The organism is Kitasatospora sp. NPDC028961, from assembly GCF_055564815.1.
On record NZ_JBVHVO010000003.1, the window covers coordinates 581,883 to 638,780 of the forward strand.

At 72.8% G+C, this 56,898-nt stretch carries 46 protein-coding genes and 2 tRNA genes (1 of these 48 cut by a window edge); 13 read left to right on the forward strand and 35 right to left on the reverse strand.

What is annotated here, in order from left to right; genetic code table 11:
• Window positions 1–105: 105 nt before the first annotated feature.
• The 8 genes from rodA to folC form a co-directional block, all read right to left on the reverse strand.
• Window positions 106–1,305, reverse strand: a complete 1,200-nt coding sequence (gene rodA, locus ACZ4UX_RS10055) for a rod shape-determining protein RodA (protein WP_352289164.1) — start codon at window positions 1,303–1,305, stop codon at window positions 106–108.
• A complete protein-coding gene (mrdA, locus tag ACZ4UX_RS10060; protein WP_329487628.1) occupies window positions 1,302–3,563 on the reverse strand; it encodes a penicillin-binding protein 2 in 2,262 nt (753 codons plus the stop codon). Before mrdA ends, rodA begins: the two co-directional genes overlap by 4 nt.
• A 54-nt stretch (window positions 3,564–3,617) precedes the next feature.
• Window positions 3,618–4,259, reverse strand: coding sequence for a rod shape-determining protein MreD (gene mreD, locus ACZ4UX_RS10065; RefSeq protein ID WP_329487629.1), 642 nt, complete (start codon window positions 4,257–4,259; stop codon window positions 3,618–3,620).
• 3 nt (window positions 4,260–4,262) lie between these two features.
• Window positions 4,263–5,216, reverse strand: a complete 954-nt coding sequence (gene mreC / locus ACZ4UX_RS10070; RefSeq protein ID WP_329487630.1) for a rod shape-determining protein MreC — start codon at window positions 5,214–5,216, stop codon at window positions 4,263–4,265.
• 93 nt (window positions 5,217–5,309) lie between these two features.
• Window positions 5,310–6,335 (reverse strand): rod shape-determining protein, encoded by a 1,026-nt coding sequence (locus ACZ4UX_RS10075; protein WP_305067939.1) that lies wholly within the window; start codon window positions 6,333–6,335, stop codon window positions 5,310–5,312.
• Between the two features lie 309 nt (window positions 6,336–6,644).
• Complete coding sequence (gene ndk, locus ACZ4UX_RS10080; protein ID WP_329487631.1) at window positions 6,645–7,058, reverse strand: nucleoside-diphosphate kinase; 414 nt, start codon at window positions 7,056–7,058, stop codon at window positions 6,645–6,647.
• Window positions 7,059–7,167: 109 nt separating this feature from the next.
• Window positions 7,168–7,512 carry a DUF4233 domain-containing protein gene (locus ACZ4UX_RS10085; protein WP_465706257.1) on the reverse strand — a complete coding sequence of 115 codons (345 nt, stop codon included), beginning with the start codon at window positions 7,510–7,512 and terminating at the stop codon, window positions 7,168–7,170.
• Window positions 7,513–7,514: 2 nt separating this feature from the next.
• The gene (gene folC / locus ACZ4UX_RS10090; RefSeq protein ID WP_359808012.1) at window positions 7,515–8,906 is read right to left on the reverse strand and encodes a bifunctional tetrahydrofolate synthase/dihydrofolate synthase; all 1,392 of its coding nucleotides are present in this window, start codon (window positions 8,904–8,906) and stop codon (window positions 7,515–7,517) included.
• A 174-nt stretch (window positions 8,907–9,080) separates the two neighbouring features.
• On the opposite strand from folC, the gene ACZ4UX_RS10095 reads away from it, so the two are divergent.
• The 3 genes from ACZ4UX_RS10095 (at window position 9,081) to ACZ4UX_RS10105 (ending at window position 13,470) form a co-directional block, all read left to right on the forward strand.
• Window positions 9,081–10,514: a glycosyltransferase family 2 protein gene (locus ACZ4UX_RS10095; protein WP_465706258.1), complete on the forward strand. Its 1,434-nt coding sequence runs from the start codon at window positions 9,081–9,083 to the stop codon at window positions 10,512–10,514.
• Window positions 10,515–10,620: 106 nt separating this feature from the next.
• Window positions 10,621–11,763: a non-hydrolyzing UDP-N-acetylglucosamine 2-epimerase gene (gene wecB / locus ACZ4UX_RS10100; protein ID WP_465706259.1), complete on the forward strand. Its 1,143-nt coding sequence runs from the start codon at window positions 10,621–10,623 to the stop codon at window positions 11,761–11,763.
• A gap of 165 nt (window positions 11,764–11,928) precedes the next feature.
• Window positions 11,929–13,470: a chitinase gene (locus ACZ4UX_RS10105; protein ID WP_465706260.1), complete on the forward strand. Its 1,542-nt coding sequence runs from the start codon at window positions 11,929–11,931 to the stop codon at window positions 13,468–13,470.
• 28 nt (window positions 13,471–13,498) lie between these two features.
• On the opposite strand, the gene ACZ4UX_RS10110 is transcribed toward ACZ4UX_RS10105, so the two are convergent.
• Both ACZ4UX_RS10110 and ACZ4UX_RS10115 read right to left on the reverse strand, forming a co-directional pair.
• Window positions 13,499–14,023, reverse strand: a complete 525-nt coding sequence (locus ACZ4UX_RS10110) for a hypothetical protein (protein ID WP_465706261.1) — start codon at window positions 14,021–14,023, stop codon at window positions 13,499–13,501.
• A gap of 318 nt (window positions 14,024–14,341) precedes the next feature.
• Window positions 14,342–16,954, reverse strand: coding sequence for a valine--tRNA ligase (locus tag ACZ4UX_RS10115; protein WP_465706310.1), 2,613 nt, complete (start codon window positions 16,952–16,954; stop codon window positions 14,342–14,344).
• A gap of 212 nt (window positions 16,955–17,166) precedes the next feature.
• On the opposite strand from ACZ4UX_RS10115, the gene ACZ4UX_RS10120 reads away from it, so the two are divergent.
• Both ACZ4UX_RS10120 and ACZ4UX_RS10125 read left to right on the forward strand, forming a co-directional pair.
• Complete coding sequence (locus ACZ4UX_RS10120; RefSeq protein WP_465706262.1) at window positions 17,167–18,021, forward strand: hypothetical protein; 855 nt, start codon at window positions 17,167–17,169, stop codon at window positions 18,019–18,021.
• A gap of 97 nt (window positions 18,022–18,118) precedes the next feature.
• Window positions 18,119–18,931 carry a hypothetical protein gene (locus tag ACZ4UX_RS10125; protein WP_329487639.1) on the forward strand — a complete coding sequence of 271 codons (813 nt, stop codon included), beginning with the start codon at window positions 18,119–18,121 and terminating at the stop codon, window positions 18,929–18,931.
• 79 nt (window positions 18,932–19,010) lie between these two features.
• Here ACZ4UX_RS10125 and clpX read toward each other — a convergent pair whose 3' ends face one another.
• The 6 genes from clpX to ACZ4UX_RS10155 form a co-directional block, all read right to left on the reverse strand.
• Complete coding sequence (gene clpX / locus ACZ4UX_RS10130) at window positions 19,011–20,300, reverse strand: ATP-dependent Clp protease ATP-binding subunit ClpX (protein WP_030397392.1); 1,290 nt, start codon at window positions 20,298–20,300, stop codon at window positions 19,011–19,013.
• 281 nt (window positions 20,301–20,581) lie between these two features.
• Window positions 20,582–21,244, reverse strand: coding sequence for an ATP-dependent Clp protease proteolytic subunit (locus ACZ4UX_RS10135; RefSeq protein ID WP_327676905.1), 663 nt, complete (start codon window positions 21,242–21,244; stop codon window positions 20,582–20,584).
• A 58-nt stretch (window positions 21,245–21,302) separates the two neighbouring features.
• Window positions 21,303–21,920 (reverse strand): ATP-dependent Clp protease proteolytic subunit, encoded by a 618-nt coding sequence (locus ACZ4UX_RS10140; protein ID WP_305067940.1) that lies wholly within the window; start codon window positions 21,918–21,920, stop codon window positions 21,303–21,305.
• 307 nt (window positions 21,921–22,227) lie between these two features.
• Entirely contained in the window at window positions 22,228–23,631 is a 1,404-nt protein-coding gene (gene tig / locus ACZ4UX_RS10145) for a trigger factor (protein WP_465706263.1), read from the reverse strand.
• 255 nt (window positions 23,632–23,886) lie between these two features.
• The gene (locus tag ACZ4UX_RS10150; protein WP_465706264.1) at window positions 23,887–25,356 is read right to left on the reverse strand and encodes a DHA2 family efflux MFS transporter permease subunit; all 1,470 of its coding nucleotides are present in this window, start codon (window positions 25,354–25,356) and stop codon (window positions 23,887–23,889) included.
• Window positions 25,357–25,519: 163 nt separating this feature from the next.
• Window positions 25,520–25,593: transfer RNA gene (locus tag ACZ4UX_RS10155), tRNA-Pro, on the reverse strand.
• A gap of 143 nt (window positions 25,594–25,736) precedes the next feature.
• On the opposite strand from ACZ4UX_RS10155, the gene ACZ4UX_RS10160 reads away from it, so the two are divergent.
• Window positions 25,737–25,807: transfer RNA gene (locus ACZ4UX_RS10160), tRNA-Gly, on the forward strand.
• A gap of 132 nt (window positions 25,808–25,939) precedes the next feature.
• On the opposite strand, the gene ACZ4UX_RS10165 is transcribed toward ACZ4UX_RS10160, so the two are convergent.
• Window positions 25,940–26,491, reverse strand: coding sequence for a DUF6197 family protein (locus ACZ4UX_RS10165; RefSeq protein ID WP_465706265.1), 552 nt, complete (start codon window positions 26,489–26,491; stop codon window positions 25,940–25,942).
• A 260-nt stretch (window positions 26,492–26,751) separates the two neighbouring features.
• Between ACZ4UX_RS10165 and ACZ4UX_RS10170 the strand changes: the two genes are divergently transcribed.
• The gene (locus ACZ4UX_RS10170) at window positions 26,752–27,492 is read left to right on the forward strand and encodes a DUF6348 family protein (protein ID WP_465706266.1); all 741 of its coding nucleotides are present in this window, start codon (window positions 26,752–26,754) and stop codon (window positions 27,490–27,492) included.
• Between the two features lie 62 nt (window positions 27,493–27,554).
• On the opposite strand, the gene ACZ4UX_RS10175 is transcribed toward ACZ4UX_RS10170, so the two are convergent.
• From ACZ4UX_RS10175 to ACZ4UX_RS10190, 4 genes are all read right to left on the reverse strand, one after another.
• Complete coding sequence (locus ACZ4UX_RS10175; RefSeq protein WP_329487645.1) at window positions 27,555–27,749, reverse strand: hypothetical protein; 195 nt, start codon at window positions 27,747–27,749, stop codon at window positions 27,555–27,557.
• Window positions 27,750–28,290: 541 nt separating this feature from the next.
• Window positions 28,291–29,520 carry a PP2C family protein-serine/threonine phosphatase gene (locus ACZ4UX_RS10180; RefSeq protein WP_352289197.1) on the reverse strand — a complete coding sequence of 410 codons (1,230 nt, stop codon included), beginning with the start codon at window positions 29,518–29,520 and terminating at the stop codon, window positions 28,291–28,293.
• Window positions 29,521–29,834: 314 nt separating this feature from the next.
• Window positions 29,835–30,320 carry a ribose-5-phosphate isomerase gene (locus ACZ4UX_RS10185; protein ID WP_329487647.1) on the reverse strand — a complete coding sequence of 162 codons (486 nt, stop codon included), beginning with the start codon at window positions 30,318–30,320 and terminating at the stop codon, window positions 29,835–29,837.
• A gap of 87 nt (window positions 30,321–30,407) precedes the next feature.
• A complete protein-coding gene (locus ACZ4UX_RS10190; protein WP_465706267.1) occupies window positions 30,408–31,022 on the reverse strand; it encodes a biotin transporter BioY in 615 nt (204 codons plus the stop codon).
• Window positions 31,023–31,314: 292 nt separating this feature from the next.
• Between ACZ4UX_RS10190 and ACZ4UX_RS10195 the strand changes: the two genes are divergently transcribed.
• Window positions 31,315–32,730 carry an amino acid permease gene (locus ACZ4UX_RS10195; RefSeq protein ID WP_352289200.1) on the forward strand — a complete coding sequence of 472 codons (1,416 nt, stop codon included), beginning with the start codon at window positions 31,315–31,317 and terminating at the stop codon, window positions 32,728–32,730.
• A gap of 105 nt (window positions 32,731–32,835) precedes the next feature.
• Here ACZ4UX_RS10195 and ACZ4UX_RS10200 read toward each other — a convergent pair whose 3' ends face one another.
• Window positions 32,836–33,468, reverse strand: coding sequence for a mycothiol-dependent nitroreductase Rv2466c family protein (locus tag ACZ4UX_RS10200; protein WP_380393711.1), 633 nt, complete (start codon window positions 33,466–33,468; stop codon window positions 32,836–32,838).
• Window positions 33,469–33,688: 220 nt separating this feature from the next.
• Here ACZ4UX_RS10200 and pepN point away from each other — a divergent pair, with 220 nt between their 5' ends.
• Window positions 33,689–36,262: an aminopeptidase N gene (pepN, locus tag ACZ4UX_RS10205; protein ID WP_465706268.1), complete on the forward strand. Its 2,574-nt coding sequence runs from the start codon at window positions 33,689–33,691 to the stop codon at window positions 36,260–36,262.
• Between the two features lie 139 nt (window positions 36,263–36,401).
• Here pepN and ACZ4UX_RS10210 read toward each other — a convergent pair whose 3' ends face one another.
• Together ACZ4UX_RS10210 and acnA are read right to left on the reverse strand one after the other, a co-directional pair.
• The gene (locus ACZ4UX_RS10210) at window positions 36,402–37,709 is read right to left on the reverse strand and encodes a glycoside hydrolase family 18 protein (RefSeq protein WP_465706269.1); all 1,308 of its coding nucleotides are present in this window, start codon (window positions 37,707–37,709) and stop codon (window positions 36,402–36,404) included.
• 185 nt (window positions 37,710–37,894) lie between these two features.
• The gene (gene acnA / locus ACZ4UX_RS10215) at window positions 37,895–40,555 is read right to left on the reverse strand and encodes an aconitate hydratase AcnA (RefSeq protein WP_465706270.1); all 2,661 of its coding nucleotides are present in this window, start codon (window positions 40,553–40,555) and stop codon (window positions 37,895–37,897) included.
• A gap of 478 nt (window positions 40,556–41,033) precedes the next feature.
• On the opposite strand from acnA, the gene ACZ4UX_RS10220 reads away from it, so the two are divergent.
• Window positions 41,034–41,687, forward strand: a complete 654-nt coding sequence (locus ACZ4UX_RS10220; RefSeq protein WP_465706271.1) for a superoxide dismutase family protein — start codon at window positions 41,034–41,036, stop codon at window positions 41,685–41,687.
• Between the two features lie 27 nt (window positions 41,688–41,714).
• Here the strand turns inward: ACZ4UX_RS10220 and argF are convergent, their stop codons facing one another.
• The 3 genes from argF to ACZ4UX_RS10235 form a co-directional block, all read right to left on the reverse strand.
• A complete protein-coding gene (gene argF / locus ACZ4UX_RS10225) occupies window positions 41,715–42,716 on the reverse strand; it encodes an ornithine carbamoyltransferase (protein WP_465706272.1) in 1,002 nt (333 codons plus the stop codon).
• Between the two features lie 309 nt (window positions 42,717–43,025).
• Window positions 43,026–45,701, reverse strand: a complete 2,676-nt coding sequence (locus tag ACZ4UX_RS10230) for a polynucleotide kinase-phosphatase (protein WP_465706273.1) — start codon at window positions 45,699–45,701, stop codon at window positions 43,026–43,028.
• Window positions 45,698–47,359: a 3' terminal RNA ribose 2'-O-methyltransferase Hen1 gene (locus ACZ4UX_RS10235; RefSeq protein ID WP_465706274.1), complete on the reverse strand. Its 1,662-nt coding sequence runs from the start codon at window positions 47,357–47,359 to the stop codon at window positions 45,698–45,700. The genes ACZ4UX_RS10230 and ACZ4UX_RS10235 overlap by 4 nt, the downstream gene beginning before the upstream one ends.
• A 258-nt stretch (window positions 47,360–47,617) precedes the next feature.
• On the opposite strand from ACZ4UX_RS10235, the gene dapD reads away from it, so the two are divergent.
• The gene (gene dapD / locus ACZ4UX_RS10240; protein WP_465706275.1) at window positions 47,618–48,607 is read left to right on the forward strand and encodes a 2,3,4,5-tetrahydropyridine-2,6-dicarboxylate N-succinyltransferase; all 990 of its coding nucleotides are present in this window, start codon (window positions 47,618–47,620) and stop codon (window positions 48,605–48,607) included.
• A gap of 556 nt (window positions 48,608–49,163) precedes the next feature.
• Window positions 49,164–49,412 (forward strand): hypothetical protein, encoded by a 249-nt coding sequence (locus ACZ4UX_RS10245; protein ID WP_329487658.1) that lies wholly within the window; start codon window positions 49,164–49,166, stop codon window positions 49,410–49,412.
• On the opposite strand, the gene ACZ4UX_RS10250 is transcribed toward ACZ4UX_RS10245, so the two are convergent.
• The 6 genes from ACZ4UX_RS10250 to ACZ4UX_RS10275 all read right to left on the reverse strand — a co-directional run bounded on the left by ACZ4UX_RS10250 (window position 49,358) and on the right by ACZ4UX_RS10275 (window position 55,083).
• A complete protein-coding gene (locus tag ACZ4UX_RS10250) occupies window positions 49,358–50,029 on the reverse strand; it encodes a DUF6099 family protein (RefSeq protein WP_465706276.1) in 672 nt (223 codons plus the stop codon). The genes ACZ4UX_RS10245 and ACZ4UX_RS10250 overlap by 55 nt on opposite strands.
• 346 nt (window positions 50,030–50,375) lie before the next feature.
• The gene (locus ACZ4UX_RS10255; protein ID WP_465706277.1) at window positions 50,376–50,756 is read right to left on the reverse strand and encodes a nucleotide pyrophosphohydrolase; all 381 of its coding nucleotides are present in this window, start codon (window positions 50,754–50,756) and stop codon (window positions 50,376–50,378) included.
• Window positions 50,753–52,084: an AAA family ATPase gene (locus ACZ4UX_RS10260; protein WP_465706278.1), complete on the reverse strand. Its 1,332-nt coding sequence runs from the start codon at window positions 52,082–52,084 to the stop codon at window positions 50,753–50,755. Before ACZ4UX_RS10260 ends, ACZ4UX_RS10255 begins: the two co-directional genes overlap by 4 nt.
• Before the next feature lie 278 nt (window positions 52,085–52,362).
• Window positions 52,363–53,193 (reverse strand): putative RNA methyltransferase, encoded by an 831-nt coding sequence (locus ACZ4UX_RS10265; RefSeq protein WP_465706279.1) that lies wholly within the window; start codon window positions 53,191–53,193, stop codon window positions 52,363–52,365.
• A gap of 52 nt (window positions 53,194–53,245) precedes the next feature.
• Window positions 53,246–54,106 carry an ATP-grasp domain-containing protein gene (locus ACZ4UX_RS10270; protein ID WP_465706280.1) on the reverse strand — a complete coding sequence of 287 codons (861 nt, stop codon included), beginning with the start codon at window positions 54,104–54,106 and terminating at the stop codon, window positions 53,246–53,248.
• Window positions 54,103–55,083 carry an ATP-grasp domain-containing protein gene (locus ACZ4UX_RS10275; RefSeq protein ID WP_465706281.1) on the reverse strand — a complete coding sequence of 327 codons (981 nt, stop codon included), beginning with the start codon at window positions 55,081–55,083 and terminating at the stop codon, window positions 54,103–54,105. Before ACZ4UX_RS10275 ends, ACZ4UX_RS10270 begins: the two co-directional genes overlap by 4 nt.
• 283 nt (window positions 55,084–55,366) lie before the next feature.
• On the opposite strand from ACZ4UX_RS10275, the gene ACZ4UX_RS10280 reads away from it, so the two are divergent.
• Entirely contained in the window at window positions 55,367–56,254 is an 888-nt protein-coding gene (locus ACZ4UX_RS10280) for a GNAT family N-acetyltransferase (protein WP_465706282.1), read from the forward strand.
• Between the two features lie 102 nt (window positions 56,255–56,356).
• Here the strand turns inward: ACZ4UX_RS10280 and ACZ4UX_RS10285 are convergent, their stop codons facing one another.
• On the reverse strand, window positions 56,357–56,746 hold the full coding sequence (locus tag ACZ4UX_RS10285) for a fic family toxin-antitoxin system, toxin component (protein ID WP_465706283.1): 390 nt from the start codon (window positions 56,744–56,746) through the stop codon (window positions 56,357–56,359).
• 29 nt (window positions 56,747–56,775) lie between these two features.
• A protein-coding gene (locus ACZ4UX_RS10290; protein WP_329487667.1) for a toxin-antitoxin system HicB family antitoxin crosses the window boundary here: on the reverse strand, window positions 56,776–56,898 show its 3' portion. 114 nt of this gene lie beyond the right edge of the window; only the last 123 of its 237 coding nucleotides appear in the window; its start codon lies beyond the right edge, outside the window; the stop codon is at window positions 56,776–56,778.

Below are 56,898 nucleotides of genomic sequence, written 5' to 3' on the forward strand. Positions count from 1 at the left end.
GCGCGGCGAGCACCACGCCGCGCCCGGGAGCCAGCAGCGCCGACGCCGGGGCGGGGGGGTGCGGCCCCCCCCCCCCCCCCCCCCCCCGCCGGTGCGTCCGTGCGCTCAGGCCGCTATCGGCCGCTGGCTCTGCACCGCCTGCAGCAGTCCGATCGCCACCCAGGTCGAGAACATCGACGACCCTCCGTAGGAGACGAACGGCAGCGGGATGCCGGCCACCGGCATGATGCCCAGGCACATCCCTATGTTCTCGAAGCCCTGGAAGGCGAACCAGGCGACCACGCCGGCGGCCACGATGGTGCCGTACAGGTCGGTGGCGTGCCGGGCGATCCGGCAGGCCCGCCAGAGCACCACGCCGAGCAGCACGATGATGGCCATCGCCCCGAGGAAGCCCAGCTCCTCGCCGGCCACCGTGAAGACGAAGTCGGTCTGCTGCTCCGGCACGAACTGCCCGGTGGTCTGCGTCCCGTGGAACAGGCCCTTGCCGGTGAGTCCGCCCGAGCCGATCGCGATCCGGGCCTGGGCGGTGTTGTAGCCCACTCCGGACGGGTCCAGCGCCGGGTTGGCGAAGGCCGCGAAGCGGTCGATCTGGTACTTGCTCAGCACGCCGAGCTTCCAGATCGCCACGCAGCCGCCGACGCCGGCCAGGATCAGCCCGAACACCCAGCGGTTGGCCGCGCCGGAGGCGAGCAGGATGCCCAGCACGATGACGGCCATGACCATCACCGACCCGGCGTCCGGCATCAGCATCACGATCGCCATCGGAACGGTGGCCCAGACCAGTCCGCGGAAGACCGCCCGGTGCGAGGGGAACTCCCGCTCCCCCGCGTCCACCTGGTCGGACAGCACCACGGCCATCGCCAGCACGATCGCCAGCTTGGCGAACTCGGCCGGCTGGACGGAGAAGCCGCCGCCGAGCTGGATCCAGGAGTGCTGGCCGTTGATGGTCGAGCCGAGCGGGCTCAGCGTGGCCACCAGCAGCAGGATCACCGCGACGTACAGGAACGGCACCACCGTGCGGAACCGCCGGCTCCCTATCCCTATCACCACCGCGCACAGCACCAGTCCGATCACCACGTTGGTGAGGTGCCGGAACAGGAAGTACTGCGGATCGCCGTGGGTGAGCGAGTCCCGCCCCCGGGTGGCGGACCAGACCAGCAGCGAGCTGCCCAGCGACAGCACCATCGCGGCCAGCAGCAGTATCCAGTCGATCCGCCAGAGCGGGGAGTCCTTGGCGAGGGCCTTCGAGACCCCGCTGCGCTGCGGGGCGAGCCGCAGCTGGCGGTACGAGCCGTAGGAGGTCATGTCCGGCTCCTTCCGGTGCTCCGGTTGGGCTCGACGGCGGCGGCGTCCACCGCGGCGAGCGCGATCGGCGGGCCGGCCGGCGGTGCCGGGTCCAGGAAGACCCGCGGCGAGCCGCCGGTCACGCCCGGGTCCCCGGCGGCGGCGGTGAAGCCGGCCGGCTTGATGATGGCGGTGCCGTCCGCGTTGAACTTCGGCAGCTCGGCCTGTGGCTTGGGCAGCAGTGCCTTGCCGTTGTCGATGTTGCCCTTGTCGTCGACGCCGTAGAGCGACTGGTAGATCCGTCGGATCGCGTCGCCGGAGCCGCCGGAGCCGGTGCCGCCCTGGCTTATCGTCATCACGACCGCGTAGTCGCCGCTGTAGGTGGTCAGCCACGAGGTGGTCTGCTTGCCCTCGACCTCGGCGGTGCCGGTCTTGGCGTGCAGCTCGATCTTGCCCTGCGGCCAGCCGGCGCCGGTGAACTTCCAGGCGGCGGTACCGCTGGTGACGACGCCCGCGGTGGCCTGGTCGATGTAGCTCAGCAGCTTCTGGTCGCCGGGGAACTTGGCGTCCTCGTGCGGGGCGATCTCGCGGACGAGCTCCCCGCCCGGGCTTATCACCGCCTTGGCGACGGTCGGCCGGTAGAAGGTGCCGCCGTTGGCGAGCGCCGAGTAGATCCGGGCCATCTGGATCGGGGTGACGAGGGTGTCGCCCTGGCCGATCGCGAAGTTGACCGAGTCACCGGCGCGCATCTGGTAGCCGTCGACGCAGTTCTCCCGGGCGATCTGGTCGGAGAAGGTGTTGCCGCCCTTCTCCGCCTGCCGGCACCAGGCGTCCTTGTTGTTGTCGTAGAAGGACTGCTTCCACTGCCGGTCCGGCACCCGGCCGGTGACCTCGCTGGGCAGGTCGATGCCGGTCTTGGCGCCGAGGCCGAACTGGTGGGCGGTCTTGAAGAACCAGTCGGCGGTCTCCTTCTTCGGCTTGATGCCGCCGTCCTTCATCCACTGGTCGTAGGCCAGCCCGTAGAAGACGGTGTCGCAGGAGACTTCGAGCGCCTTCTCCAGCGTGATCGAGCCGAAGCTCTCGCTCTCGAAGTTCTTGAACTCACGGCCGCCGATGGTCATGCTCTTCGGGCACGGGTACGTCCCGTCCAGCGAGTAGCCGGCCTGCACGGCGGCGGTGGTGGAGATGACCTTGAAGGTCGAGCCGGGCGCGGACTGACCCTGTATGGCCCGGTTCAGCAGCGGGAAGTTGGAGTCCTTGCTGGTCAGTGCCTGGTAGTCCTTGCCGGAGATACCGCCCTGCCAGAGGTTGGGGTCGTACGTCGGCGCGCTGGCCATCGCCACGATCCGCCCGGTGTGCACGTCCATGACGACCGCGGCGCCGGAGTCGGCCTCGTAGTTGCGGTTGGTCACCTTGTCGAAGGTCTTCCTGGCGTCGTTCATCGCCTGCGCCAGGTTGTCCTCGACGACCTTCTGCACCCGGGCGTCGATGCTGGTCACCAGGTTGTTGCCGGTCTGCGGCTCGACGATGCCGGCGTTGCCGATCACCCGGCCGAGGTTGTCCACCTCCAGCTTGGTGATCCCGGCCGTCCCGCGCAGGTCGCGGTCGTACACCGACTCCAGGCCGGCGCGGCCGATCTGGTCGGCCGGCAGGTAGCGGTCCAGGCCGGTCTTGTCGGCGGTCTTGCTGACCTCCTCGTCCGTCACCGGCGAGAGGTAGCCGAGCACCTGGGCCATGTTGGCGCCCTCGACGCCGGTGTAGTGGCGCACGGCGGTGGGCTGCGCGGTCACCCCGGGGAAGTCCTCGCGGCGCTCCATCATCTGCAGCGCCTGCTGGGTGGTCGCCTCCTTGGTGACCGGGATCGGCTGGTACGGCGAGCCGTTCCAGCACGGCTGCGGCGTCTTGGCGTCGCAGAGCCGGACCTTCTCCTGGACGTCCTTGGCCGGCATGCCGAGCACCTCGGCGAGCCGGCCCAGCACCGCCTTGCCGCCGTCCTTCTGCTGGAGCAGCGAGGTGCGGCTGACCGAGACCACCAGCCGGGTCTCGTTGCCGGCCAGGATGCGGCCCGAGGCGTCGAGGATCTCGCCGCGCACGGCGGGTTCGACGACCTCGCGGATGTGGTTGCCGGTCGCCTTGGCGGTGTAGACGCTGGCGTTGCGGATCTGCAGGTACCAGAGCCGGCCACCGAGGGTGGCGAGCAGCGACAGCACCAGGATCTGCAGTACCACCAGACGGATCGTCACCCGCCGGGTACGGCCGGTCTCGGGGATGTTGCTCACGTCTCGTGCGCTCCAGAGTGCGGGGTTCCGGGGTTCATGGGCGGGGGCCGGGGGCTACGGCCGCTTGGCGAAGCCGAGCGAGCGCCGCTTCTTGTAGCCCGGCCCGGACGAGGTCTCACGGGTGGTCCGGTAGCGGGCGAGCGTGCCCAGCCCGGGGCCGCCCTCGTCGTCACCGGCCGCGGCGGCCACCGGGTCGCGCCCGAAGCGGCGGCCGATCAGCATCACCGCCGGGACGACGAACGGCGCCAGCAGCAGGTCGTACAGCAGGGCGGTGAGCACCAGGCTGCCGAGGCCGACGTGGCGGGCGGCGGTGTCGCCGACCAGGGCGCCGACCATCGCGTACAGCAGGGTGGAGGCGACCGCCGCGGCGGCCACCACCAGCAGCGCGCTGGAGACCGAGCGCTGCCGGCCGTGGTCGGGGCGCAGCAGTCCGGCGGCGTAGCCCATCAGGCAGAGCACCAGCGCATAGCGGCCGATCGCGTGGTCGGACGGCGGCGCGAGGTCGGCCAGCAGGCCGGCGGCGAAGCCCACCAGGCAGCCGCCGGTCGGCCCGTAGACCATCGCCAGGCCGACCACCACGAGGAGCAGTATGTCCGGTGTGGCGCCCGGGAGTTGGAGCCTGCCGAAGACGCTGACCTGAAGGATCAGGCCGAGCAGGACGAGGACGGCGGTGACGGGGACGCGGGCGAGGCGCATGGTTCAGTTCCCCCCAGTGGTCTTGGCGGGCGGGGCGGCGGCGGCCGGGACGGCGGGCGCGGCCGGGGCCGGTGCCGCCGCCTGGCCCTGGGCGGCCGGCGCCGGCGGCAGGACGGCGTCGCGCGGGTCGGTGCGCGGTGGCACGACCACCACGCCGACCAGGTCGAGCCGGGTGAACTGGACGAAGGGCTCGACCAGGATCGTCTTGGTCAGCTGGCCCGGGGTCGCCTCGACCTGGACCACCTTGCCGACCGGGACTCCGGGCACGAACGGGCGGCCGCTCTGCGAGCCGAAGGTGACCAGCCGGTCGCCCTCCTTCACCTGGGCCTTGCCGTTGAGCAGGGAGACCTTCATCGCGCTGGTGCCGCCGCCGGAGGCGAAGCCGATCTCCCCGCTGCCCTCCAGCCGGGCCCCGGCGCTGAAGCCCGGGTCGGAGGCGAGCAGGACGGTGGAGGTGGTCGGGGCGACGGTGGTGATCCGGCCGACCAGGCCCTGGCCGTTGATCACCGTCATGTCCCGGGTGAGGCCGTCGTCACCGCCGGCGTCGATGGTGATGGTCCAGGAGAAGCCCTGCGCCGGCCCGATCGCGATCACCTGGGCGGCCTTGACGGTGTACCCGCCGGAGCCGGCGGTGCGCAGCAGGTCGTCGAGTTGCTTGGTGCGTCCGCCGGCCATGTCGGAGGAGGCCAGCTTCTGGCGCAGCTCGGTGTTCTCGCGGGCCAGCTGGTCGGTGCGGCCGCTGTGGCCGGTGGCGTCGCGGAACGCGCGGACGGTGTCGGCCACCGGGTCGACCACCGTGGCGGCGCCGCGCTCGACCGGGCCGAGGACGCCTGCGGCGGCGCGCCGGGCGCCGCCGAGCGGCGAACTCTCGCCGCCCTTGATGTCCACGGTGATCAGCGCGAAGGCGACGGCCACCAGCAGGATGAGCAGTAGCCGGCTCTCTCGTGTGTCCCTCACGGTGCTGGTACTGCCCCTTCGTACCTGGCCGCCCACCCGGGCTGTGGGCCCGGGCGGGGGCCGTTCAGTTGACTACAAGGTCTGACGTTTCTGCTAACGGCGCGGCTGGGCGTCGAGTACCTGCTGGAGGGCCTCGAACTCCTCGACGCACTTGCCGGAGCCGAGCGCGACGGAGTCCAGCGGGTTCTCGGCGATGTGGATCGGCATGCCGGTCTCGCGGCGCAGCCGCTCGTCCAGGCCGCGCAGCAGGGCGCCGCCGCCGGTGAGCACGATGCCGCGGTCCATGACGTCGCCGGCGAGCTCGGGCGGGCACTGGTCGAGGGTGGTCTTGACCGCGTCGATGATCGAGTTGACCGGCTCGTCGATGGCCTCGCGGACCTCGGCCGCCGAGATGACGACGGTCTTGGGCAGGCCGCTGACCAGGTCGCGGCCGCGGATCTCGGCGTGCTCGTCCTTCTCGCCCTCCAGCGCGAAGGCGGAGCCGATGCTCATCTTGATCTGCTCGGCGCTGCGCTCGCCCAGGAGGAGCGAGTACTCCTTCTTGATGTGCTGGACGATCGCGTTGTCCAGCTCGTCGCCGGCCACCCGGATCGACTGCGCGGTGACGATGCCGCCGAGCGAGATCACGGCCACCTCGGTGGTGCCGCCGCCGATGTCGACCACCATGTTGCCGGTGGCCTCGTGGACCGGCAGGCCGGCGCCGATCGCGGCGGCCATCGGCTCCTCGATGATGTGCACCTGGCGCGCGCCGGCCTGCGAGGAGGCCTCGATCACGGCGCGGCGCTCGACCCCGGTGATGCCCGAGGGAACGCAGACCACGACGCGGGGGCGGGCCAGGTAGCGGCGGCGGTGGATCTTGAGGATGAAGTAGCGGAGCATCCGCTCGGTGATCTCGAAGTCGGCGATCACGCCGTCCTTGAGCGGGCGGATGGCGACGATGTTGCCGGGCGTGCGGCCGATCATCTTCTTGGCCTCGGCGCCGACCGCCAGGATGCCGCCGGTGTTGGTGTTGACCGCGACCACGGACGGCTCGTTGAGCACGATCCCCTTGCCCCTGACGTACACCAGCGTGTTGGCGGTTCCGAGGTCGATCGCCAGATCGCGGCCGATGAACGACAGGTTGGTTGCCATGGGGTGTAGGTGCCTTCCCGGGCTCGGAGTCATTGCGGGGGGTGGACGAGGGAGCGCGCCCACGGCTTGGGCGAAGACGAGCTGACCAGCCGTACCGGGCCCATGAGTCGCGTCCATCGTAGTCACGCCCGCCAGTACGGACGTCGACGTGGGGCATACCGTCCATTGTCCGGAGCGTGATCGCTTCTCCGAGCATTGGGACGCCGTGTCGGCGTCCCCAGTTCCCTATTTCACGATAAGAATGCCCCGGCCGGGCCAATGGTCCCGACCGGGGCACCCGAAGGTCCTGGGTGGTCCTCAGGCGTGCGTCGGGAAGAAGATCTTGATCTCGCGCTCGGCGGACTCCGTGGAGTCGGAGGCGTGGATCAGGTTCTCCCGGGTGATCGTCGCGTAGTCGCCGCGGATGGTGCCGGCACCGGCCTCCAGCGGGTTGGTCGCACCGGCCAGCATCCGGATGCCGGGGACGACCTCCTCGCCCTCGACGATCAGCGCGATCGACGGACCGGAGGTCATGAACTCCAGCAGCGGCTCGTAGAACGGGCGGCCGACGTGCTCCGCGTAGTGCTGCTCCAGCGTCGCCCGGTCGAAGGTCCGCAGCTCGACGGCGGCGAGCCGCCAGCCGGCCTTGCGCTCGATGCGGCTGATGATCTCGCCGGCCAGGCCGCGCTTGACGGCGTCGGGCTTGAGCAGGACGAGAGTGCGCTGGGACACGGTGCGTCTCCTGGGAATTCGGTTCGGCGCGCACCCGGTTCGCGGTGCGGAGTGCGACTACCGCAGAGGTTACCTTGCGTGAGCAGCGGGCCTCGGGCGAGCCCGGGCCCTATGCCGCCGGGATCGCGCCGGCCGCGCGGGCGGCCTTGAACTCGTCGATCTTCCGGCCGTAGTGCACCGAGCACCACCAGAGCCCGGCGAAGACCACGCCCAGGCCGAACATGGTCGGCAGGATGAAGCCGCTGGCGATCAGGCCGAGCTGGAGCACCCAGCCGATCGCGACCGCGCCGGGGCGGGTGATCATGCCGCAGAGCAGCACGCACAGCGCCATCGCGATCCCCGTCACGGTCCAGACGGTGGCGGTCGGCACGTCGGACAGCTGCATGGCCACCAGCCCGGCGAAGAGCGCCAGCAGCGCCTCGCCGATCAGCGTCGAGGAACAGAGCGTCCTCATCGTCACTTCCTCCCGAGCAGCAGGCGGGCCTCGCCCACCGTGATGACCGAACCGGTGACCAGCACCCCGGCGCCGCCGAGGTCCCCGTCCTCCTCGGCGAGGGTGACGGCGGCGGCGATGGCGTCGTCGAGCCGGGGCTCGACCTGGACGCGGTCCTCGCCGAAGACCTCGACGGCGAGCGCGGCCAGCGCGTCCGCGTCCATCGCGCGGTGGGTGGAGTTCTGGGTGATGACGACCTCGGCCAGGATGGGCTCGAAGGCCTCCAGCAGGCCGGCCACGTCCTTGTCGCCGCTGGTGCCGATCACGCCGACGAGCCGGGTGAAGCCGAAGGACTCGCCGATCGCGGCCACCGTGGCGTGCGCGCCGTCCGGGTTGTGCGCGGCGTCCAGGACGATGGTCGGGCTGCGGCGGACGACCTCCAGGCGGCCCGGCGAGGCGACGCCGGAGAACGCCTGCCGCACCTTGTCCGCGTCCAGCTGCCCGCCGCGCGCGCCGCCGACGCCGAAGAAGGCCTCGACCGCCGCGAGCGCGAGCGCCGCGTTCTGCGCCTGGTGGGCGCCGTGCAGCGGGAGGAAGACGTCCGTGTACTCCTCGCCGCCGAGCCCGCGCAGCGTCACCAGCTGGCCGCCGATGGCGACCTCACGGCGGATCACCCCGAACTCCATGCCCTCGCGGGCCACCGTCGCGTCCACCTCGACGGCGCGCCGCAGGATGTTCTGGGCGGCGTCCAGCTGCTGCTGGGCGACGACCGCGATGGAGCCCGGCTTGATGATCCCGGACTTCTCGACCGCGATCTCGCCGGTGGTCTCGCCCAGCTTGTCGGTGTGGTCCAGCGAGATCGGGGCGATCACCGCGACGGCGGCGTCGATCACGTTGGTGGCGTCCCAGGAGCCGCCCATGCCGACCTCGATCACGCCGACGTCCACCGGGGCGTCGGCGAAGGCCGCGTAGGCCATGCCGGTCAGCACCTCGAAGAAGGACATCGCGACCGGCTCGCGCTCGTCGACCATCCGGACGTAGGGCTCGATGTCCCGGTAGACCTCGACGAACCGCTCGGGGGTGATCGGGGCGCCGTCCAGGCTGATCCGCTCGGTGACGGACTCCACGTGCGGGCTGGTGTAGCGGCCGGTGCGCAGCTCGAAGGTGTTGAGCAGCTGCTCGACCATCCGCGCGGTGGAGGTCTTGCCGTTGGTGCCGGTGATGTGGATCGAGGGGAAGGACCGCTGGGGCTGGCCCAGGATGTCCATCAGCGCCTCGATCCGGTCGAGCGAGGGCTCCAGCTTGTTCTCCGGCCAGCGCTTGGAGAGTTCCACCTCGACGTCGCGCAGGGCGTCGCCGGAGCCGTCGTCGGCGGGGCGGAGGGTGTACGGGTTCGGGTCGGCCTTGTCGCTCACGAGCACAGTCTACGGAGCGGCGTCGCGCGCTCCCGACGGGGTGAGAACCACCACTTTGCCCTGACTTTCCGATTCACCCGATTTACTATTGATTCAGCGAGTTCAGACGGCAATGAAGCATCGATTCGCACCCCAGGGAGACGCATCACCTTTGATCACCAGGAGGACAGTCCCATGCCCGACGCCCTGCGCGAGTCGTTCCTGGTCCATCGGAGCGGTGTCGTCCAGCTCGCCGAGCTGCTGTCGCTGGTGCTCCTCGCCTACATGGTCCTGGTGTTCGGCCGCTTCCTCCTCTACTGGGCCGGCTCCCGGCACGCCTTCCGGCACGACCGGCCCGCCGAGCCCGGCGATCCGGCCGCCTTCCAGTGGCACCTGCTGATCCCCTGCCGGGACGAGGAGGCCGTCGTCACCCAGACCCTCGCCGGGCTGCGCGCCGCCGCCCCCGAGGCGCACCTGTGGGTGATCGACGACGACAGCGAGGACCGCACCCGCGAGCTGGTCCTGGCCGCCGCGGAGCGGGACGACCGGATCCACCTCGTCCAGCGCCGCCGTCCGCACGCGCGGATCGGCAAGGGCGCCGCGCTCAACGCCGCCTACCGGAGCGTCGACGCCTGGCTGCCCGAGGACGCCGACCGCGCCCGGGTGATCATCGGCGTCGTCGACGCCGACGGCGAGCTGGAGCCGGGCACCCTGGGCCTGGTCTGCTCCGACCACGCGCTGGCCCGCCCCGACACCGGCGCCGTGCAGATCGGCGTCCGGATGCGCAACGCGGACGACGAACGGCCGCTGCCCGGCCGCGGCCGGACCGCCAACGCGCTGGCCCGCGCGCTGGTCCGGATGCAGGACGTCGAGTTCCAGGCCAACAACGCCGGCATGCAGCTGCTGCGCCGGCGCACCGGCAGCGTCGGTCTCGGCGGAAACGGCCAGTTCGTCCGGCTCACCGCGCTGGACTCGCTCACCGCCGACGAAGGCCGCGAGGGCCGCCCCTGGCCGGAGCGGGCCCTCCTGGAGGACTACGAGTCCGGCCTCGAACTGCGGCTGGCCGGGTGGCGGTTGACACACGTGACGGAGGCCCGGGTGTCCCAGGAGGGGCTGGTCTCGCTCCGCCGCTTCCTCACCCAGCGCACCCGGTGGGCCCAGGGCAACATGCAGTGCCTGCGCTACACCGGGCGGGTGCTGCGCTCGCCGCACTACCGCTGGGCCGGCAAGGCCGAGGTGCTGTACACCTTCCTGCAGCCGGTGGTCTGCGTGCTGCTGGTGGTGCTCACCCCGCTGTCACTCGGGATCACGGCCGCCGGACTGGCGCTGTTCCCCGAGGACACCGTCGACTTCCAGGCCCGGTTCGGGCCGCTGATGGCCGCCGCCTTCGTGATCGCGACGCTGCCGATGGTGCTCTGGGGCTTCGCCTACCGCCGGCGCGTGCACCCCGACCGGAGCCGGCTCACCGGCCTGCTCTGGGGCGTCCTGGTCTGGCTCTACGCCTACCACCTGTTCGTGGTCGCCACCCGGGCCGCCGTCCGCCTGCTGCTCGGCCGCAACGGCTGGGCCAAGACCAGGCGCAACGCCGAGAAGGTCGCGGTGGGCGCCCCCACCGCCCTCGAGACCTGAGCCGCGCCCGCTCCGCCTTCCACCCGCTTCCGCCTCGACATCCTCGACACCTTCGATGCCCGCGGGCGATCCCGCCGTCCCGCCCAGACCCGTCCGGAGTTCCACCGTGTCCCCGTGCCTTCCCCCGCTGCCGCCCGCCAGTGTCGCCGTCGTCCTCGGCACCCGCCCCGAGCTGGTCAAGCTCGCCCCGCTGATCCACGAGCTCGGCGCCGCGACCCGGCTGGTGCACACCGGCCAGCACTGGGACGAGGCGCTGTCCGGCCGCTTCCTGCGCGACCTCGGCCTGCCCCGGCCGGAGCTGCTGACCGGGGTCGGCGGCCGCCCGCGGGCCGGCCAGATCGCCCAGTCGCTCGGCCAGCTGGACGCCGCCTTCGCCGAGGACCGGCCCGCCGCCGTCGTCGTCCAGGGCGACACCAACGCCACCCTGGCCGGCGCGCTGGCCGCCAACGCCCGGGAGATCCCGCTGGTGCACGTCGAGGCCGGGCTGCGCAGCTTCGACCGGGCGATGCCCGAGGAGCACAACCGGGTGATGGTCGACCACGTCTCCGACCTGCTCTGCGCCGCCACCGCGGAGAACGCGGCCAACCTGCGCGCCGAGTCGCTGGACGAGGAACGGATCACCGTCACCGGCAACACCGTCGTGGAGGTGGTCCACCGCCGGCTGCCCGACCGGGCCGCCCGGGCCGCACTGCTGGCCGCGCACGGGCTGGAGCCGGACAGCTACGTCCTGGCCACCGTGCACCGGCCGGAGAACACCGACAGCGCCGAGGCCCTGGGCGCCGTCCTCGCCGAACTGGACCGGATCGCCCGGGCCGGCACCCCCGTCCTGTTCCCGATGCACCCGCGGACCGCGGCCGCCGTCGAGCGGTTCGCGCTGGACGGCCTGCTGGAGCGGATCGCCGTGACCGCGCCGGTCGGGTACGCGGAGTTCCTGGGCCTGGCCAGGCACGCGGCACTGCTGGTCTCCGACTCCGGCGGGGTCCAGGAGGAGTGCACCGTGCTCGGCCGCCCGCTGCTGGTGGTGCGCCGCTCCACCGAACGCCCGGAGGCCGTCGACGCGGGGTTCGCCGCCCTGGTCGCCCCCGGCGAGGAGCTCGGCGGGCTGGCCCGGACCTGGCTGGCCGACACCCCCGACAGGCTCGCCCGGCTGGCGGCCACCCCGAGCCCGTACGGGGACGGCCTGGCCTCCGCCCGGATCGCCCGGCTCACGGCAGGGCTCGCCGCGCGGCCGGAGCCCGCCGCCGCCTGACGCCCGGACAGGCACTCTTGACAGCCGGATTGGTCTACTCCACCTTGTGAGGGCAAGTCTCCTCCCCCGACAGGGACTTGAGTTGTCGGTAGCTCCCGCACCAGCGACAGCCGGACGGCTCTCCCCCACGTGAGCCGACGGTCTCCCCCCACAGGAGATGGAGTCATGCCACCTGCCCGACACCGGCGCGCCCGCGTCGTCCACACCCTGCTCGCCGGCGCCTCGGCGATCGCCCTGGGCCTCGGCGGCCTGGTCGTCGCCACCAGCGCCTCCGGCGCGGCGACCGCCGACGTCGACGTGATCGACAACGGCGGCTTCGAGGCCGCCGACCACCTCGGCCACTGGACCTGTCCGTCCGGCGCCACCGCGGACACCGCCACCGTCCACTCCGGCTCGTACGCGCTGCGCGCCACCCCGGGCTCGGGCGACACCGGCGAGTGCACCCAGACCGTCACCGTGAAGCCCTCGTCCACGTACACCCTGAGCGCCTGGGTGCAGGGCTCCTACGTCTACCTCGGCGCCCGCGGCACCGGCGGCACGGACCCCGGCACCTGGACCAACTCGGCGGGCTGGTCCAAGCTCTCCACCACCTTCACCACCGGGGCCGCCACCACCAGCGTCACGGTCTACCTGCACGGCTGGTACGGCCAGCCCTCCTACCTGGCCGACGACGTCTCACTGATCGGGCCGGGCGACCCGAAGCCCACCCCGACCGGGACCGCGACCCCCACCGCGACGCCGACCACGACCCCGACCCAGACGCCCACCGGGACTCCGACGGTCACCCCGACCGTCACGCCGACCCGGCCGGGGCTGCCCAAGCACCTGCTCACCGGCTACTGGCAGAACTTCGACAACACCGCCACGGTGCAGCGGATCAGCGACGTCCCGGCCGCGTACGACATCATCGCGGTCTCCTTCGCGGACGCCACCGGCACACCCGGGGGCCTGAGCTTCACCCTGGACCCGGCCCTGTCGGCCAAGCTCGGCGGCTACACCGACGCGCAGTTCAAGGCCGACATCGCCGCCAAGAAGGCGGCCGGCAAGAAGGTGGTGCTCTCGATCGGCGGCCAGAACGGCACCGTCTCGGTGAACAGCTCCGCCTCGGCCACCACCTTCGCCAACACCGCCTGGGCCCTGATGCAGAGCTACGGCTTCGACGGGATCGACATCGACCTGGAGAACGGCGTCAGCGCCACCTACATGGGCCAGGCCCTGCACGCGCTGGCGGCGAAGGCCGGCAGCGGGTTCGTCCTCACCATGGCGCCGCAGACCATCGACATGCAGTCGACCGGGATGGAGTACTTCAAGCTGGCGCTGAACGTGAAGGACATCCTCACCATCGTCAACATGCAGTACTACAACTCCGGCGCGATGCTCGGCTGCGACGGGCAGGTGTACTCCCAGGGCAGCGTCAACTTCCTGACCGCGCTCGCCTGCATCCAGCTCAAGGGCGGACTGCGGCCCGACCAGGTCGGGCTCGGGGTGCCCGCGTCCACCAGCGCGGCGGGCGGCGGGTACGTCAGCCCGTCCGTGGTGAACAACGCCCTGGACTGCCTGGCCGCCGGCACCAACTGCGGGAGCTTCAAGCCCGACACCAAGTGGCCCGGCATCGGCGGGGCGATGACCTGGTCGACCAACTGGGACGCCAAGGCCGGCGGCGGCATCGCCGGCACCGTCGGCTCGCACCTGCGCGCGATGCCGTAGGCGCGGCCCCGTGGGTCCGGGCCGGGTCTCAGACCCCGGCCCGGGCCTCCGGGATCTCGGGGCACGGGCCGCAGTGCCGGCGCCGCAGTTCGGCGGTGATCTCGGCCAGCTCGCCCTCGGGCAGCAGCGGCAGCATCATGGCGACGCCCTGGAGCAGGCCGCCGAGCAGGAAGGTGGTGTCGGCGGTGGCGGCCACCAGGCCGCGCACCTCGGTCACCTCGCCCGCCGCCACCGCCTCGATCAGGCGGGCCGCGTCGGCGGTGTCCTCGTCCACCGCCACCGCACCGCAGTCGGCCGGGGCGCGGCGGGCCATCGCGTGCAGCACCCGGTCGCCCACCTCGGGCGCGTACGCCTTACGGACCGCCTCGGCGGCGATCCAGGCCAGCAGGGTGGTCACCTCGCGCTCCGCGTGCTCCTCGAAGAGCCGGTCCAGCGCGTGGTCGAAGGCGAGCTGGTTCCCGTGCCGGAACGCGAGCAACAGCGTCGCCGCCCTGCCCTTGGCCTCCTGGACCGCTTCCACCGGCAGTTCGTCGGCCAACTTCTCGGTCACCATCACGCCATGCCCTCCCGTCGGTCGTCGGCTGGCGAAACTCCGTCACACCGTACACAGCCGACCTGCAAACTTCCGCGAACCCGCGCGGGCAAGACCGGAATGAATTCGGGCGGAAAAGGACTTCACCCGGTCCATGATGAATATTCGCCGGAACAGAGCAATGGCACTGGGCTATTAGAGGGCCGATTTCAGCGTTCGGCCGGAGCGGCCGGCCGGACCGCTCCCGCCGGCCCGGCCGGCGCCCGGCCGAAAGTCCGCGCGAACGCCGAGGGGCCGCACCCCGCGTCGGCGGAGTGCGGCCCCTGGTGAGCCGGCCGGTCAGGCCTGCGGCAGCGCCGCGAGCTGAGCGGTGATCCGGACGATGTCGGCCTCGGCGGCCTCCTGACGGGTCCGGATCTTGGCGACCACGTCGTCCGGCGCCTTGGCGAGGAACGCCTCGTTGCCGAGCTTGCCGGCCGTCTGGGCCTTCTCCTTCTCGGCGGCCGCGAGGTCCTTGGCGAGGCGCTTGCGCTCCGCCGCGACGTCGATGGTGCCGGAGAGGTCCAGCAGCACGGTCGCGCCCGCGACCGGGAGCGAGGCGGTGGCCGAGAAGCCCTCCTCGGGAGCGGTCAGCCGCAGCAGCGAGCGGATCGCGTCCTCGTGGACGGCCAGCACGGTACCGGCCACCTCCAGCCGGGCCGGGACCCGCTGACCCGGCTTCAGGCCCTGGTCGGTGCGGAAGCGCCGGACCTCGGTGACCACCTGCTGGAGCGTGGCGATCTCGGCCTCGGCCGCCGCGTCGCGGTAGCCGCTGTCCGCCGGCCAGTCGGCGATGACCACCGACTCGGCGCCGGTGAGCGTCGTCCACAGGGTCTCGGTGACGAACGGGACGATCGGGTGGAGCAGCCGCAGCGTGACGTCCAGGACCTCGCCGAGCACCCGGCGCACGGCGTCGGCCTGCGGGCCGCCCTTGGCGAGGGTGGTCTTGGAGAGCTCGACGTACCAGTCGAAGACCTCGTCCCAGGCGAAGTGGTAGAGCGCCTCGGACAGCTTGGAGAACTGGTAGTCCTCGTAGAGCGCGTCCACCTCGGCGACCGTGCTGTTCAGCCGGGACAGGATCCAGCGGTCGGCCGCGGTCAGCTCCTCCGGCGCGGGCAGCGGGCCCTCGACGGTGGCGCCGTTCATCAGCGCGAAGCGGGTGGCGTTCCAGATCTTGTTGGCGAAGTTGCGGGCCGCCTGGACCCAGTCCTCGCCGATCGGGACGTCGACGCCCGGGTTGGCGCCGCGGGCCAGCGTGAAGCGCAGCGCGTCGGAGCCGTACTTGTCCATCCAGTCCAGCGGGTTCACCACGTTGCCGAAGGACTTCGACATCTTCTTGCCGTTCTGGTCACGGACCATGCCGTGCAGCGCGATGGTGTGGAACGGCGGGGTGCCGTCCATCGCGTAGAGGCCGAACATCATCATCCGGGCGACCCAGAAGAAGAGGATGTCGTAGCCGGTCACCAGGACGGCGTTCGGGTAGAACTTCGCCAGGCTGTCGGTCTGCTCGGGCCAGCCGAGGGTGGAGAAGGGCCACAGGCCGGAGGAGAACCAAGTGTCCAGGACGTCGGTGTCCTGGTGCCAGCCCTCACCGGTCGGCGGCTGCTCGTCCGGGCCGACGCAGACGATCTCGCCGGCCGGGCCGTACCAGACCGGGATCCGGTGGCCCCACCAGAGCTGGCGCGAGATGCACCAGTCGTGGAGGTTGTCGACCCAGTCGAAGTAGCGCTTCTCCATCTCCTGCGGGTGGATCTTGACCTTGCCGTCGCGGACCGCGTCGCCCGCGGCCTGGGCGAGCGGGCCGACCTTGACCCACCACTGCATGGACAGCCGCGGCTCGATGGTGGTCTTGCAGCGCGAGCAGTGGCCGACCGAGTGGACGTACGGCCGCTTCTCCGCCACGATCCGGCCCTCGGCGCGCAGCGCGCCGACGATGGCCGAGCGGGCCTCCAGCCGGTCCAGGCCCTGGAACGGGCCGTGCACGGTGATGACCGCGTGCTCGTCCATGACGGCGATCGACGGCAGGCCGTGGCGCTGGCCGATCTCGAAGTCGTTCGGGTCGTGGGCCGGCGTCACCTTGACGGCGCCGGTGCCGAACTCCGGGTCGACGTGGGCGTCGGCGACGACCGGGATGCGGCGGCCGGTCAGCGGCAGCTCGATCTCGGTGCCGACCAGGTGGCGGTAGCGCTCGTCCTCCGGGTGGACCGCGACGGCGGTGTCGCCGAGCATCGTCTCGGCCCGGGTGGTGGCGACGACGATCGAGGCGTCGCCCTCGCCGTAGCGGATGGAGACGAGCTCGCCGTCGTCGTCCTGGTACTCCACCTCGATGTCCGAGATCGCGGTGAGGCAGCGCGGGCACCAGTTGATGATGCGCTCGGCGCGGTAGATCAGCTCGTCGTCGAAGAGCTTCTTGAAGATGGTCTGGACGGCCTGGGAGAGCCCCTCGTCCATGGTGAAGCGCTCGCGGGACCAGTCCACGCCGTCGCCGAGGCGGCGCATCTGACCGGAGATCTGGCCGCCGGACTCCGCCTTCCACTGCCAGACCCGGTCGACGAAGGCCTCCCGGCCGAGGTCGTGGCGGGACTTGCCCTCCTTGGCCAGCTCGCGCTCGACGACGTTCTGGGTGGCGATGCCGGCGTGGTCCATGCCGGGCTGCCAGAGGGCCTCGTAGCCCTGCATCCGCTTGCGGCGGACGAGGGCGTCGATCAGCGTGTGCTCGAAGGCGTGGCCCAGGTGGAGGCTGCCCGTGACGTTCGGCGGCGGGATGACGATGGTGTACGGGGGCTTGTCGCTCTTGGCGTCGGCCGTGAAGTAACCGCGCTCTACCCAGCGCTCGTACAGCTCGCCCTCTACGTCCGCCGGAGCGTAGGTCGTCGGGAGGGTGGCTGCGTCGTCCCCGGCGTGAGTGCTCACAGGGCGCTGGTTCGTGGTGTCGGTCACGACGCACAGTTTACGTACCTGGGGACGTGGGTTACGAACCGCTTTCGGTCCGGGCCCCTCGCGCCCGGCCCGGGCGGGCCGTCGGCCCTGTGCGATAACGTGCCCGCACAATCGTCCGGTCCTTGGTAGGGACACGGAGGACTTCATCACGACAGGCCGCGGGTGCGGCGGGGGAGCACAGGCAGATGTACGGCCAGGGTCAGCAGTATCCGCAGGGTCAGCCGCAGCCGTACGGGGCACCGCAGCCCTACGGCGCACCGCAGCCGCAGCCGCCCTACGGCCAGCCGCCGCAGCAGTACGGCTATCCGCAGCAGGGGGCCCCGGCCCCGCAGTACGGCGCGCCCCAGCCCCCGTACGGCGCCCCGCAGCCGCCCTACGGCGCGGCGGCGCCGCAGGCCCCGTACGGCGCGCCCGGCTACCCGGTCGCGCCGCCGCCGAAGAAGAGCAGGGCCGGGCTGGTGGTCGGTCTGGTGATCGGGGCCCTGGTGCTGGGCGGCGGCGGCTTCGGCCTCTACAAGGTCCTCGGCGGGGACACCGGCGGGAAGTACAAGATCACCGCCGCCCAGTCGCTGCCGGACGGCTACACCCAGAAGTCCGCCAAGGAGCAGGCCGCCGACCCGAGCAAGGCCGAGACCTCCAAGCTCGGCACCGACCTGCACGTGCTGGTCGCCAGCTACGCCAAGGGCGCGGACCCGCTGGACACCATCAGCGTGATCGGCGTCTACGGGAACCTCGACGACCCGGACAAGATCATGAAGGACTCCGAGAAGCCCGGTGAGGGCGGCAGCTGGACCACCCCGCTGGCGGAGTTCCCGGCCCAGGACAGCCACAACTCCTCGGCCAAGCTCTCCTGCGGCGTCTACGGCGTGCTCGGCGGCAAGTCGCAGTCCACCGTCTGCATCTGGGCCGACAAGTCGACCACGGCCCGGGTCTCCTTCCTGAAGGCCAGCCTCACCGGCGCCGCCCAGACCGCGCTCACCCCGGCCCAGGCCGCCGAGAAGACCCGGGCGATCCGCTCCGCCATGGTCGTCACCAAGTAGCCCCGGCGCCGCTCACCCTCACACCTGCCACCCGGCTCCGGGTGGGAGTGCGTCACGTCCGCCGTCCCGTCCCCTCCCGTCCCCAGAAAGGGCCATCGTGACCGATCAGACCCCGTACGGAGCCCCGCCGCCGCCCGCCGGACAGCCCCAGGGCGGCGCTCCCGTGCCGCCCCAGCCCGGCTACGGCGCGACGCCCCCGCCGCCCCCGGCCGACCAGGCCTGGGGCGCCGTCCCGCCGCAGGGCACGCCGCCCGGCTTCCCGCCGGCGGAGGGCCAGCCCGGCTACCCGGGCTACGGCGCGTACGCCCCGGTTCCGCCGCGCAAGTCCCGCAAGACGCTCTGGATCCTGCTCGGCGTGTTCGTCGGCGTGCTGGCGCTGATCGGCGGCGGTCTCGCCTACTTCGTCTTCGACGTGACGTCCAACGCGGGCACCCAGAAGATCGTCCTGCCGGCCACCTTCAAGGACCTCACGAAGGACACCGACAACGAGATCGCCGACGCGATGGAGAAGGAGATCACCTCCGAGTTCGGCAAGGGCGACGGCGCCTGGAACCCGACCGGCGTCAGCGCCGTCTACCAGGACTCCTCGGAGGAGCCCCAGCTCATCGTCGTCGGCGGCTACGGCAAGGTGCTGCTCCCGAAGCAGGAGCTGGACGCCATGTTCAAGGGCTTCTCGTCCGGCGGCCCCGCCGTCACCGACCGGCACGCGGTCGACGCCGGCTCCAAGGGCGGCACCATGGAGTGCGCCAAGGCCACCCAGTCCGGCACCGACCTGGGCATCTGCGCCTGGGCCGACAACAGCACCCTGGTGCTGCTGATGCAGGCGCCCGAGGACGGCAAGGCGCCGGACCTGGAGAAGCTCGCGGCCGACGCCCGCGACCTGCGCGCGGTCGCCGAGGTGGCGAAGTAACCTCCTCCGCCCGCGGCGCGGAACGCGAGGGCCCCCGGAGACCGACCGACGGTCTCCGGGGGCCCTTTCACGCGGAAGGTCAGGCGCTCTTGTCGCGCCGCTCCCGCTTGATCATGTCACGCGGGACGAGCGTGGGGATGGCGTGCTTGGAGACGACGTCCCCGGTGACCACCACGCGGGCGACGTCCTGACGCGAGGGCACCTCGTACATCACGGACATCAGCACCTCCTCCATGATGGCCCGCAAGCCGCGCGCGCCGGTGCCGCGCAGGATCGCCTGGTCGGCGATGGCCTCCAGCGCGTCGCGGGAGAACTCCAGCTCGACGCCGTCCAGTTCGAAGAGCTTGCGGTACTGCTTGACCAGCGCGTTCTTCGGCTCGGTGAGGATCTGCAGCAGCGCCTCGCGGTCGAGGTTGTGCACGCTGGTGATCACCGGGAGGCGACCGATGAACTCCGGGATCATGCCGAACTTGACCAGGTCCTCCGGCATCACCTGACGGAAGTGGTCGCTGGCGTCCTGCTCCCGCTTGGAGCGGATGTTCGCGCCGAAGCCGATGCCCTTGGCACCCGCGCGGCCCTCGATGATCCGCTCCAGGCCGGCGAACGCGCCACCCACGATGAACAGCACGTTGGTGGTGTCGATCTGGATGAACTCCTGGTGCGGGTGCTTGCGCCCGCCCTGCGGCGGCACCGAGGCGGTGGTGCCCTCCAGGATCTTCAGCAGGGCCTGCTGCACGCCCTCGCCGGAGACGTCCCGGGTGATCGACGGGTTCTCGCTCTTGCGGGCGACCTTGTCGATCTCGTCGATGTAGATGATCCCGGTCTCGGCCTTCTTGACGTCGTAGTCGGCCGCCTGGATCAGCTTCAGCAGGATGTTCTCGACGTCCTCGCCGACGTACCCGGCCTCGGTCAGCGCGGTGGCGTCGGCGATCGCGAACGGCACGTTCAGCATCCGGGCCAGCGTCTGCGCGAGCAGCGTCTTGCCGGAGCCGGTCGGGCCGAGCAGCAGGATGTTGGACTTCGCCAGCTCGATGGCGTCCTCACGGCCGTTGCCGCCGCTGCGGCCGGCCTCGCCCGCCTGCACGCGCTTGTAGTGGTTGTACACCGCCACCGACAGCGCCTTCTTGGCGAGGTCCTGGCCGACCACGTACTGGTCCAGGAACTCGTAGATCTCGCGCGGCTTCGGGAGCTCCTCGAAACGCACCTCGGAGGTCTCGGCGAGCTCCTCCTCGATGATCTCGTTGCACAGGTCGATGCACTCGTCGCAGATGTACACGCCTGGGCCGGCGATCAGCTTCTTCACCTGCTTCTGCGACTTGCCGCAGAACGAGCACTTGAGCAGGTCGCCACCGTCTCCGATGCGTGCCACGAGGTGCTTCCCCTTCGCCAGGGGCCCCGCGGGGGTTCCGGGGCCTGGTGCTGTGGACCGTACACGCCGACGGCGCCCGGTCTCGCTATCCGACGGTACTCTGCCGGGCCCCTGATTCCGTCCTCTTCGCCAGGTCTGCCCTACGCCCTGGGCGAATTGATACCGAACAGATGCCGGCGGCCGCGCCGCCGATGCGCCGGGGGCGGGGCGCGCGACTCCTTGCGCGCCCCGCCCGGGAGCTTCGCCCCGCCCCCACGGGGCAGGGCGGGAGAGTGCCGGCCTCAGGAGGTCAGCGAGGCCTTGCGGGTGGAGATGACGAGGTCGACCAGACCGTACTCGACGGCCTCCTCGGCCGTGAGGATCTTGTCGCGCTCGATGTCGTCGCGGACCTGCTCCACCGACTTGTTGGAGTGCTTGGAGAGCATCTCCTCCAGCTGCTCGCGCATCCGGAAGATCTCGCGGGCCTGGATCTCCAGGTCCGAGACCTGGCCGCGGCCGGTCTCGGTGTACGGCTGGTGGATCAGGATGCGGGCGTTCGGCAGCGCCATCCGCTTGCCGGGGGTGCCGGCCGCGAGCAGCACGGCGGCGGCGGAGGCGGCCTGGCCCATGCAGACGGTGGTGATGTCCGGCTTCACGTACTGCATGGTGTCGTAGATGGCCGTCAGCGCCGTGAACGAGCCACCGGGCGAGTTGATGTACATCTGGATCTCGCGGTCCGGGTCCATCGACTCCAGGCAGAGCAGCTGAGCCATGATGTCGTTCGCGGAGACGTCGTCGACCTGCGAGCCGAGGAAGATGATGCGCTCCTCGAACAGCTTGGCGTACGGGTCGTACTCACGGATGCCCTGCGAGGTGCGCTCGACGAAGCGCGGGACGATGTAGCGGCCCTCGGCGCGCATGTCCTCGACGCGTGCCTTGGCGCTGGACAGGCTGGGGATGTTCATGGGGGTTCTAGTCCTCCGGAGCGTTGTGGCTGTGGTCTCGTGGGAGCCGGGCCGAGGCTCAGGCGCCCGTGCCGCCGCCGCCGGGGACGTCCGCGGCGCTGTGCATGATCGCGTCGATCAGGCCGTACTCCAGGGCCTCCTCGGGCGTGAACCAGCGGTCGCGGTCGGAGTCCGCGGTGATCTGCTCGAAGGACTGGCCGCTGTGGAAGGCGATCAGCTCGGACATCCGCTTCTTGGTGCGGAGCAGCTGCTCCGCCTGGATGCGGATGTCCGTGGCCGAGCCGCCGAGACCGGCGGACGGCTGGTGCATCAGGATGTTGGCGTTCGGCAGCGAGAAGCGCTTGCCCTTGGCGCCGGCGGTCAGCAGGAACTGGCCCATCGAGGCGGCCATGCCCATCGCGATGGTGACGACGTCGTTCTTGATGTACTGCATGGTGTCGTAGATCGCCATGCCGGCCGAGATCGAGCCGCCCGGGGAGTTGATGTAGAGGAAGATGTCCTTGTCCGGGTCCGCGGCCAGCAGGAGCAGCTGGGCGGTGATCTTGTTGGCGATGTCGTCGTCGACCTGCTGGCCGAGGAAGATGATCCGCTCGTTGAGCAGCCGGTTGTAGACCTGGTCGCCCAGGCCGCCGAGCACGTCACCAGAGGCGGCGTGCGGCGCCATCGGGCCAGGCATCTGCATCTGCGGGAACGTCACTTAGCCACCTGCTCAGTCGATTTGGAGGGCCGTGCCACGGCCCTCACGGTGTCGCACAGCTTCCGGGTATCACGGTGTGATTGTTGCTGTCCAAGGACCCTAACGCGCAGGCCGGGCCGCAGAATCCCTCACGCCGAACTGTTCGCTGTGAGCGCAGGGTTCACGGCGCGGCCGGGGCGGCCGGCCGCCGCGACCGGCGGGGAACGCGGTCGGCCGGGGAACGCGACGGGCCCGGACGCCGCGTACGGCGTCCGGGCCCGCTACTGCGTCAGTTGGACCGGGGCGGTCAGGCCTCGGTCTTCTCCTCGGCGTCGGCCTCGGCGGCCGGCGCCTCGGCGGCGACGGTCTCGGCCGACTCGTCGGTCTCGTCGTCGTCGAAGTTGATCTCGTTGCCCTCGGTGTCGACGACCTTGGCGGCCTCGACCACGGTGGCGAGCGCCTTGCCGCGGGCGACCTCGCCGACCAGCAGCGGCACCTGGCCACCCTGGACGACCTGCTGCGCGAACTGGTCCGGGGTCAGGCCCGAGCCGGCGGCGCGGCGGATGAGGTGCTCGGTGAGCTCCTGCTGGTCGACGCCCAGCTCCTCGTCGGCGACGATCTGGTCCAGGACGAACTGGGTCTTGATGCCCTTCTTCGCCTGCTCCTCGGTCTCCGCGAGGAACTCCTCCTCGGTCTTGCCCTGGGTCTCCAGGTAGGTCGCGAGGTTGAGGCCCATCGGCTCCAGCTGGTGGTGCTCCAGGTTGTGCTTGCGGGTCTCGATCTCGTCCTTGAGGAGCTTCTCCGGGAACTCGATCTCGACCAGCGCCAGCAGCGCGTCGAGCACCTTCTCCTGGGCCTGGGTGGCCTGGTCGTACTCCTTCATGCGCTCCAGGCGCTTGCGGGAGTCGCCGCGCAGCTCCTCCAGCGAGTCGAACTCGCTGGCCAGCTGGGCGAACTCGTCGTCCAGCTCGGGGAGCTCCTTCTCCTGGACGGCGGTGACGGTGACGGTGACCTCGGAGGTCTTGCCCGCCTGGGTGCCGCCCTTGAGCTCGGTGGAGAAGGTGGTGGTGCCACCGGCCTCCAGGCCGACGACGGCGTCGTCGATGCCGTCGATCAGACGGCCGGAGCCGATCTCGTAGCTGACGGCCTTGGCGATGCCGTCCTCCGGCACCTCGCCGTCGACCTTGGCCTCCAGGTCGACGACCACGATGTCGCCGGCGGCCGCGGCGCGCTCGACGTCCTTGACCGAGGAGAAGCGCTCGCGCAGCTGCTCCAGCGACTTGTCGACGTCCTCGTCGGTGACCACGATCGGGTCGACGGTGACCTCGATGGTCGAGAAGTCCGGAAGGGTGATCTCGGGACGAATGTCGACCTCGGCGGTGAACTTCAGGTCACCGCCGTCGGCGATCGTCTCGACACCCTCGATGTTGGTGATGTCGGGCTGGCCGAGGACCTCGATCTTGCCCTCGTCGACGGCCTGCGTGTAGAAGCGCGGGAGGGCGTCGTTGACGGCCTCCTCCAGCACGGCGCCACGACCGAAACGCTGGTCGATGACACGGTTCGGGATCTTGCCCTTGCGGAAGCCCGGGACCGAGACCTGCTGGTTGATCTTCTTGTACGCCGCGTCGAGGCTGGGCTTGAGCTCCTCGAAGGGCACCTCGACGGTGAGTCGAACCCGGGTCGGGTTCAGAGTCTCGACGGCGCTCTTCACGGTTTGGTCTCCTATGGGCTTGCGGTCAGGTTGCCTCCGCCCTCCCCATCGACGCCGGCCTGGGCCGGTGCGGGCGGGTCGGGCGAGACGGGCGATGGGCGGTTGGAGCTGCATCTCCCGTGGGGGGTGGACGGTGAGCGTGACTCCTCGCCCTCGTGCGGTTGACCTGGGTTGACGCCACAGGGACTACCGCCAGCGCCCCATCCTACCGGTACCACGAAAGGCGGACGCCAGGACGTCGCCGCCGGGGGTCGCTCAGCCCTTCCCGACGGGCTCCGCGACGGATTCCGCCGCCCCCTCGCCGGTACCCCCGGCCGGTACCGCGCGCATGGTGGCGGCGGCGTCGGAATCCCGTACCAGCAAGGCGATCGCGGCCGCCGCCAGCGCCAGGCCGGCAGCGGTGAGGAAGGCCGCCCGGTAGGCGGCGAGGTTCGCCACGGGCGTACCCGAGGCGTTCACGGTGACGGCCCCCACGGCCGTCAGCACGGTGCCGAGCACCGCGACCCCGAGCGCGGAGCCGAGCTGGCGCTGCGCGTTGTAGAGGGTGGAGGCGGCCCCGGTGTCACGGGCGCTGATCGTGGCGAAGGCGGCGGTCTGCGAGGGCATGAAGACGTGCGACATCGCGTACCCGGTGACGAACATCAGGGCGCGGACCGCCCAGAGGTTGCTGTCCGGCCCGATCGTGGCCATCAGGGCCAGGCAGCAGGCCACCACGGCGGAGCCGGTGGCCAGGATCCGGCGCGGGCCGATCCTCGGGTAGAGGCGGCTCGCGATCTGGGAGGCGAGCATCACCCCGAGCGCCTCGGGGAAGACCATCAGACCGCTGTGCAGGGCGTCCATGCCGAGCGCGTCCTGCATCAGCAGCGGGAAGAGGTAGAGCATGCCGAGGAAGGCGGCGCCGGAGAAGAGCGAGAGCAGGTTGGTGGTGCGGAAGATGCGGTCCCGGAAGAGCCGCAGGTCGAGCATCGGCTCGGGCAGGCGCAGCTCGACCACGACCAGGGCCGCCAGCGCGCAGCCGCCGACGAGCGCGGAGGCCACGATCCGCGCGCTCCCCCAGCCCTGCGACGCGCCCTCGGAGAGCGCGTACATCGCGGCGCCGAAGCCGACGGCGGAGAGCAGGAAGCCGGCCGCGTCGAAGCGCCCGGCCCGCTCGGCGCGGTAGTCCGGCAGCGCGAGCAGCCCGAAGACCAGGGCGGCGAGGCCGACCGGCACGTTGACGATGAAGACCCAGTGCCAGGACCAGCCGTCCACCAGCCAGCCGCCGAGCACCGGCCCGGCGGCCGGCGCGACGGCGGTGGGCAGCATCAGGATGCGGGTCGCCCGCATCCGCTCCTCCTGCGGGAAGGCGCGGAAGAGCATGGTCATCCCGACCGGGGTGAGCAGGCCGCCGGCCGCGCCCTGGAGGATCCGGTAGAGGGTGAGCGAGGTCATCGAGCCGGCCGCGCCGCAGAGCAGCGAGGCGACGGTGAACAGGGCGAGCGAGGCGAGGAAGACCCGCTTGGTGCCGAAGCGGTCCCCCAGCCAGCCGGAGAGCGGGACGAAGACGGCCAGGCTGACCAGGTACCCGACGTTGATCACGCCGACCCCGGCCGGATCGGTGCCGAACTCCCGGCCGATCGCCGGCAGGGCGACGTTGACGATCGTGGTGTCCATGATCGACATGAAGAGCGAGGCGACGAAGACGACTCCGACCGCGATCTTGGGGTTCATCCTCATCGGGCTCATCCGGGCTCCAGCATTTGGTGAAAGGTCAACCATTCACCATGCCGGACCGGGCCGAAAAGGACAACAGGCCCGATCTTCCGCGCCCCCGGGCCGGCGACCGGACCCCTCGGAACCCCCGGAGACGCCAACAGGGCCCCGCCGAGGACGAGACCCTGCCGCACTGTCGGGGTGACCGGATTCGAACCGACGGCCTTCCGCTCCCAAAGCGGACGCGCTACCAAACTGCGCCACACCCCGTGGTGCCGAGAGGAAGCGTACACGCCGGGCCCCGCCCGGTCGGCGACATATCCGGGGCCCCGGAACGAATGTGGTGTGCGCTCGGGCGACCGGACCAGGTACGCTGTTCCCGACCTTCCGTCCGGCGACGGCCGGAGGATCGCGCGGGTGTAGCTCAATGGTAGAGCCCTAGTCTTCCAAACTAGTCACGCGAGTTCGATTCTCGTCACCCGCTCCGACCGCCCGGCCCCGGCACGACGTCACCGTCATGCCGGGGCCGTCGCGTTTCCCGGCCTCCCGTCAGCACCCGGCGCCGCCCGTCGGCACCCGGCACCGCCCGTCGACACCGGGGCCGCCCGGCGGTCCGTCAGAGGCCGAGCCGTCCGGCGCGGGCCGCCGCCCGGTCGAGCAGCTGGTGGACGTCGGCCTGCCGGGTGGTGGGCCGGTCGTTGTACTCGTCCGGGGAGGCCGCGGGCCGGCCGGTGGCGTGCAGCACCTCCATCAGCTGCGTCCGGGCGGTGCGGACGGTGTCCGGGGTCCCGTAGCCGTGGGCGAGGACGGCGGCCTGGGCGCCGAGCAGGCAGACCCGGCCGGCGCCGTCCCACATCGCGCCCTGCAGCCAGCCGGCCGCGCCGATGTAGCGGGAGGCCAGCCGCAGGTGCTCGGCGGCGCTCACCGGCACCGGACGGGGCGGCCGGCGCAGCGCGCGGTCCAGCAGCGTGGCCCGGGGCGAGGGGTGGCCGGCGTGCCACGGCTGCACGGTCGAGCCGAGCGGGCAGACGTACGGCGGCCGGAGGTAGGGCGCCGGAGCGCGCGCCGGAGCGGGCAGCGTGGCGAGGTACGCCTCGATCTCGGCGACCAGGCCGGTGCCGTCCGGGGTGAGCAGCGGCGGAGCGGGCGTCAGGTCGGTGCGGGGCATGCGGTTCTCCAGGCGGTGGCCTACGGTTGCCGCTACCCAAAATGGTGCATAAGGGACATTTCTGCGACCGGAGAGCCGGGCTCACGCCGACGGGCGGCGGTCCGCTTCGGTTTCCCGGCAGGGCTCCGGGCCGATAGCCTCGGCGGCGTTCGAAAGTAGTTCGAGAGCAGTTCGAGAACGCTGCGAACCCGAGGGTGGAGGAGTGTCCGGTGCGTCCCCAGGACCGACTGGCCGTCATACAGCGCTCTGTGGTCCGGGAAATGGCACGCTTCGGGCAGGAATTCACCGTCGACGGCGAGGTGGTGCGCGGTCCGGGCACCACCGCGGTGGCCGTCCGGGAGCACCCCGGCATCGACGGCGCCGGCCACGTCGACCTGGGCTTCGTGCTGCGGCTGGGCCGGGCGGACGCGCCGGTGGTCTGGGACTGCTCGGCCGGCCTCGGCAAGACCGAGGAGGAGAAGCTCGACAACGCGGTGCGGATGTGGGCGACCACCACCGCGGCGGCGCTGGTCGAACTGCGGGAACGCCGCGGCGAGTACGCCGACCACGCCGATCACGCGGAACTGCCCGGCTGGCACGCCGTGCAGGGGCCGGCGGCGGTGTTCGGCTTCGGCAACGAACGGCTGGCCGGCTGGCTGGCGGAGCACCGGGTGCTGCCCGCCCTGGCGCCCGCGCTGCTGCCGGACCTGGCCGGGCGGCAGTTGAACGGGGTGAAGCTCTTCCTCGGCGGCAAGGCGGGGGACGACGTCGCCGAGGTCCGGGTCAACGGCGAGGTGTCGGAGGCCGCGTCGGCGGCGCTGCGCGCGCTGGACTGGCCGCGCGGCGAACGGCTGTGCTGGGCACGGCTGTTCGTGCTGCTGACGGCCCCGGACACGGCGGTGGTGACGACCGCGCCGACGGGCGTGGCGGCGCCCGTCACGGTTCGGCCGCGGGCCCTGGCGGCGGCCCGGGCCCGCGGGCTGTTCGCCCGCTGGCGGCAGGCCAGACGGGCCGACCGGTGACCCGGACGGCCGGCCTCCTCCCCCACTGAACCCGCTCTCGGGGCCCCGGCCGGGGCCGGGGGTCAGCTGGCGATGTTGGAGATGCTCTTGGCGATCTGGCTCAGGAAGTCCTGGATCGGCTTGGCGGCCGTGCTCTGGTTGAGCATGAAGCCGAACAGGGCGGCCAGGATCGCGTGCCCGACCTTCAGTTGCTTGTTGCGGATGAAGATGAAGCAGATGACGCCGAACAGGACCAGTGCGGAGACGGAGAGTGCCACCCGGACTCACTTCCTCGTTTCATAGCGGGGCGCCATCGGCTGACCCCTGCGAAGCCGGACCCCGGCCTGTCCGACGGTCCCGAGGCGGAACGGCAGTTCGTCCGACGTGTCGCGGCCGGAAGGAGAGTCCGGTACGGCCGGACGGTGTCCGTCGTGCCGCATGTGGCGCCCCCATCCCCCGAATCCTGACCAGTCCCGCCCGGACTCAGTGTGGTCGACCGTGCCGATTGCGTAAAGGTCTGACTGTCAGCCGAACGCCGATATCCTGCGATGCGAGACGAGTTTCCGCCGACCGAGACGATAGCGGAGCCGTTCTGACGAATCGTCGGTGGGGCGCCGCTGAGCGGCCGGGGAACGGTCGGCGGGCCGGACCGGAACGGGCTGGTCCGCTCCGGTGACGGCGGGTCGGAAATGGCCGAAGATCAGCTCCCAGGCTTGACAGCAGCTGCCCGCGGCATGTGCCCGGGAACCGCCCGCCCGCCCGTCGGGGGGAACCGGCCCGGTCAGGGCCTCCCGGGCCGGACCGGCGGGGACGCGCGCGTCAGTCGCGCCAGAGCAGCAGGACGGCGCGGTCGTCGTTGATGTCCCGGGCGACCGTCTCGATCAGCCGGGCGGCGGCGCCCGCGCCGGCGCCCGGACCGCCGCCGGGGACCAGCCGGTCGGCCTCGCCCATCAGCCGGTCCATCCCGTCCGAGAGGTCCCGGCCGGGCGCCTCGACCATGCCGTCGGTGCAGAGCATCAGGACGTCGCCGCGGTTGAGCCGGCCCCGCACGCCCTCGAACTTGGCACCGTCGTAGATGCCGAGCAGCGGACCCTCGGTGGTCTCCTTGATCTCCCAGCGCCCGGCGCCCGCGAGCCGCTGCATCCCGGGCAGGTGGCCCGCCGAGAGGAGCTCGTACTCCCCCGTGTCCAGGTCGAGGACCAGGTGGACGGCGGTGGCGAAGCCCTCCTCCCAGGACTGGCGGAGCAGGTAGCCGTTGGCGGCGGGCAGGAAGTCGTGCGCGGGCAGCGAGCCGACCAGGCCGCCGAAGGCGCCGGAGAGCAGCAGGGCCCGCGAACCGGCGTCCATGCCCTTGCCCGAGACGTCCGCCAGGACCACCTCCAGCACCCGCTGGGCGGGGCCGGTCCGGGCGGCGACCACGAAGTCCCCGGAGAAGGACTGCCCGCCGGCCGGGCGCAGCGCCATGTCGGCGTGCCAGCCGTCCGGCAGCTCCGGGACGCGGCTCTGCACCCGCAACCGCTCGCGCAGGTCGAAGAGCATCGTGGAGCCGCCCCACCAGGGCACGCCGACCCGGCTGCGGAACTGGGCCAGCAGCAGGCCGCCGACCCCGGCCGCGCCGACCACCAGGGCGGCGCCGGGGGTGACGCCGTAGGTGTAGGCGTCCGGATCGGCGCTGGCGACCCGCTGGCCGGTGTGGATCACGGACTCGGCGGAGAGGCCGAGCGCGGCCAGCGCGTAGAGCACCACCAGGCTGCCGGGGCGCAGCAGCAGGGCGGCGGCCAGGATCGGCAGGACCAGGGAGGTGGGCGGGACCCAGGCGGGGATCCAGATGTTGAGCAGGATCAGCAGCGGGACGAGCAGGGCCAGCACGCAGAGCACCGGCCAGTCGGCGGCGCCGCCGCGGAAGTAGTCGACACCGGCGGTGCGCAGCCTTCGGCGGACCCGGCGGAGCTTCTTGCGCAACCGGGCCGTCACGGGGTCGGGCGCCGTGGCGGCGCCGGGCCTCGTCGCAGTCGTCTGGGGCGTTTCGCCCGGCGGTCTGCCAGCCATGGGGACCGACCATATCCACCGGTACGGGTCGGCGTCGACGGCCCGGGCGCGGGCGGCGCCGCCGTGGCGCGGGCGCGTCAGTGGGTTTCGGCCGATCGCGGCGGGCGTCGGCCGCTGCGTCAGGAGGCGTACGCCGGTTGGGCGTACGAACCGTGCGGGCCGCACCCGCGCGCCGGGCGCGGCGCCCGCGGCGCGCCGGACGGGCGGGGCGGGCGCTGTGGCCGATCACACAGGACGGCGCGCGGGCCCGCGGACGCGCCGGCCGGCCGCGCTGGGGAGCGCGGCCGGCCGGCGGAGGTGGTCGACGGGAGGGATCAGCCCTGCGGGTGGTGGGCCGGGATCGGCGGGAGCTCGCCGGTGACCTCGTACTCGCTCAGCATCGTGATCCGGCGGGTGTGCCGGGCGTCGCCGCTGTACGGGGTGTTGAGGAAGACCTCGACGAAGCGGGTCGCCTCCTCCTGGGTGTGCATCCGGCCGCCGACGGAGATCACGTTGGCGTTGTTGTGCTCGCGGCCGAGCGAGGCGGTCTGCTCGCTCCAGGCCAGCGCCGCGCGGACGCCCTTGACCTTGTTGGCGGCGATCGCCTCGCCGTTGCCCGAACCGCCGATCACGACGCCCAGCGCCTCCGGGTCCGCCGCGGTGCGCTCGGCGGCGCGCAGGCAGAACGGGGGGTAGTCGTCGGCCGCGTCGTAGATGTGCGGCCCGCAGTCGACCGGCTCGTGGCCGGCCTCCTTGAGCCACTCCACGAGGTGGTTCTTCAGTTCGTATCCGGCATGGTCCGAGCCCAGGTACACGCGCATGCCATGAGTGTGGCACGTGCGTGCACCCGGGCCGCGCAGGGGGCGGCCGAGCGGGCCCGCGGGGCGCCCGGCCCGGGAGCGGAGCGGTCAGCGCCTGCCGAGCAGCTTCCAGGCGAGCGGCAGGACGCCGGCCGCGAGGACGGCCTTCAGCGCGTCGCCGACCAGGTACGGGTAGAGGCCGAGCTCGGCGGCGCGGGACAGCGGGACACCCAGCGAGAAGGCGAGGTACGGCACGCCGACGGCGTAGATGGCGAGGGTGCCGAGCGCCATCGTGGCGGCGGTGTTCAGCGGGGTGCGGTCGGCGCCCCGGCGGGCCAGCGCGCCGGTGAGGGCGGCGGCCAGGACGAAGCCGATCATGTAGCCGAGGGTGGGGATCGACCAGCCGGAGGCGCCCTCGGCGAACCACGGCAGGCCCGCCATGCCGGCCAGCAGGTAGAGGCCGAGCGAGGCGATCCCGCGACGGGCGCCGAGCGCGGTGCCGACCAGCAGCGCGGCGAAGGTCTGGCCGGTGACCGGCACCGGGGAGCCGTGGACGGTCACCGAGAACTGGGCGGCCAGACCGGTGAGGGCGGCGCCGCCGGTCACCAGGACGAGGTCGCGGGCCTGGGCGCCGAACCGGCCGGACGCGGCGGGCAGCAGGTCGGCGAGGACGCCGCGGCTCAGTATCGACGGGGTGGCAGTCGGGGTGGTGGCAGTGGCCATCGGGGTTTCCTCCGCACGGGGACGGTCGGCGATCGGATGATCAGGTGAGTGAACACCTGTGAACCTACGTGGTGATCGCCGCCGGCACCGTCAGGGAACCGGACAAAGCCCCGGCGGCCGTGATTGTCGGGTCCGCCCCCCTCGCGGCCACGGACCGTGAGCGATCCGGCCGAATACCGTCACGATCCGGTCCGTATCGTGAGCCCGGGCGCGTCATTCTTGGCATGGACAGCGGTGCCCCCGGATATTGGGCAATTCGCACCGCATTCCGAACAGTCTGGATTCCCACCTCATGGCCCGTACCTCCGCGCCCACGGCGCCCGGGACGACCTCCACCGCCGAAGCACCGGCCGGCGGGCAGCAGCTCTCGCACGGTCTGAAGCAGCGCCACCTCTCGATGATCGCGCTCGGCGGGGTCATCGGCGCCGGCCTCTTCGTCGGCTCCGGGGCGGGCATCGCGGCGGCCGGACCCGCCATCATCCTGGCGTTCACCCTCTCCGGCCTGCTGGTCATGCTGATCATGCGGATGCTCGGCGAGATGTCGGCGGCCCGCCCGGCCTCCGGCTCGTTCTCGGTGCACGCCGAGAAGGAGATCGGCCCGTGGGCCGGGATCACCGCCGGCTGGATGTACTGGGTGATGCTCTGCTGCGGCGTCGCGGCCGAGGCCACCGCCGCCGGCAAGATCGTCAACGGCTGGGTCCCCGGCGTCTCCGCCTGGGTCTGGGTCGGCCTCTTCATGGTCTTCTTCTGCGCCAGCAACCTCACCGCGGTGAAGAACTTCGGCGAGTTCGAGTTCTGGTTCGCCACCATCAAGGTCGCCGCGATCGTCGCCTTCCTGGTGATCGGCACGCTGGGCGTCACCGGGGTGCTCGGCCCCGGCGCCCCCGGCGCCACCAACCTCACCGGCCAGGGCGGCTTCCTGCCCACCGGCGTCAGCGGCCTGATCGTCGGCCTGCTCGCCTCGGTCTTCGCCTACGGAGGCCTGGAGACCGTCACCATCGCCGCCGCCGAGTCCGACGACCCCAAGCGCAACGTCGCCAACGCGGTGCGCACGGCGGTCTGGCGCATCGCGATCTTCTACATCGGCTCGATGGCCCTGGTCGTCACGCTGGTCTCCTGGAAGGACCCGTCGGTCGTCGAGAACGGCCCCTACGTGACCGTCCTGCAGCACCTGGGTGTGCCCGGCGCGGGCACCATCATGGAAGCCGTGGTGCTGATCGCCCTGCTCTCCGCGATGAACGCCAACATCTACGGCTCCTCCCGGATGGCGTACTCGCTGGTCTCCCGCGGCCAGGGCCCGAAGGCGCTGGCCAGGGTCAGCGGCGGGGTGCCGCGACTGGCCGTGGTCGCCTCCTGCCTGTTCGGCTTCGGCGCCGTGCTGGCCTCCAAGTTCTGGCCCGACACCGTCTTCACCTGGCTGATGAACACCACCGGCGTCGCCATCCTGGTGGTCTGGTTCTTCATCTGCGTCGTCCAGCTGCGGATGCGCCGCCGGCTGGAGCGCGAGACGCCCGAGCTGCTCACCGTCCGGATGTGGGGCTTCCCGTACCTGACCTGGGTGGCGATGGCCGCCGTGGTCGGCATCCTGGCGCTGATGACCACCACCGAGGGCAACCGGCAGCAGCTCTACGCGGCCGGCGTGCTCGTCGCGCTGCTGATCGGGGCCGGCCTGCTCAAGCAGCGCCGGGACGCCGCAGCCGCCCGCTAGGGCTTGTCCGCGACAGGTCCCGCCGCGCGCGCGAGGGCCCGGTACCGCTCCTCGGCGGTACCGGGCCCTCGCGCGTGGCGCCCGCCGGTGCGAGCGGGCCGTCCGTTACTCGAAGGACGGGCCCGCGGTACGGGTGCGCTTGATCTCGTAGAAGCCCGGGGTCGACGCGACCAGCAGGGTGCCGTCCCAGAGCCGGGCGGCGGCCTCGCCGCGCGGGGCCGGGGTGACCACCGGGCCGAAGAAGGCCACCCGCTCGCCGTCCGCGCCCTCGACCGCGATCACCGGGGTGCCGACGTCCTCGCCGACCAGGGTGATGCCCTCCTTGTGCGAGGCGCGCAGGGCCTCGTCGTACGCGTCCGTGTCGGCGGCGTCCGCCAGCCCGGCCGGCAGGCCCGCCGCGACCAGCGCCGCCTCGACGGTCTCGCGGGTCCGGGGCAGGCCCTGGTTGTGGAAGCGGGTGCCCAGCTCGGTGTAGAGCCGGCCGAGCACCTCGTCGCCGTGCTGCTGGGCGGCGGCGATGCAGACCCGGACCGGACCCCAGGCGCTGTCCAGCAGCTCACGGTAGTCCTGCGGGAGGTCACGGTGCTCGTTCAGCACGGACAGGCTCATCACGTGCCAGTTCACGTCCACCGGGCGCAGCTGCTGGACCTCGATCAGCCAGCGGGACGTCATCCAGGCCCACGGGCAGGCCGGGTCGAACCAGAAGTCGGCGGTCTTGCGCTCAGCGGCAGTCGTCACGGCTGTCGTCCTTCGGTGAGATGCGGGGCGGTCCCCGGCACGGGGCCCACCCGATCCCGAACGCCCGCGCGGCGCCGCTGATTCCGTACCGGCGCCCCGGTTTGTGCAATGGTACCGGCGCGGGCGGCGTGAAAGGATGCCCCGCAGCACCACGACGCGCAGCACCCACCGCACCAGTTGAGACCGCACCACCGTGCGAGCCGGACAAAGGAGTACCGCCGTGCCGGGCAAGAACCTGAGCCGCGACGAAGCCCAGCAGCGGGCCAGCATCCTGGCCGTGGACAGCTACCAGGTCCGGCTGGACGTGACCTCGGCCCCCGACCCGGCGGCCGCCACCTTCCGCTCCACCACCACGATCGCCTTCCGGTGCGACGAGCCGGGCGCCCCGACCTTCCTCGACCTGCTGGCGAGCGCCGTCCGCGCGGTCACCCTGAACGGCCGCGCGCTCGACCCGGCCACCGCCTTCGACGGCGCCCGGGTGCACGTCGACGGCCTCGCCGCGGAGAACCTCCTGGTGGTGGACGCCGACTGCGCGTACAGCCGCACCGGCGAGGGCCTGCACCGCTTCACCGACCCGGTGGACGGCGAGACCTACCTCTACACCCACTACGAGCCGGCCGACGCCCGCCGGGTGTTCGCCACCTTCGAGCAGCCCGACCTGAAGGCCCCGTTCTCCTTCACCGTCACCGCGCCCGCCGCCTGGGACGTCCGGTCCAACGCCGTGCACGAGCAGGTGACCGACGACGGCGCCGCCCGCACCTGGCGGTTCGCGCCGACGCAGCCGATCTCCACCTACCTCACCGCCGTCGTGGCCGGCCCGTACCACGTGGCCACCGACCACTACAGCCGCACGCTGGCCGACGGCACCACCCTGGAGATCCCGCTCGCCGCGCTGTGCCGCAAGTCGCTCGCGCCCTACTTCGACTCCGACGAGATCCTCGGCGTCACCAAGCTCGGACTCGACTTCTTCCACGAGGAGTTCGACTACCCGTACCCCTTCGGCAAGTACGACCAGTCCTTCGTCCCCGAATACAACATCGGCGCGATGGAGAACCCGGGCTGCGTCACCTTCCGCGAGGAGTTCATCTTCCGCTCGAAGGTCACCGACGCCGCCTACGAGGGCCGGGCCAACGTCATCCTGCACGAGATGGCGCACATGTGGTTCGGCGACCTGGTCACCATGCGCTGGTGGGACGACCTGTGGCTGAAGGAGTCCTTCGCCGACTTCATGGGCTCCTACGCGCTCATCGGCGCCCGCACCCGGTACTCCTCCGCCTGGATCACCTTCGCCAACCAGCGCAAGGCCTGGGCCTACCGCCAGGACCAGTTCCCGACCACGCACCCGATCACCGCGGACATCCGGGACCTGGAGGACGCCAAGCTCAACTTCGACGGCATCACCTACGCCAAGGGCGCCTCGGTGCTCAAGCAGCTGGTGGCGTACGTCGGTTCGGAGGCCTTCTTCGAGGGCGCCCGCCGCTACTTCAAGCGGCACGCCTTCGGCAACACCGAACTCGCCGACCTGCTGGACATCCTGGAGGAGACCAGCGGCCGCGACCTCAAGTCCTGGGCCGCCGCCTGGCTGCAGACCGCCGGCGTCAACTCGCTGACCCCGCAGGTCACCGTGGACGCCGAGGGCCGGATCACCGAGCTCGCCGTCCTCCAGGACGCCGGCAACGGCAGCACGCTGCGCCCGCACCGGATCGCCGTCGGCCTCTACGACCGGGACGCCGAGGGCGCGCTGGTGCGCACCGACCGGATCGAGCTGGACGTCACCGGCGCCCGCACCGTCGTCACCGAGGCCGCCGGCCGGCCCCGGCCCGCCCTGGTGCTGCTGAACGACGAGGACCTGACCTACTGCAAGATCCGCTTCGACGCCGAGTCGCTGGAGACGCTGCGCACCGGCCTCGGCGACCTCGACGACGACCTGGCCCGGGCGCTCGCCTGGTCCGCCGTGTGGAACCTGACCCGGGACGGCCTGATGCCGGCCCGCGACTACATCGCCCTGGTGCTGCGCTTCGCCGGGCGGGAGGCCAACATCGGCGTGCTGCAGTCGCTGCACCTCCAGGCCAAGGGCGCCGTCGACCTCTACGCCGACCCGGCCTGGCGCGGCGAGGGCGGCCGGCTGCTGGCCGACGGCGCGCTGCGCGAGCTGCGCGCCGCCGCCCCCGGCAGCGACCACCAGCTGGCCTGGGCCCGCTTCCTGGCGCAGACCGCGAACGGCTCCGAGCACCTGGGCCTGGTCCGCGGCCTGCTGGCCGGCACCGCCCGGATCGACGGCCTGGAGGTCGACCAGGAGCTGCGCTGGGCGCTCTGGCTGGCGCTGGCCGCGGCCGGCCAGGCCTCGGACGAGGAGCTGGCCGGGGAGCTGGCGGCCGACAACACCGCGAGCGGCAAGCGCCAGTACACCCAGTGCCTGGCCGCCCGGCCGACCCCGGAGGCCAAGGCCGCCGCCTGGTCCGCCGTGATCGACTCGGAGGAGCTGCCCAACGCGCTGGTCGAGGCCAACATCGCCGGCTTCGCGCTGCCCGCGCACCGCGACCTGACCGCGCTCTACGCGGCGCCGTACTTCAAGCTGCTGGAGCGGATCTGGTCGGAGCGGACCATCGAGATCGCGATGCGGATCGTCGGCGGCTTCTTCCCGCACGCCCAGGTGGGCGAGGAGACGCTGGCCGAGGCGGACGCCTGGCTGGCCGGCCACCCGGAGGCGGCGCCGGCGCTGCGCCGGCTGGTGCTGGAGCGCCGGGACGACCTGGCCCGGGCCCTGCGGGCGCGGGCCTGCGACGGCGTCTGAGGCACGACGGTCCGTCCCGGGAGCCCCCGCCGCGCGTGCGCGCGGCGGGGGCTCCCGCGTCGGGGGCCGGTGTACGGGGGTTCCGCGTCGGGGGTTCCGCGTCGGAGGCCGGCGTGCAGGGGCTCCGCGTCGGGAGCGGTCAGCCGCGCTGGAGGCCGCGGTCCAGGGCGGCGAGCGCGCTGCCGTCGGCGTCGTCGCCGTCCAGCGACCAGACCATCACCCCGGCCAGGTCGTTCCACCGGGTGTAGCGGGCCTTCTGGGTGAGCACCTCGGCGTTGTCGTAGCTGTAGAAGTTGGTGCCGTCGTACTTCCAGGACGCGCCGTGGTCACGGTCGGTGTAGACCTTGCCGGGCAGCCGGGAGACCTCGTTGTAGGTGAAGTCGGCGGTGGCCGCGGTGGCCGGCTGGTACAGGCCGCCCTGCTTGCCGGCCGGCACCCCGGTCCAGCCGTGGGCGTAGAACGGCACGCCGAGCACGGTCTTGGAGCCCGGCAGGCCGTGCTGGGTGTAGTGTTCGACCGCCTTGTCCGCACTGCGCTGCAGCGGTGACGGGTCCTTGGGGTCGGAGTACAGGTTGGCGTGGTGGGCGGCCGGGCCGGTGCCCTCCCACGGGCCGTGCAGGTCGTAGGTCATCAGGTTGAGCCAGTCCATCGAGCGCGAGAGCGCCGGCAGGTCCAGCCGGGCGGCGACGGTCTCGTTGGCGGCCACCGCCGCGGTCAGCAGGTAGTGCGGCCCCCTGCGGCCGCTGAGCTGGTCCAGCTGGCGACGGAACTCCTGCACCAGCAGGGTGAAGTTGCGGCCGTCCTCGGGGCGCACCACGTTGCCGGCGTCACCGCCGCCGCCCGGGTACTCCCAGTCGAGGTCGATGCCGTCGAAGACGCCGGCCGCGACGCCCTTGCCGCCCTCGGCGGTGCCGAGCTGGGGCAGGTTGCCCTTGATGTACAGGTCGACGCAGGAGGAGACGAACTTCCGGCGGGACTCCTCGGTGGCGGCGGCGTCCGAGAAGTACTTGGACCAGCTCCACCCGCCGAGCGAGATCACCGTCTTGAGCTGCGGGTTCTCGGCCTTGAGCTTGCGCAGCTGGTTGAAGTGGCCCTTGAGCTTCTGGCCCGGGCGGTCGGCGACGCCGTCCACCGAGTCGGCGGCGGAGAACGGGCGCTGGTAGTCGTTCAGGGCGTCGCCCTGGCCGGCCTCGTTGGACTCGAAGCAGGTGCCCTCGGCGGAGACGTTGCCGAAGGCGTAGTTGATGACGGTGAGCTTCTCGGCCTGACCGGACTCCTGCACCCGCTTCGCGGAGCTGTCGGCGCCCCACTGGGTGAAGTAGCCGACCCGCTGCCCCTTCAGCTTCGGGCCGTGGTCACGGTCGTGGGCCTGGGCCGTGGGGGCCGCGAGGGCGGCGGCCACCGTGGCGGCGGCGATGAGGGCGGCGGTGCGACTGATCATGCGCATGGGAGAAGACCTGCGGCTTTCTCTGATTCAGCGTCAAATGGTCTGGACCAAGCTGAAACAGAGGTTTAGTCCATTCGGGCCGGACATACAAGAGGCCGGACCGCGTTGACGCGATCCGGCCTCTTGACTGCCTCTTTACCGGCGGAGCCGTTCTTCCTCGCTCAGCCCCGCCGCCCGTGCGGTGCTCAGCCGATCAGGCTGCGCAGCACGTACTGCAGGATGCCGCCGTTGCGGTAGTAGTCCGCCTCGCCGGGGGTGTCGATGCGCACGACCGCGTCGAACTCCTTGCTGCTCCCGTCCGCGCCGACGGCCGTGACCTTGACGGTGGCCGGGGTGCGGCCCTCGTTGAGCTCGGTCACGCCGGTGAAGGAGAAGGTCTCCTCGCCGGTCAGACCGAGGGACTCGGCGTTCTGGCCCTCCGGGAACTGCAGCGGCAGGACGCCCATGCCGATCAGGTTGGAGCGGTGGATGCGCTCGTAGGACTCGGCGATGACGGCCTTCACGCCCAGCAGCGCGGTGCCCTTGGCGGCCCAGTCACGGGACGAGCCCGAGCCGTACTCCTTGCCGGCCAGGACGACCAGCGGGATGCCGGCGGCCTGGTAGTTCTGCGAGGCGTCGTAGATGAACGACACCGGCGCGTCGGCCTGGGTGAAGTCGCGGGTGTAGCCGCCCTCGGTCCCCGGCGCGATCTGGTTGCGCAGGCGGATGTTGGCGAAGGTGCCGCGGATCATCACCTCGTGGTTGCCGCGGCGCGAGCCGTACGAGTTGAAGTCGCGCTTCTCCACACCGTTGGCGGTCAGGTACTGCGCCGCCGGGGTGCCCGGCTTGATGTTGCCGGCCGGGGAGATGTGGTCGGTGGTGACCGAGTCGCCCAGCTTGGCCAGGACGCGGGCGCCGGCGATGTCGGTCACCGGGCTCGGGGTCTTGGCCATGCCCTCGAAGTACGGGGGCTTGCGGACGTAGGTGGACTCGGCGTCCCACTCGAAGGTGTTGCCGGTCGGGACCGGGAGCGACTGCCAGCGGTGGTCACCGGCGAAGACGTCCTGGTAGCCCTTGTCGAACATGGCCTCGTCGATGGAGCCGGCGACGGTGTCGGCGACCTCCTTCTCCGACGGCCAGATGTCGGCGAGGAAGACGTCGTTGCCGTCGGCGTCCTTGCCCAGCGCGTCGCGGGTGATGTCGACGTTCATGTTGCCCGCGAGGGCGTAGGCGACCACCAGCGGCGGGGAGGCCAGGTAGTTCATCTTGACGTCGGGGTTGATCCGGCCCTCGAAGTTGCGGTTGCCGGAGAGCACCGAGACGACGGCCAGGTCGGACTCGTTGACCGCGGCCGAGACCTCCTCGGGCAGCGGGCCCGAGTTGCCGATGCAGGTGACGCAGCCGTAGCCGACCAGGTTGAAGCCCAGCTTCTCCATGTACGGGAGCAGGCCGGCCTTCTCGTAGTAGTCCATGACGACCTTGGACCCGGGGGCCAGGGTGGTCTTGACCCACGGCTTGACCGTCAGGCCACGCTCCACGGCCTTCTTCGCCAGCAGGGCGGCGCCCAGCATGACGGAGGGGTTGGAGGTGTTGGTGCAGGAGGTGATCGAGGCGATCACGACCGCGCCGTTGTCGATCTCGTAGGTCGAACCGTCGGGGGCGGTCACCGCGGTCGGCTTCGAGGCCTCGGCCGAGTAGGTCGGCAGCGCCTCGGCGAACTTGTCGGCGGCCTCGGCCAGGATCACGCGGTCCTGCGGACGCTTCGGGCCGGAGATCGACGGGACGACGGTGGAGACGTCCAGCTCCAGGTACTCGGAGTAGACCGGCTCGACCGACGGGTCGTGCCAGAGGCCCTGCTCCTTGGCGTACGCCTCGACCAGGGCGAGCTGCTGCTCGCTGCGGCCGGTGAGCTTGAGGTAGTTGATGGTCTCGGCGTCGATCGGGAAGATCGCGCAGGTCGAGCCGAACTCCGGCGACATGTTGCCGATGGTGGCGCGGTTGGCCAGCGGGATCGCGGTGACGCCCTCGCCGTAGAACTCGACGAACTTGCCGACCACACCGTGCTTGCGCAGCATCTCGGTGATGGTGAGCACCAGGTCGGTGGCGGTGGTGCCGGCCGGCAGCTGGCCGTTGAGCTTGAAGCCGACCACGCGCGGGATCAGCATGGAGACCGGCTGGCCGAGCATCGCGGCCTCGGCCTCGATGCCGCCGACGCCCCAGCCCAGCACGCCCAGGCCGTTGACCATGGTGGTGTGCGAGTCGGTGCCGACGCAGGTGTCGGGGTAGGCCTGGCCGCCCCGGACCATGATGGTGCGGGCCAGGTGCTCGATGTTCACCTGGTGGACGATGCCGGTGCCGGGCGGGACGACCTTGAACTCGTCGAACGCGGTCTGGCCCCAGCGCAGGAACTGGTAGCGCTCCTTGTTGCGGCCGTACTCGATCTCGACGTTCTGGACGAAGGCGTCCGGGGTGCCGAACTTGTCGGCGATGACGGAGTGGTCGATGACCAGCTCGGCCGGGGCCAGCGGGTTGATCTTGGCCGGGTCGCCGCCCAGCTCCTTGACGGCCTCACGCATGGTGGCGAGGTCGACCACACACGGCACGCCGGTGAAGTCCTGCATGATCACTCGGGCCGGAGTGAACTGGATCTCCTGGCTCGGCTGGGCGTCGGCGTCCCAGTTTCCGAGCGCGCGGATGTGGTCGGCGGTGATGTTCGCGCCGTCCTCCGTGCGGAGCAGGTTCTCCAGCAGCACCTTGAGGCTGTAGGGCAGCCGCTCGGAACCCTCGACGGCGGAGAGCTTGAAGATCTCGTACGACTCGTCGCCCACCTGCAGCGAGCTGCGGGCGTCGAAGCTGTTCGCGGACACGACTGACTCCTTCTAGGTGCTTCGTGCGGTATCCGGCCGCCACGGTGGTAAGGTCAGCCTTACTTAGGCTGACCTTGCCCGCACCGCCGGTGAGCGCCTCTCGGCAAGTATCTTGATGTCGAGATATAGAGTAATGGGCAGTTATCTCGATGTCGAGATAAACCATAGTGCATGGCGGCGCGTCCGCCACGTCGGCACCACCTCCACGCTGCCCGCGCCCGGCACATCTCTTCCGAACCCCTCGTGACGGGGCCCCCAAGGCCGGGTGTCCAGCGGTGTTCGCGGGGCGGGGACCGGGGCTCCGGCGAGGCGGCGGCGGCGCGGGGACCGGGGTGGGGACCGGGCGCAGGCGGGGCGGCCGAGCCGGTGTGGGCGGCCCGGGGAGACCGGGCGCGTGCCGGGGGTGTCCGTTCGGTGGCGACCACCGTTGAGCACGGCGACCGCCGTACCACTCGCCCGCTCCCCGGAAGGCCCGCCGATGCCCAGTCCGATCGCCGCCGCCCTGCTCCCGCTCGCCCTGCTGGCGCCCGCCGCCACCGCCGCGACCGCTCCCCCCGCCCGGACCGCCCAGGCCGCGCCGGCGTCGCCGCTCTCCGAGGGGTCCGGCGGCGCCGGGACCTCCGGAGACGCCGCTGACGCCGGCGACGCCGGCGCCCGGGTGGTCTCGGTGGTCGAGGCGGCCTTCGACCCAGCCTCCGCCTTCGTCCCGCCGACCGCGATCAGCCACGCCGCCGACCTGGTGCCGTACGGCTCGCACGTCCGTGTGGTGGTGGACCGCTCGGTGCCGGGGCAGACCCTGCTGACCATGACGGTGTCCGGGCTCGCTCCGGACCACGAGTTCCCGGCGCACCTGCACACCGGCTCCTGCGGGGCCGACCCGACCGCCTCCGGCCCGCACTACCAGCACGCGGTGGACCCGGTGCAGCCGTCCACCGACCCCGCCTACGCCAACGACCGCAACGAGCTGCGGCTGACGCTGCGCACCGACGGCCGGGGCGCCGGCTCGGCGGTCGGCTCGGTGGCCTGGCACCCCCGGCCGGGCGAGGCGCGCTCGCTGGTCCTGCACGCGGGCACCCCGGCCGGACCGCACGCAGCGGGCGACCGGGCCGCCTGCGTCAAGCTGAAGCTCTGACCGCCGCCAGGGCCTGCCCGGCGATCCCTACGACCCGAGGGTGGCGACCAGGACGGCCTTGATGGTGTGCAGGCGGTTCTCCGCCTGGTCGAAGACGATGGAGTGGTCCGACTCGAACAGCTCGTCGGTGCACTCCAGCTCGGCCATCCCGGTCAGCTCGTGGAGCTGCCGCGCGACCACCGTGCCCAGGTCGTGGAAGGCAGGCAGGCAGTGCAGGAACTTCACGGCCGGGTTGCCGGTGGCCCGGACGGTGTCCATCGACACCTGGTAGGGCCTGAGCAGCTCGATCCGCTCGGCCCAGACCTCCTTGGGCTCGCCCATCGAGACCCAGACGTCGGTGTAGAGGAAGTCGGCGCCGGCCACCCCGGCGGCGACGTCCTCGGTGAGGGTGATCCGGGCGCCGGTCGACCCGGCGAGCACCTCGGCCGCCTTGCGGACGTCCTCGGCGGGCCAGAGCGCCCGGGGCGCGACGATCCGGACGTCCATGCCGAGCAGCGCGCCGGTGACCAGCAGCGAGTTGCCCATGTTGGAGCGGGCGTCGCCGAGATAGGCGAGGGTCACCTCGGGCAGCGGCTTGGCGGTGTGCTCCTGGATGGTCAGCACGTCGGCGAGCAGCTGGGTGGGGTGCCACTCGTCGGTCAGGCCGTTCCAGACCGGGACGCCCGCGTGGGCGGCCAGCTCCTCGACGACCTCCTGGCCGTGGCCCCGGTACTCGATGCCGTCGAACATCCGGCCGAGCACCCGCGCGGTGTCCTTGATCGACTCCTTGTGGCCGATCTGCGAGCCGGACGGGTCCAGGTAGGTGGTGGTGGCGCCCTGGTCGTGGGCGGCGACCTCGAAGGCGCAGCGCGTCCGGGTGGAGGTCTTCTCGAAGATCAGCGCGATGTTCTTGCCCCGCAGTCGGGGCTGCTCGGTGCCCGCGTACTTCGCCGCCTTGAGCTGAGCGGCGAGGTCCACCAGGAAACGGAACTCCTGGGGAGTGAAGTCGAGCTCCTTGAGGAAGTGCCTGTTCCGGAGGTTGAAGGCCATGCCGGGCTCCTGGGGTGACGTGGACGAACGGCGAAGCGGCAATTGTATACGACGCTTGGAATTTGTATGCAAAGCCTTCGCGGCAGTCCGGCCGACCGGGGCTTGGGCACCCCCGGCCGCTCGGGCGAACCGGGCGAACCGGGGCGCGGCCGGGCCCGCCGAGACGGGCGACGGTACCGGGCGCGGGACGGGCCGGGCACCGCGGGGTGCCCGGCCCGGCCCTCCCCGGTGGCGCGGCTCCTGGACGGGGCCCGCCGACGGGTGGACCGGGCGCGGCGGGCGGCGCAGGCCGGCCCCCGCGGTCCCGCCCTACAGCCGGGGGTCGACCGGCTCGGACTCCAGCGCGAGGACGGCGAACACCGGCTCGTGCACCCGCCAGAGCGGCTCGCCCGCCGCCAGCCGGTCCAGCGCCTCCAGGCCCAGCGCGTACTCGCGCAGCGCCAGCGAGCGCTTGTGCCCGAGGAAGCGCTGCCGCAGCTGGTCCAGGTACTGGGTGTAGTCGGGCCCGTAGATGATCCGCAGGTACTCGCGGCCGCGGACCTTGACCCCGGGCTGGACCAGCCCGCCCGGGCGGCCCTCCCCGGCCCTGCCCCGGGCGGGCGAGACCAGCGGCTTGACCACCATGCCCTCGCCGCCCGCCCCGGTGAGCTCCTCCCACCAGGCGACGGCCGCGGCGACGGACGCCTCGTCACCGGTGTCCACCAGCAGCCGGGCCGTCCGGTGCAGGACCGGGGCGTCCGGCTCGGCCGCGCGGTCGGCGTCGACCAGGCCGTCGATCCAGGCGAGGTGTTCGTCGTGCGGGCGCACCGCGAGGTTCGCCCCCTCGGCGGCCAGCACCTGGAACGGCGCCAGCCGGATGCCGGACAGGCCCTCGGTCGGCCAGCAGTACCGCCGGTACGCCTCGGTGAAGGCCCGCGCGTCGGCGGCGCGCTGCCGCTGGCGGGCCGTCAGCGCGGAGAGGTCGAGCCCGCGGCCGGCCGCCTGGTCCAGCGCGGTGAGCACCTGCGGCAGCGCCGCGCGCGCCGCCGCGCCGACCGCCGCGTACTGGCGGCGCAGCAGCTCGGTGGCCTTGAGGGACCACGGCATCAGCTCGGTGTCCAGCAGCAGCCAGCCGGTGCCCAGCCGGTCGAAGAGCCCGGAACTCTCGGCCGCGGCCCGCAGCCGGCCCAGGACGGCGGCGGTCAGGCCGTCGTCGCCGAGGAACGCCCTGCCGGTCCGGGTCCAGATCGCCCCCGGGCCGGCCAGCCCGAACCGCTTCTCCAGCGCGGTGTCGTCCCGGGCCACCAGCACGACCGCGCGGGAGCCCATGTGCTTCTCCTCGCAGATCACCTGCCGGACGCCGTCCTCGCGGTAGGCGAGGAAGGCCTCCTCCGGGTGTTCGAGGTAGCCGGGGCGGCGCGAGGTCGCGCTCGGGGCCATGGTCGGCGGCAGGTAGGCGAGCAGCCGGGGGTCGATCGCGAAGCGGCTCATCACCTCCAGCGCGGCCGCCGCGTTCTCCTCCCGGACGGCGATCCGGCCGTGCAGCGCGGTCTCGACCACCCGGCGGCCGGCCACGTCCGCGAGGTCCAGCGGACGGCCCTCGCGCGAGCCGGGCGCGTCCGTGATCATCGGCCGGACCGGTGCGTACCACTCCTGCTCCGCCTCGACGCTCACCAGCTCGCGCTCCGGGTAGCGCAGCGCGGTCAGGCTGCCGCCGAAGACGCAGCCGGTGTCCAGGCAGATGGTGTTGTTGAGGAAGCTCGCCACCGGCACCGGCGTGTGGCCGTAGACCACCAGGGCCCTGCCCCGGTACTCCTCCGCCCACGGGTAGCGCACCGGCAGGCCGTACTCGTCGGTCTCGCCGGTGGTGTCCCCGTAGAGCGCGTGCGAGCGCACCCGGCCGGAGGCCCGGCCGTGGTACTTCTCCGGCAGGCCGGCGTGGCAGACCACCAGGGCGCCGCCGTCCAGCAGGTAGTGGCTGACCAGGCCGCGCATGAACGACCGGACCTCGGCGCGGAACTCCTCCGACTCCCCCGCCAGCTGGTCCAGCGACTCCTGGAGGCCGTGCGAGACGGTGACCTTCTTGCCGTCCATGGCCCGGCCGAGCTTGTTCTCGTGGTTGCCCGGGACGCAGACCGCGTGCCCGGCCGCGACCATGCCCATCACCAGGCGCAGCACGCCCGGCGTGTCCGGGCCGCGGTCGACGAGGTCGCCGACGAAGACCGCGGTGCGGCCCTCGGGGTGGACGGCGTCCACCGCGCGGCCGGCGTCGTCCCGCGCGAGGGCGTAGCCGAGGCGGGTGAGCAGCGTCTCCAGCTCGGAGCGGCACCCGTGGATGTCCCCGACGATGTCGAACGGACCGGTGAGGTGGCGCAGGTCGTTGAAGCGCTTCTCGGGCACGATCTCGGCGGCCTCGACCTCGGCCTCGCCGCGCAGGACGTGCACCTTGCGGAAGCCCTCGCGCTCCAGGCCCCGCACCGAACGGCGCAGTTCGCGGTGCTGGCGCGGGACCACGTGCGCGGGCAGCTGGCGGTCCGGGCGGGAGCGGTTGCGCTCGGCGCAGACGCCCGGGGGGACGTCCAGCACGATCGCGATCGGCAGCACGTCGTGGTCGCGGGCGATCCGGATCAGCTGCTTGCGGGCCTCCGACTGGACGTTGGTGGCGTCCACGACGGTCAGCCGGCCGGCCGCGAGGCGCTTGCCGACGATGTAGTGCAGCACGTCGAAGGCCTCGGCGGAGGCGGACTGGTCGTTCTCGTCGTCAGCCACCAGGCCGCGGCAGAAGTCGGAGGAGATCACCTGGGTGGGCAGGAAGTGCTTGCGGGCGAAGCTGGACTTGCCCGCGCCGCTGGTGCCGATCAGGACGACGAGGGAGACGTCGGTGACCGGGAGGCGGCGCGCCCCGGGGGTGCCGGGGGTGCGGGTGCCGGGGGTGCCGGGGGTCTCCGCGGTGGTGGGCGTGGGCCCGGTGGGGCTCGGGGACTGTGCGTCGTCGTCGGTCGTCATCGGGGCTCGCCCCCTTCGGGCGTCGTGCGGGCGGGTGCGGTGGTGCAGGCGGCGACGGTGGAGCCGCCGGCGGCCGCCGGGTCGGTGGAGACGGTGGAGCCGGCCGGTGGGACCGTGGGCTCGGTCGGGGTGCCGACGCGGAACAGCGCGAGCTGGGTCGGCGGCCCCACCTCGGGATCCTCCGGCCCGACCGGGCGGATCACGACGGTGTAGCCGTACGTCCGCGCCACCCGCTCGGCCCAGGCACGGAACTGCGCGCGGTCCCACTCGAAGCGGTGGTCGGCGTGCCGGACGTGGCCGGCCGGCAGACTCTCCCAGCGGACGTTGTACTCGGCGTTCGGCGTGGTGACGACGACCGCCGACGGGCGGGCCGCCCCGAGCACCGCGTACTCCAGGGCGGGCAGCCGGGGCACGTCCAGGTGCTCGATCACCTCGCAGAGCACGGCCGCGTCGAAGCCCTTCAGCCGCGCGTCCGTGTACGTCAGCGCGCCCTGGACCAGCTTGACCCGGGCCGCCTGACGCTCCGGCATCCGCTCCAGCCGCAGCTTGCGGGCCGCCGCGGACAGCGCCCGGGCGGACACGTCGACCCCGAGCACCTCGGTGATCCGGGCGTCCTTGAGCAGGGCGCCGATCAGCTCGCCCTGCCCGCAGCCGAGGTCGGCCACCCGGGCCGCCCCGACCTCGCGCAGGGCGGCCAGGATCGCCGTCCGGCGCTGCTCGGCGAGCGGGGGCTGCTTCGGCGCGGCCCCCGCCGCCGCCTCGGTGGGCCCGGCGGGCTCGGCGGGCTCGGCGCCTGCGGGGTGCGCGGCGCCGGGCTCGGAGCCGTCGGTGTCGTCCACCGCGTTGTCGATCTCCTCGACCTCGCGGTCGTCGGCCTCGGCGAGCCGGGCCAGCTCCAGGCGTTCCATCGCGGTCCGGGTGAGCGACCAGCGCCGGGAGAGGTACCGACGGGCGATCAGGGCCCGCTCCGGGTGGTCGGCCAGCCAGCCCTCGCCGGCGGCGAGCAGCTTGTCGACCTCGTCCGGGGCGACCCAGTAGTGCTTGGCACCGTCGAGCACCGGCAGCAGGACGTAGAGCTGCTGGAGCGCGTCCGCGAGGCGGACGGTCGCGCAGGACAGCTCGACCCGCACGTAGCGCGACTCGCCCCACTCGGGGAACTCCTCGTCCAGCGGGACCGCCACCGCCTCGACCTGCCAGCCCAGCGGCTCGAAGAGCCGGGCCACCATGGCCGGGCCGCCGCCCTCGCCCGAACCGTTGGCGGGCACGGCGGGCAGCGCGATCCGCAGCGGGCGGGGACGCTCGGCCAGTCCGGGGCGGGCCTCGCAGACACCCTTCATCGCCGACCGGAACACCGTCCGCAGGGCCACCGCGAGCAGCGAGGACGCGGCGTAGGGGCGGTCGTTGACGTACTGCGCGAGCGCGAAGTCCGGCGAGCCGCCCCGCCCCTTGCCCCGGCCGCGGCGGACCAGTGCGATCGGGTCGATGTCGAGCAGCAGCGCGGCCGTGCAGAGCTCGTCGCCCGCCTCCGGGTAGAAGACGTGGGCCTCGCCGTGCGACGTCCCGAACCGCTGGACCTTGCCGGGGTGTTTGTGCAGCAGGAAGCCGAGGTCGGTGGCCGGACTCTCGGCAGTACCGGTGGTGGAGATCGACATGAACACCGGCCCGAGTATTGCCCAGCTCCCGCCCGCCGAGCACCGGGTTTTGCGCGCCGGGTACCGGGTTCCGCGCGCCCGGGCGTGGCGTGGTCTCCCGGGGAGGCCCCGCGACGGCCCGCCGGGGACCTCGCGCACGGCGCTTCCGGGCCCCTCCGCGACGGCTCCGGACCCGGTCGCGCCGCGGCCCGGAGCGGCCTGCGGCCCCGTCCGCACGGTGAGCGTGTTCGGCACCGACGGCTCGCATTCGTTAACGTGCACGATGTGACTGCTGAATCCACCTCCCTCGCAAGCGGCGCCGTCGCCGCCGGTCTGGCCACCATCGCCGCCGACGGCACCGTCCTCGACACCTGGTACCCCGCCCCCGCCCTGGCCGCCGAGCCCGGCCCGGCCGGCACCGTCCGCCTGACCGCCGAGCAGGCCGAGATCGAGCTGGGCGCCGGCGCCGCCGAGGCGCTGCGCGCCGACGCGCGCCGCGGCGTCGAGGTGGTCGCCGTGCGCACCACGATCGCCTCGCTCGACGAGAAGCCGATCGACGCGCACGACGCCTACCTGCGCCTGCACCTGCTGAGCCACCGTCTGGTGAAGCCGCACGGCCAGAGCCTGGAGGGCCTGTTCGGGCTGCTCGCCAACGTGGCCTGGACCAGCATCGGCCCGGTGCAGGTGGACAAGGTCGAGCAGGCCCGCCTGGCGGTCCGCGCCCAGGGCGGCCAGCTCGCCGTGTACGGGATCGACAAGTTCCCGCGGATGACCGACTACGTCGCCCCCTCCGGGGTGCGGATCGCGCACGCGGACCGTGTCCGGCTCGGCGCGCACCTGGCCGCCGGCACCACCGTGATGCACGAGGGCTTCGTCAACTTCAACGCCGGCACCCTGGGCACCTCCATGGTCGAGGGCCGGATCAGCGCGGGCGTCGTCGTCGGCGACCACAGCGACATCGGCGGCGGCTCCTCGATCATGGGCACCCTGTCGGGCGGCGGCAAGCAGGTCGTCTCGGTCGGCGAGCGCTGCCTGCTCGGCGCCAACGCCGGTATCGGCATCTCGCTCGGCAACGACTGCGTGGTCGAGGCCGGTCTGTACGTCACCGCCGGCACCCGGGTGACCACCCCGGACGGCAAGGTGGCGAAGGCGGTGGAGCTGTCCGGCCAGGACAACCTCCTCTTCCGTCGCAACTCGCAGACCGGTGCGGTCGAGGTCATCGCCCGCGCCGGCTCCTGGGGCGGTCTGAACGCCGAGCTGCACGCGCACAACTGATCGCCTCCTTCGAGGTCTCGGGCCCCGGCGCCGCTTCGGCGGCGCCGGGGCTTCGGCTTTGCGGGGCGGTTGCCCGGGGTGGCGTCTGCCCGTCTTCGGGGGCCCACCCCCACCCCTCCCACCGCTCCCCTCCCGAGGCGCTGGTCGTCCGGGCCGGTGACAGCCCGGACGACGAGCCGGACGGTCGCCGGGTCCGCGCACGGGCACGGGCACGGCCGTGCCGACACCGGCCGGCACCGGCCCCACTCGGCCCAGCCGCGTGCCCGCGTGCCCGCGCGCCCGCGCGCCCGTCCGCGCGCCTGCTCGCCTGCTCGCCTGCCCGGTGCCTAGCCGAGGCGGCTCACCGGCGGCAACCCGGGCTCACCCGGGAGGCTTACCGTCGACGGGAGTTGGACCGCATCGGGTGGTGCCCGGTGACCCGGCCGCGCGGAGATTCGTTGGTTGCTGCGGCGGGGCGTCGGAGCCGTCGGCGAGGCGGCGGTGGGCCGCCCCGCGCCACCGGCCGGCCCACCGCCGCCCGCCTGACGCCGCACCACCGATCCGAAGAGGTCCCCTCATGTCCGAACCCTGGTCCGAGGCACCTGCCGCGCCACAGTCCCCGAGCGACCCGTCCGGGTCGGCCGCCGCACGGCCGACCGGCGCCGCCACCCCGAAGAGCCTGCTGGAGCAGATGCAGGAGCTGCTCGCCTCGGTCACCGCGGACCTCGCCGACCTGCAGTCGTCGGGCGCCCGGCGCACCTCCCCGAGCGGCTACCCCACCGGCACGGACACCTCCGGCGCACCGGCCGGGCCCGGCACCCGGTAGTCCGGCCGCGGAGCCTCCTGTCCCGGCTCGCCGTCACCCGGCGGGCCGAGCCGGAGCACCAGTAACGGCGACCCCTGTCCGGCCGCCGGGAGCGGGACCGGCGGTGGATCGACCTCGTCGCCCGTCGTCTCCCGATCGCCCTCGGCCCGTCGGACGGCCTCCCGCAGCCGGCCCACCACCTCCTTGCAGTCGGCGCCGGCGTCGACCCCGTCGATGCACGTCCAGTAGAGGCTCTCGGTGTCGGCCCCACAGGCCAGCACCACCAGCGTCTCGCCGACCTCCTGGAGCAGCCCGAGCAGCTCCTCCAGGACCGGGCCGATCTCACCGAGCCCGGTCAGCCGCCCGGCGCGGCCGCCGATGCCCAGGCCCAGCAGGGCGGACGAGTCGCCCGCGGACTGGTCCAGGCAGCCGGCCGCGTGCGCACCCGCCTCGGCCAGCTGCTGACCGAGGCCCGCCAGCCCGAGGTCGTCCGGTCCGGGGTCCTCCAGCTCCGCCAGCCGGGCACCCACCGCCTCGGTGAGCAGCGCGGCCTGCCGCGCCTCCAGGAGCACGTCGGACACGTTCCTGGCCTCCGCCAGGGCGTGCCGGGCCGTCTTGATCAGTCGCAGCGCCTCCATCGGCCGCCACCCCTTCCACCCGTTCTCGCCGTGCCCGCCCGGTCGTACGGCCCGTAGGACCCGTACGACCGGTGGACACCTGGTCACGGCGAAAGCGTGCGCCGGCGAAGGGATCGGCGCAGCCACCCGCTCGGAACCTGTGGACAACCCCGGGGCTGTGGACAACTCTTGTCCCTCCCAGGGGTTGTTCGCCTACGCCCGGTTGACGCCGACCGCAGCACGGGGCGCGGCCGGGGCCCGGCCGACGGTCTCGGCCACAGCCGGAACCCGACGGTCCCGCCCACGACCCGGCCATGGCCCGGCCACAGCCGGAACCCAACGGCCCGCCCCCGGCCCGGACCGACCCTCAGTGCGCGGACCCCGCCCCCGGTCCCGCCCCGGACCCCGGCGCCGGGAAGCGCAGCTCATTGCGCTCGATCTTGGCCGCCAGGGCGGTCAGCGGGTCCACGCCCATCACCGTGCAGAACTGCAGCAGGTACGCGAGGACGTCGGCGACCTCGTCCCGCACCCGGTGCGCCGCGTCCGGCTCGGACATCACCGAGGCGGCCTGCTCGGGGGTGAGCCACTGGAAGATCTCCAGCAGCTCGCCGGCCTCCACGGTCAGCGCCGCGGCCAGGTTCTTCGGCGTGTGGAAGGGCTCCCAGCTGCGCGCCGCGGCGAACTCCGTCAGCCGCTGTCGCAAGCTCTCCAGGGTGGGGCCGGCGGGTTCCGTCTCTCGTTCGCTCACCCGTCCAGGTCTACCGCATCCCGGGCCGCGGCCGCCCGTCGCGGTGGCCCGACCACCCCCGGCGATCCCGGAAGCGGCCCCGCCGCCTCCCCGCGCGCGGCCTGGGCCGGTACCCGCGCGGTCTCCGTGCGCAGCACGGTGTGCCCGGAGCCGGGGTCGCGCCGGCACTCCACCAGGGCGACTCCGGGCGGCAGTTCGCCCGGCCCGCCGAACGCCTCCCGCACCGCGGCCGGTTCCTGGAGCGCGGCCAGGACCCGCAGCTGGTTGCGGCCGGCCATCTCCCGGGCGAGCCGCAGCAACGAGGCCGCCTGCTCGGTGCCGAGCCCCGCCCCGAGGTCCTCGGCGAGCACGGTGAGCTGCCGGTGCGCCCAGGGCACCTCGGTGGCCACGTCGAGGTCGAGCACCCCGGCGCCGGTGAGCAGCACGGCGGCGAACGCGAGGTGGCGCAGCATGCCGTCGGAGGCCTGGTCGGCGCCGGTGCGGCCGAGGACGCCCTCGTCGAAGACGGCGAGGACCCGTTCGTCGGCGCCGGCGCCGCGGTGGGCGAGGTCGATCCCGAGCAGCGGGTGCGGGGCGGCGGACTGGACGACGCGCAGCAGCTGGCCGTACCGGCGGGCGCATTCGTTGCTGAGCCGGGCGATCACGGCGGAGATGTTGGCGGCGCTGCCGAGCAGGCGGGCCTGTGGGTCGGGGCGGGCCCAGTCGCGCATCAGCCCGGGCACGGGGTGGACGGGGAAGACCTCGCGCAGGGCGGTGAGCACCTGTTCGGTGGCGGCCAGCACCGTCCGTTCGCCGGGCGAGGACCCGGCGACCCGCAGCGGGATCTGGGCGGTGATCAGGGTGGTGTTCGGGAAGGGGGCGTGGATGTCGCCCTGCCGGGTGTCGTTGTGCCAGCCGACGTTGACGCGGTGGCGGCGGAGGTCCTGCTCACCGGTCTCGACGAGGGTCCGGCCGTCGAGGGTGAGCTGCTCGCGGGCGATCCGGACCGGGCCGTCGGTGCGGATGACCAGCTCCAGCCGGATCGGCCCCTGGTCCGAGCGGACGGTGCAGCCCAGGATGACGGCGTCGCGGCCGTGCGGGACGCAGCCGTCGAGGCCGCCACGGATGGGCGTGCCGAGGGGGCCGCCGCGGCCGGGCAGGCCGTCGAGGGAGTCGCCGATCTCCTCGCCGAGGGCGAGCCGGGAGAGGACGGCGAGGGCGTCGAGGGCGTTGGACTTGCCGACGCCGGCGGGCCCGTACAGCACGGTGAGGGGCGCGAGCGGCAGGACCGCGCGCCGGTAGGACTTGAACGAGGTGAGCCGGATCTCCTCGACGGTGGGGCGCTGCACGGGCGGGGGGCCTGGGTCCGGGGTCCGCTGGTGGGGGTGGGCCGGCGCTGCGGGCGGGGTGGCGTCGCGGTTCACCCGTCGGACGTTAGCCTCCGCTCGGGTGGCAGAAACGTGCCTGCCCGGCAGATTCATCCCAATGAGGCACCTTCATCCCAACGAGGCGGCCGCGGCCCGACCAGGGGCTATGCCGTGTACCGGCCCGGGACTACGGCCCCCACACCGCCGAGTACCCCCGGCACCCCCGGCCCCCGGCACCCCCGGCTCCCCGCCCCACCCGCTCAGCGCCGGTAGGCGGCGACCGTCACGGAGGCGGTGACCTCGACCGGGTCCGGCAGGTCGGCGAGCCGGGCGGCCAGCCGCTCCCGGTCGGTGTGCCAGGCGCTCGGCCCCATGCCGACGACCGTGCGGACGTCGGCGGCGGACAGCCGCAGCCCGAACTCGACCTCCTGGCGCCCGGCCGGTGTCAGATGGGGGCCGAGCTTCTCGTCGATCCGGCGCTGCTTCTCCTCGTCGACCGAGAGCAGCCCGAGCGCGCCGACGAGTTCGCGCAGGTGGCGCGGCGTGGGCGAGACCAGCAGCAGGGTGGCGCCGGGGCGCAGCACACGACGGATCTCGGGGCCGTTGCGCGGCGCGAAGACATTGAGGACGAGCCCGGCGGCGCCGTCCAGCAGCGGCAGCGGGCGCCAGGCGTCGCAGACCACGGCGCCGATCCGGGGGTGGGCCCTGGCGGCCCGGCGCAGCGCGTACTTGGAGATGTCGAGGGCGGCGCCGGGCCGGTCGGGCAGGGCGTCCAGGACGTGGGCGAGGTAGTGGCCGGTGCCGGCGCCGAGGTCGGCGACCAGGCCGTCCGGCGCGACGGCGGCGGCGGCTTCCGCGAGGGCGGCGGCGATCGGGCGGTAGTGGCCGGCGGCGAGGAAGTCGCTGCGGGCGGCGACCATGTCGGCGGTGTCACCGGTGCCGGTGTGCGCGTCACCGGCGAGCAGGCTGACGTAGCCCTGCTTGGCGACGTCGAAACTGTGCCCGGTCGGGCAGCGCAGCGCGCGTCCGTCGGGGGTGAGGGCCTGCGCGCAGTGCGGGCAGGCCAGGTAGGGCTGGATGTCCTGCAGCAACGTCCGTCTTCTCTCGCCGTCCGGTCGTGCGGTCCGGCCGGAGGGCTCAAGCCTAACGACCGGCGGTGTCCCGCCGCGCATCCCGTGGTGCCGGGACGCGGTGGCCGCCGCCCTGCCGGGCCACCCGCAGGGCGAGGGCGGCGAGGGCCTCGGGGGCACCGGCCTGGCCGCGGATGCCGGGAAAGGCGTTGATGTCGACGATGACCGGCTCGGCGGGGCCGTCGAGCAGGTCGACGCCGTAGACGTCGAGGCCGAACACCTCGCCGACCCGGCGGGCCAGCTCGGCGCGGTCGGCGGGCAGCTCGCGGGGGCCGAACGCCCCGCCGTCGGCGGGTTCACCGGCGGGTTCGGCGAGTTCGGAGCGCCGGCGGGCGCAGAACACCTGCCCGTCGACGACCCAGAGCTTCTGGTCCCAGCCGGTTCCGGCGAGGTAGGGCTGGGCCACCACCGGCTCGTCGGGCCACGCCTCGGCGAGGGCGCGCAGCCGGGCGGCGTCGTCGACCCGGGCGACCAGGTCGCCCCGGCGGCTGTGCCGGCTCTTGATCACCAATGGGTAGTCGGGATCGGGCAGTTCGGCGAGGGCGGCGGCGGTGCGGGTGGCGGCGAACGGCAGGCCGGACCGCCGGGCGAGGTCGGCCATGGCCGTGCGGTCCTGGCAGAACGCCGTCGCGGCGGCCGAGTTGACGACGGGGGCGCCGCGCTCCTCCAGGTGGCGGGCGAGCGCCAGGGCCTGCGGGGTGCGGGCCTTGAGCAGGTACACGTCGGCGAGCGGGCCGGGGCCGAGGAGGTCGGCGGGCGGGAGGTCGTCGCGGTTGGCGTCGAGGCTCTCGACCCGGTGGTCGGGGGCCAGCAGCGCGGCGGTGGCGGCGAGCAGCGGGTGACCGGGGTCGGGGGTGAGCAGGCCGATCCTCACAGCGTTCCGCCCACCGCGCCGTTGACGAGGTCGGCGCGTCCGAGGCCGTCGAACGGGCCCGCGCCGCCCACGGCCACGACCGCGCCCTGGACGGGCAGCCGGACCGGCTCGGCGACCGGCCCGGACGGCTCCTGCGCGAGCGCGGGCGCCGGGGCGGAGACGGCCGTGCCGGTGCGGGCCAGCCGCAGCACGGCGCGGGAGACCCGGGCGACCGCGTCCGGCACCTGGCGGAAGCTGGGGAAGTCGTTGATGTCGACGACCACCGGTCCGTCCGGGCCGAGCAGCACGTCGACGCCGTAGAGGTCGAGGCCGAACACCTCCCCGACCTGCGCGGCGATCCGCGCGACGTCGCCGCCGAGCGGCACCTGCCGCTCGCGCACCCCCTGGCCGGGGTGGAGCGGGGAGCAGCGCTCGGTCGCGTAGAGCTCGCCGTCGACGCAGTACACCTTGAGGTCGGTGCCGGAGTTGGGCACGTACGGCTGGGCGATCAGCAGGCCCTCGCCGGCCAGCTCGGGGCCGAGTTCGACCAGGTGGTCGGGGGTGGGGACGAGCCGCACGGCCCGACCGGAGCTGCCGTCGGCGGGCTTGACCACCAGCGGGTACTCGGCGGCCGGGATCTCGGCCAGCCACTCCCAGCGGGCGGCGGCGTAGGTCACCGGAACCGGCAGGCCCCGGGTGCGCGCGATCACGGCGGCGAGCGCCTTGTCCCGGACGCCGCGGATGGAACGGACGTCGTTCACGGTGGTGAGGCCGACGGCGGCGGCCGCCTCCAGGAGGGTCAGGCCGGGTCCGCCGGAGACGGTCTTGAGCACCCAGGCGTCATGGCTGCCGGCCCGCACCGCCTCGGAGATCGCCATCAGCGAGTTCCCGGGCCGCAGCACGTCCACCCGGTGGCCCCAGGCGGTGAGTTGACGCACCACGTCGAGCGGCATGCCGTCGTGCCGGTAGTGCTCCTCGACCAGAAAGCAGAGCCTCATGAGCCTGTCATCCCCCTCGCCTCTCCCCGTGCCGACGCCCGCCGTCCGGTCCGGCGGAGCTGTAAAGGCCCCAGGATGCCACGCGGCCCGCACACAAGATCGCCCGGCCTGTAAGCATTCGGCAACAATCGGTCCGATATGCCCGGCCCCCGGAGTGGGCGGCAGCCGCCCGGGAAACCCGGCCGTCAGCACATGGACCGGCCGTCCGCGCGCCGACCCCGCGCACGGCGGGCCGACCGCAAATCGCTGGCAGGAACCCGACCGGCCTGCTTGGATGCACCGCGTGACTTCTGCCGCCGCTCTTGATCCCGCCCTCCGCCCCCTCCTCGACGAGATCGAGCGCTACTACGACGCCGTACCGCGCAGCGCCGCCCGCGTCGAGGACTTCGGGCCGCTGAGCCTGTTCGTCCGCGAGGGCGAGGGCTGGCCGTACTACGCCCGCCCGGCGCTCGGCCACACCGGCCCGGCGGTCACCGCCGAGGACGTCCTGCGCGTGCTGGCCCGCCAGCGCGAGCTGGGCGCGCCGCAGGCCTTCGAGTGGGTGGCCGAGCACGATCCGCGGCTGCGCGCGGCGGTCGAGGAGGCCGGGCTGACGGTGCACGAGCACCCGCTCCTGGTGCTGGTCCCGGACCAGGAGCCCACCCTGCCGGAGACCGCGCCGCCCGCGGGAGTGTCGGTGCGGGTGCTGGCCGCCGAGGACCCGGACCTCGCGAGCGCGGTGGCCGTCCCGCACCTCGCGTTCGGCGAGCCGGGCACCGCCACCGGCCTGGCCGGCCCCGACGAACTGGCGGCAGCCGCCCAGCAGTTGGCCTCCGACGGCACGGTCGAGCGGATCGCCGAACGGATCGCCGCCGGCCGTACCGTGCTCGCCGCGGCCGTCCAGGACGGTACGGCGCTCTGCGCCGGCCAGCACAACCCGGTCGGCCCGGTCACCGAGGTGGCCGGCGTCGGCACCCTGCCGACGGCCCGCCGGCGCGGCCTCGGCCTGGCGGTGACGGCGGCGCTGGTCGCGCACGCGCGGGCGAACGGCGTGCGGACGGTCTTCCTGTCCGCCGCCGACGAGGACGTCGCGCGGATCTACCGCCGGGCGGGTTTCCGCCCGTTCGCGACGGCCCTGATCGCCGAGCCCGCCGCGACCGAACCCACCACCACCGAGCCCGCCACGGCGTAGCCGACGGCGAGCGGGGGCCCGCCGGCACCGGCGGGCCCACCCGGCCGAGCCCCGACCCACCGGCGCCCCGGCCGGGCCGGCGCCAGGCCCAGGCGCCCGCGCCTACTCCTCGTCCTCGGTGTCCTCGCCGCTGACGTCCTCGCCCTCGGCCTCGTCCACCACCCAGGCGGCCAGCCGCTCGGCGACGCCGGACACCCCGAGCCGCCCCTCCCGGATGGCCCGGGCGAGGCTGCGCACCTCACGGGCGGTGGTCGCCACGGTGCACCCGCTGGCCACCAGGTAGGCGTAGGCGACGGCGGTGGCGAACAGTTCGTTGGTCTTCTCCAGGGCCGGCACCCGGATGAGCTGGTGCATCAGGGCGGCGGCGCGGTCCTGCGGTTCGGGGTAGACGGCGATGTCGAAGATCTCGGCCTGGTGGCGGGTGACCGCCGCGAGCAGCGATCCGTAGTCGGTGACCTGCGGGTCACCGGGTGTGTACTGCTCGGCTGTCATGAGCAGCCATGAGAGGTCGACCTCCAGGTTCAACGGCGCACGTCCTGGAGGTCTCCGTGCTCGCCGAACTCGGCGAGGAAGGCCGTCTCGTACTCCTTCATGAACTGCGCGGCGGCGTCGACGAACGCCCGCCCGGCCTCGCCCATGTCCTG

What these genes read in the sequence shown, in the direction of transcription:
- rodA (WP_352289164.1), bottom strand. Translation starts at nt 1,305, where the DNA reads ATGACCTCCTACGGCTCGTACCGCCAGCTGCGGCTCGCCCCGCAGCGC.
- mreD (WP_329487629.1), bottom strand. Translation starts at nt 4,259, where the DNA reads ATGCGCCTCGCCCGCGTCCCCGTCACCGCCGTCCTCGTCCTGCTCGGC.
- ACZ4UX_RS10085 (WP_465706257.1), bottom strand. Translation starts at nt 7,512, where the DNA reads ATGAGGACGCTCTGTTCCTCGACGCTGATCGGCGAGGCGCTGCTGGCG.
- ACZ4UX_RS10095 (WP_465706258.1), top strand. Translation starts at nt 9,081, where the DNA reads ATGCCCGACGCCCTGCGCGAGTCGTTCCTGGTCCATCGGAGCGGTGTC.
- ACZ4UX_RS10105 (WP_465706260.1), top strand. Translation starts at nt 11,929, where the DNA reads ATGCCACCTGCCCGACACCGGCGCGCCCGCGTCGTCCACACCCTGCTC.
- ACZ4UX_RS10110 (WP_465706261.1), bottom strand. Translation starts at nt 14,023, where the DNA reads ATGGTGACCGAGAAGTTGGCCGACGAACTGCCGGTGGAAGCGGTCCAG.
- ACZ4UX_RS10120 (WP_465706262.1), top strand. Translation starts at nt 17,167, where the DNA reads ATGTACGGCCAGGGTCAGCAGTATCCGCAGGGTCAGCCGCAGCCGTAC.
- ACZ4UX_RS10135 (WP_327676905.1), bottom strand. Translation starts at nt 21,244, where the DNA reads ATGAACATCCCCAGCCTGTCCAGCGCCAAGGCACGCGTCGAGGACATG.
- ACZ4UX_RS10140 (WP_305067940.1), bottom strand. Translation starts at nt 21,920, where the DNA reads ATGCCTGGCCCGATGGCGCCGCACGCCGCCTCTGGTGACGTGCTCGGC.
- ACZ4UX_RS10150 (WP_465706264.1), bottom strand. Translation starts at nt 25,356, where the DNA reads ATGAGCCCGATGAGGATGAACCCCAAGATCGCGGTCGGAGTCGTCTTC.
- ACZ4UX_RS10165 (WP_465706265.1), bottom strand. Translation starts at nt 26,491, where the DNA reads ATGCCCCGCACCGACCTGACGCCCGCTCCGCCGCTGCTCACCCCGGAC.
- ACZ4UX_RS10170 (WP_465706266.1), top strand. Translation starts at nt 26,752, where the DNA reads ATGGCACGCTTCGGGCAGGAATTCACCGTCGACGGCGAGGTGGTGCGC.
- ACZ4UX_RS10180 (WP_352289197.1), bottom strand. Translation starts at nt 29,520, where the DNA reads ATGGCTGGCAGACCGCCGGGCGAAACGCCCCAGACGACTGCGACGAGG.
- ACZ4UX_RS10185 (WP_329487647.1), bottom strand. Translation starts at nt 30,320, where the DNA reads ATGCGCGTGTACCTGGGCTCGGACCATGCCGGATACGAACTGAAGAAC.
- ACZ4UX_RS10190 (WP_465706267.1), bottom strand. Translation starts at nt 31,022, where the DNA reads ATGGCCACTGCCACCACCCCGACTGCCACCCCGTCGATACTGAGCCGC.
- ACZ4UX_RS10195 (WP_352289200.1), top strand. Translation starts at nt 31,315, where the DNA reads ATGGCCCGTACCTCCGCGCCCACGGCGCCCGGGACGACCTCCACCGCC.
- ACZ4UX_RS10210 (WP_465706269.1), bottom strand. Translation starts at nt 37,709, where the DNA reads ATGCGCATGATCAGTCGCACCGCCGCCCTCATCGCCGCCGCCACGGTG.
- ACZ4UX_RS10220 (WP_465706271.1), top strand. Translation starts at nt 41,034, where the DNA reads ATGCCCAGTCCGATCGCCGCCGCCCTGCTCCCGCTCGCCCTGCTGGCG.
- argF (WP_465706272.1), bottom strand. Translation starts at nt 42,716, where the DNA reads ATGGCCTTCAACCTCCGGAACAGGCACTTCCTCAAGGAGCTCGACTTC.
- ACZ4UX_RS10230 (WP_465706273.1), bottom strand. Translation starts at nt 45,701, where the DNA reads ATGACGACCGACGACGACGCACAGTCCCCGAGCCCCACCGGGCCCACG.
- ACZ4UX_RS10245 (WP_329487658.1), top strand. Translation starts at nt 49,164, where the DNA reads ATGTCCGAACCCTGGTCCGAGGCACCTGCCGCGCCACAGTCCCCGAGC.
- ACZ4UX_RS10250 (WP_465706276.1), bottom strand. Translation starts at nt 50,029, where the DNA reads ATGGAGGCGCTGCGACTGATCAAGACGGCCCGGCACGCCCTGGCGGAG.
- ACZ4UX_RS10275 (WP_465706281.1), bottom strand. Translation starts at nt 55,083, where the DNA reads ATGAGGCTCTGCTTTCTGGTCGAGGAGCACTACCGGCACGACGGCATG.
- ACZ4UX_RS10285 (WP_465706283.1), bottom strand. Translation starts at nt 56,746, where the DNA reads ATGACAGCCGAGCAGTACACACCCGGTGACCCGCAGGTCACCGACTAC.